60 protein-coding genes and 1 pseudogene (2 of these 61 only partly in view) are annotated in these 57,671 nt (G+C 37.1%); 31 read left to right on the forward strand and 30 right to left on the reverse strand.

What is annotated here, in order from left to right:
* The 3 genes in view from fad_RS08675 to lipB are tightly spaced (each overlapping or abutting the next) and all read left to right on the forward strand, a layout consistent with a single transcriptional unit that may run on beyond the window.
* On the forward strand, window positions 1–953 hold the 3' portion of the coding sequence (locus fad_RS08675) for a dihydrolipoamide acetyltransferase family protein (protein WP_081143071.1). 202 nt of this gene lie to the left of the window's left edge; the window shows 953 of its 1,155 coding nt (coding positions 203–1,155); its start codon lies off the left edge, out of view; the stop codon is at window positions 951–953.
* Window positions 954–2,243 carry a dihydrolipoyl dehydrogenase gene (gene lpdA, locus fad_RS08680; protein ID WP_081143072.1) on the forward strand — a complete coding sequence of 430 codons (1,290 nt, stop codon included), beginning with the start codon at window positions 954–956 and terminating at the stop codon, window positions 2,241–2,243.
* A complete protein-coding gene (gene lipB, locus fad_RS08685; protein ID WP_081143073.1) occupies window positions 2,221–2,880 on the forward strand; it encodes a lipoyl(octanoyl) transferase LipB in 660 nt (219 codons plus the stop codon). The genes lpdA and lipB overlap by 23 nt, the downstream gene beginning before the upstream one ends.
* Here the strand turns inward: lipB and fad_RS08690 are convergent.
* The 6 genes from fad_RS08690 to fad_RS08715 all read right to left on the reverse strand — a co-directional run bounded on the left by fad_RS08690 (window position 2,864) and on the right by fad_RS08715 (window position 8,275).
* Window positions 2,864–3,397 carry a cob(I)yrinic acid a,c-diamide adenosyltransferase gene (locus tag fad_RS08690; protein ID WP_081143074.1) on the reverse strand — a complete coding sequence of 178 codons (534 nt, stop codon included), beginning with the start codon at window positions 3,395–3,397 and terminating at the stop codon, window positions 2,864–2,866. The two genes, lipB and fad_RS08690, sit on opposite strands and share 17 nt — an antisense overlap.
* A gap of 200 nt (window positions 3,398–3,597) precedes the next feature.
* Window positions 3,598–3,768, reverse strand: coding sequence for a DNA-directed RNA polymerase subunit K (locus fad_RS08695; protein WP_009886904.1), 171 nt, complete (start codon window positions 3,766–3,768; stop codon window positions 3,598–3,600).
* A gap of 284 nt (window positions 3,769–4,052) precedes the next feature.
* Entirely contained in the window at window positions 4,053–4,220 is a 168-nt protein-coding gene (locus fad_RS08700) for a hypothetical protein (protein ID WP_236940571.1), read from the reverse strand.
* 408 nt (window positions 4,221–4,628) lie between these two features.
* Window positions 4,629–6,734 (reverse strand): methionine--tRNA ligase, encoded by a 2,106-nt coding sequence (gene metG, locus fad_RS08705; RefSeq protein ID WP_081143075.1) that lies wholly within the window; start codon window positions 6,732–6,734, stop codon window positions 4,629–4,631.
* A gap of 34 nt (window positions 6,735–6,768) precedes the next feature.
* Window positions 6,769–7,281 (reverse strand): HPP family protein, encoded by a 513-nt coding sequence (locus fad_RS08710; RefSeq protein WP_081143076.1) that lies wholly within the window; start codon window positions 7,279–7,281, stop codon window positions 6,769–6,771.
* A 37-nt stretch (window positions 7,282–7,318) separates the two neighbouring features.
* Window positions 7,319–8,275 carry an NAD-dependent epimerase/dehydratase family protein gene (locus tag fad_RS08715; RefSeq protein WP_081143077.1) on the reverse strand — a complete coding sequence of 319 codons (957 nt, stop codon included), beginning with the start codon at window positions 8,273–8,275 and terminating at the stop codon, window positions 7,319–7,321.
* A gap of 59 nt (window positions 8,276–8,334) precedes the next feature.
* On the opposite strand from fad_RS08715, the gene fad_RS08720 reads away from it, so the two are divergent.
* From fad_RS08720 to fad_RS08735, 4 genes are read left to right on the forward strand one after another with little or no spacing between them, the layout of a single operon-like run.
* Window positions 8,335–8,532 (forward strand): DUF1059 domain-containing protein, encoded by a 198-nt coding sequence (locus fad_RS08720; RefSeq protein ID WP_021787545.1) that lies wholly within the window; start codon window positions 8,335–8,337, stop codon window positions 8,530–8,532.
* Window positions 8,529–9,818: a histidine--tRNA ligase gene (gene hisS / locus fad_RS08725; protein WP_081143078.1), complete on the forward strand. Its 1,290-nt coding sequence runs from the start codon at window positions 8,529–8,531 to the stop codon at window positions 9,816–9,818. The genes fad_RS08720 and hisS overlap by 4 nt, the downstream gene beginning before the upstream one ends.
* Before the next feature lie 56 nt (window positions 9,819–9,874).
* Complete coding sequence (locus fad_RS08730; RefSeq protein WP_081143079.1) at window positions 9,875–10,108, forward strand: Lrp/AsnC ligand binding domain-containing protein; 234 nt, start codon at window positions 9,875–9,877, stop codon at window positions 10,106–10,108.
* Between the two features lie 8 nt (window positions 10,109–10,116).
* On the forward strand, window positions 10,117–10,422 hold the full coding sequence (locus tag fad_RS08735) for a hypothetical protein (RefSeq protein ID WP_009886919.1): 306 nt from the start codon (window positions 10,117–10,119) through the stop codon (window positions 10,420–10,422).
* Between the two features lie 69 nt (window positions 10,423–10,491).
* On the opposite strand, the gene fad_RS08740 is transcribed toward fad_RS08735, so the two are convergent.
* Complete coding sequence (locus tag fad_RS08740; protein WP_309211351.1) at window positions 10,492–11,337, reverse strand: ion channel; 846 nt, start codon at window positions 11,335–11,337, stop codon at window positions 10,492–10,494.
* Window positions 11,338–11,623: 286 nt separating this feature from the next.
* On the opposite strand from fad_RS08740, the gene guaA reads away from it, so the two are divergent.
* Window positions 11,624–12,544, forward strand: a complete 921-nt coding sequence (guaA, locus tag fad_RS08745) for a glutamine-hydrolyzing GMP synthase (protein ID WP_081143081.1) — start codon at window positions 11,624–11,626, stop codon at window positions 12,542–12,544.
* Between the two features lie 43 nt (window positions 12,545–12,587).
* On the forward strand, window positions 12,588–13,187 hold the full coding sequence (gene rpsB / locus fad_RS08750; RefSeq protein ID WP_373693799.1) for a 30S ribosomal protein S2: 600 nt from the start codon (window positions 12,588–12,590) through the stop codon (window positions 13,185–13,187).
* Here rpsB and fad_RS08755 read toward each other — a convergent pair.
* On the reverse strand, window positions 13,184–14,050 hold the full coding sequence (locus tag fad_RS08755) for a hypothetical protein (RefSeq protein ID WP_081143082.1): 867 nt from the start codon (window positions 14,048–14,050) through the stop codon (window positions 13,184–13,186). The two genes, rpsB and fad_RS08755, sit on opposite strands and share 4 nt — an antisense overlap.
* Window positions 14,051–14,058: 8 nt before the next feature.
* A complete protein-coding gene (locus fad_RS08760) occupies window positions 14,059–14,556 on the reverse strand; it encodes a GTPase domain-containing protein (RefSeq protein ID WP_009886924.1) in 498 nt (165 codons plus the stop codon).
* A gap of 123 nt (window positions 14,557–14,679) precedes the next feature.
* Here fad_RS08760 and fad_RS08765 point away from each other — a divergent pair, with 123 nt between their 5' ends.
* Window positions 14,680–15,882, forward strand: coding sequence for an aminotransferase-like domain-containing protein (locus fad_RS08765; RefSeq protein WP_081143083.1), 1,203 nt, complete (start codon window positions 14,680–14,682; stop codon window positions 15,880–15,882).
* 42 nt (window positions 15,883–15,924) lie between these two features.
* The gene (locus fad_RS08770) at window positions 15,925–16,899 is read left to right on the forward strand and encodes a pantetheine-phosphate adenylyltransferase (protein ID WP_081143084.1); all 975 of its coding nucleotides are present in this window, start codon (window positions 15,925–15,927) and stop codon (window positions 16,897–16,899) included.
* Here fad_RS08770 and fad_RS08775 read toward each other — a convergent pair.
* A complete protein-coding gene (locus tag fad_RS08775) occupies window positions 16,896–17,786 on the reverse strand; it encodes a DMT family transporter (protein ID WP_081143085.1) in 891 nt (296 codons plus the stop codon). The two genes, fad_RS08770 and fad_RS08775, sit on opposite strands and share 4 nt — an antisense overlap.
* Window positions 17,787–17,912: 126 nt before the next feature.
* On the opposite strand from fad_RS08775, the gene fad_RS08780 reads away from it, so the two are divergent.
* Complete coding sequence (locus tag fad_RS08780; protein WP_009886928.1) at window positions 17,913–18,215, forward strand: metal-sulfur cluster assembly factor; 303 nt, start codon at window positions 17,913–17,915, stop codon at window positions 18,213–18,215.
* A gap of 62 nt (window positions 18,216–18,277) precedes the next feature.
* The gene (locus fad_RS08785) at window positions 18,278–18,832 is read left to right on the forward strand and encodes a TATA-box-binding protein (RefSeq protein ID WP_009886929.1); all 555 of its coding nucleotides are present in this window, start codon (window positions 18,278–18,280) and stop codon (window positions 18,830–18,832) included.
* On the opposite strand, the gene truD is transcribed toward fad_RS08785, so the two are convergent.
* The 3 genes from truD to guaB all read right to left on the reverse strand — a co-directional run bounded on the left by truD (window position 18,824) and on the right by guaB (window position 21,982).
* Window positions 18,824–20,068: a tRNA pseudouridine(13) synthase TruD gene (gene truD / locus fad_RS08790; RefSeq protein WP_081143086.1), complete on the reverse strand. Its 1,245-nt coding sequence runs from the start codon at window positions 20,066–20,068 to the stop codon at window positions 18,824–18,826. The two genes, fad_RS08785 and truD, sit on opposite strands and share 9 nt — an antisense overlap.
* Before the next feature lie 74 nt (window positions 20,069–20,142).
* A complete protein-coding gene (locus tag fad_RS08795; protein ID WP_009886931.1) occupies window positions 20,143–20,400 on the reverse strand; it encodes a hypothetical protein in 258 nt (85 codons plus the stop codon).
* Between the two features lie 124 nt (window positions 20,401–20,524).
* Window positions 20,525–21,982 (reverse strand): IMP dehydrogenase, encoded by a 1,458-nt coding sequence (gene guaB / locus fad_RS08800; protein WP_081143087.1) that lies wholly within the window; start codon window positions 21,980–21,982, stop codon window positions 20,525–20,527.
* Between the two features lie 120 nt (window positions 21,983–22,102).
* Here guaB and fad_RS08805 point away from each other — a divergent pair, with 120 nt between their 5' ends.
* Complete coding sequence (locus fad_RS08805; protein ID WP_081143088.1) at window positions 22,103–23,506, forward strand: DNA-directed DNA polymerase II small subunit; 1,404 nt, start codon at window positions 22,103–22,105, stop codon at window positions 23,504–23,506.
* Here fad_RS08805 and fad_RS08810 read toward each other — a convergent pair.
* Window positions 23,501–23,842, reverse strand: a complete 342-nt coding sequence (locus tag fad_RS08810) for a hypothetical protein (RefSeq protein WP_009886934.1) — start codon at window positions 23,840–23,842, stop codon at window positions 23,501–23,503. The genes fad_RS08805 and fad_RS08810 overlap by 6 nt on opposite strands.
* A 133-nt stretch (window positions 23,843–23,975) precedes the next feature.
* On the opposite strand from fad_RS08810, the gene fad_RS08815 reads away from it, so the two are divergent.
* Window positions 23,976–24,527: a hypothetical protein gene (locus tag fad_RS08815; RefSeq protein WP_081143089.1), complete on the forward strand. Its 552-nt coding sequence runs from the start codon at window positions 23,976–23,978 to the stop codon at window positions 24,525–24,527.
* Between the two features lie 238 nt (window positions 24,528–24,765).
* On the opposite strand, the gene fad_RS08820 is transcribed toward fad_RS08815, so the two are convergent.
* Window positions 24,766–25,875, reverse strand: coding sequence for an MFS transporter (locus tag fad_RS08820; protein ID WP_081143090.1), 1,110 nt, complete (start codon window positions 25,873–25,875; stop codon window positions 24,766–24,768).
* Between the two features lie 373 nt (window positions 25,876–26,248).
* On the opposite strand from fad_RS08820, the gene fad_RS08825 reads away from it, so the two are divergent.
* Together fad_RS08825 and fad_RS08830 are read left to right on the forward strand one after the other, a co-directional pair.
* Window positions 26,249–27,499: a 3-isopropylmalate dehydratase large subunit gene (locus tag fad_RS08825; RefSeq protein ID WP_081143091.1), complete on the forward strand. Its 1,251-nt coding sequence runs from the start codon at window positions 26,249–26,251 to the stop codon at window positions 27,497–27,499.
* Window positions 27,492–27,995 (forward strand): LeuD/DmdB family oxidoreductase small subunit, encoded by a 504-nt coding sequence (locus fad_RS08830; RefSeq protein WP_081143092.1) that lies wholly within the window; start codon window positions 27,492–27,494, stop codon window positions 27,993–27,995. Before fad_RS08825 ends, fad_RS08830 begins: the two co-directional genes overlap by 8 nt.
* Here the strand turns inward: fad_RS08830 and fad_RS08835 are convergent.
* From fad_RS08835 to fad_RS08850, 4 genes are all read right to left on the reverse strand, one after another.
* A complete protein-coding gene (locus fad_RS08835) occupies window positions 27,990–29,159 on the reverse strand; it encodes an MFS transporter (protein ID WP_081143093.1) in 1,170 nt (389 codons plus the stop codon). The two genes, fad_RS08830 and fad_RS08835, sit on opposite strands and share 6 nt — an antisense overlap.
* A 529-nt stretch (window positions 29,160–29,688) precedes the next feature.
* Window positions 29,689–30,297 (reverse strand): hypothetical protein, encoded by a 609-nt coding sequence (locus fad_RS08840; RefSeq protein ID WP_019841529.1) that lies wholly within the window; start codon window positions 30,295–30,297, stop codon window positions 29,689–29,691.
* Window positions 30,298–30,302: 5 nt separating this feature from the next.
* Complete coding sequence (locus tag fad_RS08845) at window positions 30,303–31,811, reverse strand: hypothetical protein (protein ID WP_081143094.1); 1,509 nt, start codon at window positions 31,809–31,811, stop codon at window positions 30,303–30,305.
* A 416-nt stretch (window positions 31,812–32,227) separates the two neighbouring features.
* Window positions 32,228–32,917 (reverse strand): metallophosphoesterase family protein, encoded by a 690-nt coding sequence (locus fad_RS08850; RefSeq protein ID WP_081143095.1) that lies wholly within the window; start codon window positions 32,915–32,917, stop codon window positions 32,228–32,230.
* Window positions 32,918–33,004: 87 nt separating this feature from the next.
* Here fad_RS08850 and fad_RS08855 point away from each other — a divergent pair, with 87 nt between their 5' ends.
* Window positions 33,005–33,322 carry an ArsR/SmtB family transcription factor gene (locus fad_RS08855; protein ID WP_171481850.1) on the forward strand — a complete coding sequence of 106 codons (318 nt, stop codon included), beginning with the start codon at window positions 33,005–33,007 and terminating at the stop codon, window positions 33,320–33,322.
* Window positions 33,319–34,608, forward strand: a complete 1,290-nt coding sequence (locus fad_RS08860) for an arsenic transporter (RefSeq protein WP_081143097.1) — start codon at window positions 33,319–33,321, stop codon at window positions 34,606–34,608. Before fad_RS08855 ends, fad_RS08860 begins: the two co-directional genes overlap by 4 nt.
* A gap of 42 nt (window positions 34,609–34,650) precedes the next feature.
* On the opposite strand, the pseudogene lysS reads toward fad_RS08860, so the two are convergent.
* A pseudogene (gene lysS / locus fad_RS08865) lies at window positions 34,651–35,712 on the reverse strand (homocitrate synthase); the annotation flags it as partial.
* A 109-nt stretch (window positions 35,713–35,821) separates the two neighbouring features.
* On the opposite strand from lysS, the gene fad_RS08870 reads away from it, so the two are divergent.
* The 4 genes from fad_RS08870 to fad_RS08885 are packed head-to-tail and all read left to right on the forward strand — an operon-like array spanning window position 35,822 to window position 39,055.
* Window positions 35,822–36,793 carry a BadF/BadG/BcrA/BcrD ATPase family protein gene (locus tag fad_RS08870; RefSeq protein WP_236940572.1) on the forward strand — a complete coding sequence of 324 codons (972 nt, stop codon included), beginning with the start codon at window positions 35,822–35,824 and terminating at the stop codon, window positions 36,791–36,793.
* Between the two features lie 51 nt (window positions 36,794–36,844).
* A complete protein-coding gene (locus tag fad_RS08875; RefSeq protein WP_081143100.1) occupies window positions 36,845–37,261 on the forward strand; it encodes a PadR family transcriptional regulator in 417 nt (138 codons plus the stop codon).
* A gap of 5 nt (window positions 37,262–37,266) precedes the next feature.
* Window positions 37,267–38,250 carry a daunorubicin resistance protein DrrA family ABC transporter ATP-binding protein gene (locus fad_RS08880; RefSeq protein WP_009886948.1) on the forward strand — a complete coding sequence of 328 codons (984 nt, stop codon included), beginning with the start codon at window positions 37,267–37,269 and terminating at the stop codon, window positions 38,248–38,250.
* A gap of 1 nt (window position 38,251) precedes the next feature.
* Window positions 38,252–39,055, forward strand: a complete 804-nt coding sequence (locus tag fad_RS08885) for an ABC transporter permease (protein WP_009886949.1) — start codon at window positions 38,252–38,254, stop codon at window positions 39,053–39,055.
* Here fad_RS08885 and pyrH read toward each other — a convergent pair whose 3' ends face one another.
* The gene (pyrH, locus tag fad_RS08890; protein WP_009886950.1) at window positions 39,056–39,733 is read right to left on the reverse strand and encodes a UMP kinase; all 678 of its coding nucleotides are present in this window, start codon (window positions 39,731–39,733) and stop codon (window positions 39,056–39,058) included. It abuts the gene before it with no gap.
* A gap of 42 nt (window positions 39,734–39,775) precedes the next feature.
* On the opposite strand from pyrH, the gene prf1 reads away from it, so the two are divergent.
* Together prf1 and fad_RS08900 are read left to right on the forward strand one after the other, a co-directional pair.
* On the forward strand, window positions 39,776–41,014 hold the full coding sequence (gene prf1, locus fad_RS08895) for a peptide chain release factor aRF-1 (protein WP_019841537.1): 1,239 nt from the start codon (window positions 39,776–39,778) through the stop codon (window positions 41,012–41,014).
* 202 nt (window positions 41,015–41,216) lie between these two features.
* A complete protein-coding gene (locus fad_RS08900) occupies window positions 41,217–42,206 on the forward strand; it encodes a potassium channel family protein (RefSeq protein WP_236940573.1) in 990 nt (329 codons plus the stop codon).
* Here fad_RS08900 and fad_RS08905 read toward each other — a convergent pair whose 3' ends face one another.
* A complete protein-coding gene (locus fad_RS08905) occupies window positions 42,207–44,441 on the reverse strand; it encodes a CDC48 family AAA ATPase (protein WP_081143101.1) in 2,235 nt (744 codons plus the stop codon).
* Between the two features lie 615 nt (window positions 44,442–45,056).
* Window positions 45,057–45,932: a hypothetical protein gene (locus fad_RS08915; RefSeq protein WP_009886956.1), complete on the reverse strand. Its 876-nt coding sequence runs from the start codon at window positions 45,930–45,932 to the stop codon at window positions 45,057–45,059.
* A gap of 220 nt (window positions 45,933–46,152) precedes the next feature.
* On the opposite strand from fad_RS08915, the gene fad_RS08920 reads away from it, so the two are divergent.
* Window positions 46,153–47,064 carry a homoserine kinase gene (locus fad_RS08920; protein ID WP_048074171.1) on the forward strand — a complete coding sequence of 304 codons (912 nt, stop codon included), beginning with the start codon at window positions 46,153–46,155 and terminating at the stop codon, window positions 47,062–47,064.
* Complete coding sequence (locus tag fad_RS08925; RefSeq protein ID WP_081143102.1) at window positions 47,054–48,142, forward strand: aminotransferase class V-fold PLP-dependent enzyme; 1,089 nt, start codon at window positions 47,054–47,056, stop codon at window positions 48,140–48,142. Before fad_RS08920 ends, fad_RS08925 begins: the two co-directional genes overlap by 11 nt.
* On the opposite strand, the gene fad_RS08930 is transcribed toward fad_RS08925, so the two are convergent.
* On the reverse strand, window positions 48,132–48,728 hold the full coding sequence (locus fad_RS08930; protein WP_009886959.1) for a mevalonate-3-phosphate 5-kinase: 597 nt from the start codon (window positions 48,726–48,728) through the stop codon (window positions 48,132–48,134). The genes fad_RS08925 and fad_RS08930 overlap by 11 nt on opposite strands.
* A 148-nt stretch (window positions 48,729–48,876) precedes the next feature.
* Between fad_RS08930 and fad_RS08935 the strand changes: the two genes are divergently transcribed.
* Both fad_RS08935 and fad_RS08940 read left to right on the forward strand, forming a co-directional pair.
* Window positions 48,877–49,500 (forward strand): superoxide dismutase, encoded by a 624-nt coding sequence (locus fad_RS08935; RefSeq protein WP_019841539.1) that lies wholly within the window; start codon window positions 48,877–48,879, stop codon window positions 49,498–49,500.
* A gap of 15 nt (window positions 49,501–49,515) precedes the next feature.
* Complete coding sequence (locus fad_RS08940) at window positions 49,516–50,145, forward strand: N-glycosylase/DNA lyase (RefSeq protein ID WP_009886961.1); 630 nt, start codon at window positions 49,516–49,518, stop codon at window positions 50,143–50,145.
* A 3-nt stretch (window positions 50,146–50,148) separates the two neighbouring features.
* Here fad_RS08940 and fad_RS08945 read toward each other — a convergent pair whose 3' ends face one another.
* A complete protein-coding gene (locus fad_RS08945) occupies window positions 50,149–51,570 on the reverse strand; it encodes a tRNA sulfurtransferase (protein ID WP_081143103.1) in 1,422 nt (473 codons plus the stop codon).
* A gap of 85 nt (window positions 51,571–51,655) precedes the next feature.
* On the opposite strand from fad_RS08945, the gene fad_RS08950 reads away from it, so the two are divergent.
* Together fad_RS08950 and fad_RS08955 are read left to right on the forward strand one after the other, a co-directional pair.
* Window positions 51,656–52,210 carry an NADPH-dependent FMN reductase gene (locus fad_RS08950; RefSeq protein WP_081143104.1) on the forward strand — a complete coding sequence of 185 codons (555 nt, stop codon included), beginning with the start codon at window positions 51,656–51,658 and terminating at the stop codon, window positions 52,208–52,210.
* A 51-nt stretch (window positions 52,211–52,261) separates the two neighbouring features.
* Window positions 52,262–52,552, forward strand: coding sequence for an MTH1187 family thiamine-binding protein (locus tag fad_RS08955; RefSeq protein WP_081143105.1), 291 nt, complete (start codon window positions 52,262–52,264; stop codon window positions 52,550–52,552).
* A 5-nt stretch (window positions 52,553–52,557) separates the two neighbouring features.
* Here fad_RS08955 and fad_RS08960 read toward each other — a convergent pair whose 3' ends face one another.
* The 5 genes from fad_RS08960 to fad_RS08980 all read right to left on the reverse strand — a co-directional run.
* Complete coding sequence (locus fad_RS08960; protein ID WP_081143106.1) at window positions 52,558–53,733, reverse strand: mandelate racemase/muconate lactonizing enzyme family protein; 1,176 nt, start codon at window positions 53,731–53,733, stop codon at window positions 52,558–52,560.
* A 46-nt stretch (window positions 53,734–53,779) separates the two neighbouring features.
* Complete coding sequence (locus tag fad_RS08965) at window positions 53,780–55,708, reverse strand: V-type ATP synthase subunit I (protein WP_081143107.1); 1,929 nt, start codon at window positions 55,706–55,708, stop codon at window positions 53,780–53,782.
* A 4-nt stretch (window positions 55,709–55,712) separates the two neighbouring features.
* Window positions 55,713–56,036, reverse strand: a complete 324-nt coding sequence (locus tag fad_RS08970; RefSeq protein WP_009886967.1) for a V-type ATP synthase subunit H — start codon at window positions 56,034–56,036, stop codon at window positions 55,713–55,715.
* Between the two features lie 136 nt (window positions 56,037–56,172).
* Window positions 56,173–56,811 carry a V-type ATP synthase subunit D gene (locus fad_RS08975; RefSeq protein WP_019841541.1) on the reverse strand — a complete coding sequence of 213 codons (639 nt, stop codon included), beginning with the start codon at window positions 56,809–56,811 and terminating at the stop codon, window positions 56,173–56,175.
* On the reverse strand, window positions 56,811–57,671 hold the 3' portion of the coding sequence (locus fad_RS08980) for a V-type ATP synthase subunit B (RefSeq protein WP_009886970.1). 516 nt of this gene lie beyond the right edge of the window; 861 of the gene's 1,377 nt are visible here — the last part of the coding sequence; its start codon lies off the right edge, out of view; it ends in the stop codon at window positions 56,811–56,813. Before fad_RS08980 ends, fad_RS08975 begins: the two co-directional genes overlap by 1 nt.

Genomic DNA, 57,671 nt, shown 5'->3' on the forward strand with positions numbered 1-57,671 from the left:
TAGGGGATGCTATGGTAGAGATAGATTCTCCGGATGAGTCAAATAGCCCTGAAAAACCGGCAGAGAAACCAGCAACAACAGCACACCAGGAGGTATCTGTAAGCACAGATGAAAAAATACCTTCTGTAAAGGCTACTCCGGCGGTGAGAGCATATGCAAGGTCAAAGAACGTGGATATTTTAAAGGTCAAACCGGCTGCCCAGGATGGAAGGATCACAAAGGAGGATATAGATGCCTATATGAAGCAACCTGCAGAACCGGTTGCACAAAAGGCGCCATCAGAAGAGGATGAGGTCTTCACGCCTACCGGCATAAGGAAGCTAATATTCGACAAAATGACAAAGTCCAAGCAGATAATACCGCACTTCACCATAACAGATTTCATAGATACGGAAAATATTGAAAAAGCCATAAACCAGTATTCAAAGAAAAAGTACGTCAGTTTTACTGCATTTTTCGTAAAAGCAGTTACTGTGGCCTTCAGGGATTTCCCTAAATTGAATGCAGTATACAATGAAAATGACAGAACCTATACCATAAAGAAAAAGTACAATATAGGGGTTGCTGTGGATTCCCCTGCCGGGCTAACAGTGGTTGTTGTCAAAGATGTGGCATCAAAGAACATATTCCAGATATCTGAAGAGATAAAAGATATGGCTGAAAGAGCCAGAAATGGCAAACTTGGATTGCAGGATGTCCAGGGTTCAACATTTTCAGTAACGAATATAGGGTCTATCGGAGGAATAATGGCTACACCAATAATAAATTACCCTGAGGTGGCAATACTTGAAATAAATACTAGAACCTCGGGATTTGTAAACGGTGAACTGAAACATGGATTGTATCTCACACTTGCATGTGACCACAGGCTTATAGACGGTGCTGAAGCGGCCAGATACCTTGAAAAATTAAAGGAAGTGCTTGAATATCCTCTTATGTACATAGGTGATTAAATGGATTTCGATGCTGCAATTATTGGCTCCGGTGCAGGAGGATATTACTCCGCCCTCAGGCTGCTGAAGCACGGGAAGAAAGTCCTTATCATAGAAAAGGAAAAGTTTGGCGGAGAATGCCTTAACTACGGTTGCATACCGTCAAAAGCCCTGATAGAATTAAGTGAGAACATAGGTTACCTCCATGATATGCCAGGAGTTACCCTGAATTATAAAATAGACATGAAAGAATGGCAGAAATGGAAAGAATCCATGGTAAAAAGAATAACAGGCGGTGCTGAAAAGCTTTGCATAAGCCTCGGGGCTAAGGTTATCTACGGAGTCGGGTCAGTAAAGGACAGAAATACAGTTACAGTAAATGGTACAGATTATACAGCAAAAAATATAATCATTAATACAGGGTCTGTTCCGGTAAAGATAAAAGGGATTGACGACGTTTATTATAACAGGGAGATGCTTGCAGTTGAAAATATTCCATCAAAACTTGTCATAATAGGTGGCGGATATATAGGAGTTGAAATGGGAACCGCCTTCAGGAAACTCGGTTCAGAAGTTTATATTGTGGAAATGAAAGACAGGATATTACCCGAAATTGAGGAAGATCTTGCCAGGGAAGTCGACAAAAGGCTCAGAAAGCTTGGTGTGAATATAATGACCGGAATGAAGGTGCTTTCAGTTAAAAAGGATAAGAACTATAAAGTAGCTATAGAAGGCAGTGACACGATAGAGGCTGATACCGTGCTCATGTCTGTGGGAAGGATACCAAATACAGAAGGCAGTGGAATAGAAAAACTTGGAATTGAAATGGACGGGCGCTTCATCAAAACCGATAGCCATAAGAGGACTAATGTTCCGAACATATATGCTATTGGCGATGTTTCAGGCGGCCCTATGCTGGCACACAAGGCATTTTACGATGGATATGTAGCTGCGGAGAATATACTTGGAAATGATACTGTTGTTGATTACAGAGCCATGCCATTTGTGGTTTATACCGATCCTGAAATAGCATTTACAGGAAAAGCGGGAACCAAATCGAACAAGGTGCCGGTGCTTGCAAATCCAAGGTCATTGACAATGAACCAGCAGGACGGATTCTTCAAATTGTACTACGATGACGACGGTACCATAACAGGTGCCGGAGTAGCTGCTCCGAGATCCTCAGAATCCATAACAGAAATCAGCCTTGCGGTTGAATCAGGGCTTTCCATAGATGATTTATTCCTGACCATCCATCCACACCCAACTGTATCGGAGGGTTTGAAGGATGCAGCAGAAAGGCGTGACTGATTACTGGACTGACCTTGGAAAAGTTAGTTACAGCGATGCACTTGATATCCAGTATAACCTGGTAGCCAGGAGAAAGGAAAATAAAATCCCTGATACCATTTTATTTCTTGACCACTATAATGTTTACACAATAGGAAGAAAAAGTGACCCGGAGAATTATAAAAATGTAGATGTCATTAAAACAGACCGCGGTGGCGATGTAACGTACCATGGAGAAGGCCAGCTTATAACCTATTTCATATTTGATGTCAGGATAAACGGAAAAAAGGAGGTAAGGAAACTTCTTGAAAGTATTGAGGAATCATACATTGCTATGTTGAAAACTTACGGCTATAATGCCATGCTCTATGGAGAACCCGGGATATGGATAGATAAAGGAGGTATAAAGAATAAAGTGGCGTCCCTTGGAATGGCAGTGGATGATTACGTTTCATATCACGGAATGGCATTAAATATATCAGCTTCAGTACTTGATGGATTCGGATTGATAAACCCATGCGGGATGAACAGCAGCGTCATATCATATGTGGATATTCCAAGGGAGGATGCAATTAAAGGGCTGCTAAAAGAATTTTCAGGGCACTTTGGAGAATTTTCCTATATAGATAAGGAAAATTTAATCAGGACTCCCGTTTAATATCCCAGATCCGCTCTGTAATTCCGAGGCGTTTATTTGAAGCAAGAGCCTGCATAAACAGTACAGATGATAGCCTGTTAAGGTATATGAGTATATATTTGTTCACGGACATCTCTTTCGATACAAAAACCGAAAGCCTTTCAGCCCTTCTTGCAACTGTCCTGGCTATATGGAGTGATACTGCTTCCTGGCTGCCATCCGGTATAACAAAAAGTTTAATTTTCCCTATTTCCTTTCTGTATTCTGTTGCCCGCTGCTCAAGCCATTTAACATCTTCTTCCTTTATAGTCCTGTGCTGGCTTTCGGCCGTGAGGTCTTCACCAAGCACAAACACATCGTTCTGAATTTTAATCAGATCGTTCCGTATATCATCCCATTTTGTATTAATAAGTGCATTCCCTATAAACGAATTGAGTTCATCAAGTGTGCCCTGAAAATCCACCATTGGAGAATCCTTTCCTATCCGTACTCTGAGCCCGTTGTCGGTTTCTCCCTGATCGCCACGCCGCGTAAACATAGAATTGTATTATAAATATAGATTTAATTCTTTGTTATGGGCAACGTTGACAAATTTAACACTTTGTATTAGAAACATGTTTTAGAATGACAGCATACGGTAATATCGGAGAGAACCATGAAAAAATTTTGAATTACTCAACGGCTAACAATAAGCAAAACCGTAACATATTACCTCATGGAATAAATTTAAGAAAAGTATTATTTTCTTCTGATTGTTATGGGTATAACTCCATTATCGAATTCAAATATTGCGATATCTATGGGGTCTATCATGTCAGGCGAAACGTCTAGAATAACAGGTGCGCCCATAGCAATTTGCAGTGCCCGGGCCCCAATAATTCTCGCTTTTTCAAACTTAGTTAGCATCATAGAAATCATTTAAAGTAAGATGTGTATTAAATTAGAATAAATAAACATTTCTATCCCATCAGACTCTCCGCATGTCTCTAATAGTTATATAGAACATCATTAATTTATGAATAAATAGCATGATTTTATTTTCCATTCAACCAGAATTATACATCAATGTTGCATTATAAAATACAAAACCTATCAATTTAACAGCATTATCAGAATATTAAAAATATTAATGTCCATAGCTTAAGCTAATACTGCTATAATCATAGCTCTATTTTCCAGCAATTATTATTTATTTATCCATTGCTATTCATTATTGTTTTCCATTTCCTATTTCCCATAGCTATTAAAAAGTCCGTGAGTATGATATGTGATAAACCATATATTCTCCTTATAAGGTTGATAAGGATCCACAGGTTGTATACCAGTATGGAAAAGAAGTACAGAAATTGCCTTATAGCCATATGGCTTGAGTGTGTCTTTTCCCTTATGTCTATTTTCCTTTCCTGGTAGCCATTCTCTATTCGATAGTGTCAGTAATTATAAGCCAGAAAAATGTGCTATCAACAAGATCTATAAATTATATTAAAAATATTAAATTAAAATTCAATATAAATGCTAAAATTATATGTTTAAATAGTAAAAACATGATTTAAAATCAGGTAATATTTAATAAAAAATATTCAAATTGGTTGTGTATGTAATTATGTGTAAATATAAACCTCCTGGTACCAATGAATTTAATCATTAAATAACAGGAAATAATATATCTTTTGAAAAAAATATACAACATCACGGGAACTCCAAATCTCTGAACTCTTCCAGTGCCAGCATAATAATTTTCATAATATGGTTATTAAATATTGCATAAATTAAGCAATAGAAGCTTTATCCAGATTTTCGATAGATACGTTAACATCTTTCCCATTTAGCATTACGGGGAGGCTCTCTTCCTGCAATTTTGCTATTATATGGTGATCTGAAACTGTGAATTCCATTTTCTGGAATTCTTTAAATGTAAGTGTTTCTTCACCATTGTACCGGTATTTTCCAAGGGTTGCAAAATCACCATCATTCCCTGTTGAAGAGATTACTTCTTTTGAATTTCCATTCCATATCGATAGAATAAGGCATTGGGATTCAACACCGCGTATCCTGGCCTTTTCAATGTTGGTAAGTATAAGTACCTGCTTCCCCTGAAGATCGCTTTTTGTATAGTATTTCTTCAGATCAGAAACTGTCTGGTAAATTTTATCCCCGTGTAGTTTTATGGAATAAAGTGAATCTGCGCCAGGGTGGTCTTCTACGGAAACAATTGTGGCAAGCTGGATATCAAGTATATCAGGATTCGAGAAATCTATTTTTTCGAATGGTATTGATCCCTTTTTAATATTAAATTTATTAATTTTGAGGACATCATTAAATGTTGCATTTTCTAAATTTTCTGAAATCCCGAATGTTTGCCATATGCTTTCAGCTGCAGATGGTACATATGGATATAGCATTGCAGTGAGATATTGCCCTATTTTAAGCGATACATATAATTTCTCATTAAGCTTTTCCATGTCTTCCTTAATAAGTTTCCATGGTGCAGATTCTGTGAAGTAATTATTTGCTGCCATAACAATTTCCAGCCATATTGATATGCCGCGTTTGATATGGATACCGGAAACCTCCATGCTGTATTCAGAAAATTTGTCTTCAAGGAATTTCATCATTTCACGGTCTTTCGCATCCATTGTTTCTGGCTCATGCGGTGATAAGCCATTTTTTTCTATGAAGCTTTCTACACGGTATATATAATTGCCATATTTGTCAATAAGTTCAGAGTTGACCTTAAGCTGGAATTCATTCATTGAAAAATCAGAGTCTCCTGTTTCAGGGAGTACAGATGACATATAATAACGCAGTGAGTTTTTATCCACAAATTTCAGCATTTCATCCACAGTGAACCCTATGCCCCTGCTTTTTGAGAATTTTTCCCCCTCAAATCTCAGATATTCATTGGCTGGAACATTATATGGCAGATTAAACCCTCCATGGGCAAGCAGCATAGCAGGCCATATTATTGTGTGGAACGGTATGTTGTCCTTTCCGATAAAATAATATGATTTTATGTTTTTATCCATCCAGAATTCCTTCCAGTAATCTGGCTTTCCAGTTTCTTCAGAATACACTCTGGCTCCAGTTATATAGCCTATAAGTGCTTCGAACCACACGTATATTTTCTTATTTTCATAGCCTTTTAAAGGTATTTTTACACCCCAATCCAGATCCCTTGTTATTGCACGGGGATGTAACCCTTCTCCTATAAAATTCTGTGTGAATTTCAGGACGTTCGGCCTCCAGTAGGTCTTTGAATCAATGAATTCTGCCAGCTTTTCCTGCAGGGAATCAAGTTTAAGGAAAAAATGGTCTGTTACCCTGAAAATAGGGCTGTTTCCTGTCATTTTACATATAGGGTTAATAAGTTCTATGGGATCGAGAGTCTGCCCACAGTTATCACACTGGTCCCCTCTGGCTTCCTTATATCCGCAATAGGGGCACTCGCCTTCAATGTACCTGTCAGGCATGAATTTATTGATTTCAACACAGAATGGGGATATCATATATCGCTTTACAAGGTATCCTTTTTCCAGCAGGTTAATAAAAAATTCATCTACATCCTTTACATGCTCGGGGTCACTGGTTCGGGTAAACTTATCAAATATGATATCCATTGAATTGAATGAATTTATCTGTTCAATATGATATTTATCCGCAATTTCCTGGGGTGGCACATGATTTTTTTCGGCACTGATTGTAATAGGAGTTCCATATTCATCGCTTCCAGAGATAAATAGCACTTCATTTCCTGACATTCTATTAAATCTCACGAATATATCGGCACCTAAATATGCACCGGCTATGTGCCCCAGATGCAATGGCCCATTTGCGTAGGGAAGTGCACAGTTTACCAGAATCTTTTCCCGTTCCATTCTTGTGTAGTATACACTAAAATTTAAGTTTTTATTATCTATCTATTTTCTTTACTTCATCGTCAAATAGATATACAAATTTGTTCAGGAATTTATCGAATATAATTATAAGGACCATTCCAGAAAAAAGGAATAATAAGGCAAATACATTTGCTTTTTCAAGAATAAAAACAACGGCTATCCCCATAGCAGGTGGATGCATTGCACGGGCCTCTACAAGGAGCATTGCAATTATAGTTTCCACTATTGCAAGGGTATAATAAATCCCTATATAGGGTTCTATAAACGCACCGGCTATACCGATGGCACCGGATATTATATAACTCACCACAAATTTTGAAAGGCGTGATGATTTCTGTTCAGGTTCCATGAAAAGCAGGAAGCAACTGGAAGCAAAGGATGAAAAAACAATAAATTTGGCTATTGGAATGATGTATATATGCAGCAGGGATAAAAATAAAATTGTAAATGTTATGGTTATACCTATGAATATAGCCGGTATTATGCTGTTTCTAAGCCGTACTATACTCTTGCCAGGTTTCTCCATTGAAAATAGATATGTTAATAGTTTATCAACATGTTGCCTACTTTATATTTTTTAGCTGGTCTATTGTTTCCTGGACAGCCACATCAACGGATTCGTCACTGGTATACCTGCTCTTCCACCCTGTGGATAGTAGCTTATCTATAGCAAGATGGGTAATTTTTATATCTCCTTTCCATCCCCTTCCATTTATTCCGCCTGTGAAACGGTATTTTACATTTTTGAGGCCCATTCTCTTTACTACATAATCTGCAATGGTTTTTACCGATGTTGTTTCACGATTTCCCAGATTAATAATATCCGTTCTTGTTAATTTTTCATGGACGTATATCATTGAATCCACACAGTCTTTTACATGCATGTATGATTTTTTCTGTGTGCCATCGCCCAGTATTTCAAGTTCATCAGGACTTTTCAACAATTTATTTATAAAATCATATATAACTCCGTGGGTAGAGTTTTTACCCACTATGTTTGCAAATCTGAAAATAGAGCCTTTAAATCCGTAATAATGGGAGTAAGCTGTAATGAATCCTTCATTGGACATCTTCGATGCCCCGTATGATGATATGGGCATATAGGGCCCATAATTTTCTGGTGTAGGCATGATCGATGCTTCGCCATACACCGTGGATGAGGATGCAAATAGTATGTCTTTAACATCATATTTTCTCATGTATTCCAGGATGTTTTCAGTTGCAACAACGTTATTTTGAAAATCTTTTGTCGGGTCCTGTGAACCATACCTGACGTCGGAATTGGCTGCAAAGTGGATAACTGTGTCAATGCCTTTTAATGAACCGTAATCAAATGAAAGCAGGTCTGTGTTTATAAAATGAAAGTTTTTGTTTTCCATAAATTGTGTTATGAAACGATTTCCAACATGGTTGTTAAGGTTGTCCAGTACTGTTATATTGTTGTCTGGCAATAGTTTTTCGACCATATTGGAACCTATGAATCCTGCTCCCCCAGTAATAAGTATGTTTTTCCCTTGCATGGATGTAGATAGCCTGATAAATAATAATTGTTTTTATATTAAAAATTAATAGGGTAACTATGACATATTATTTCAAATGTAAAGATTTGGGATGGAATTGCTCATTCGAGAACCACGCAGAGAAAAGGGAGGACATATTTCCCAGGATAAGGATCCATTTCCATTATGCACATGCAACGAACGATATAGATGAGGAAACAATGAAAAAAATTGAATCCGTCATATATGAGGGTGAAGAATACAAAGGGGAAATATGAAAGTTGAGAAATTAAAGGGTTTCAGAGACCACTATCCGGAGGATATGGAAGTAAGGAATTACTTTTTCAAGAAAATTACAAACGCTGCTGAGAATTTTGGTTATCAGCTGATTGATTTTCCAAGCCTTGAACCACTTGACCTGTACAGGCTTAAATCAGGGACAGAGATTGTCAACCAAACTTTTTCATTTACCGATAAAGGTGGCAGGGAGGTTACAATGATACCGGAAGCCACGCCTTCCACTGTCAGGTTGCTCACAGCAAGAAAAGACCTTCCAAGGCCTGTTAGATGGTATTCATTTCCAAAGGTATGGAGATATGAAGAACCTCAGGAGGGAAGATTCAGGGAACATTACCAGTTCAATGCTGATGTGTTCGGGCTTGATTCTGAGGAAGCAGATGCGGAAATTGTTGGATTGGCTTCAAGCATTCTTGATTATCTTGGTTTATCCGGGGTATATGAAATTAACATTAATGACAGATTTTTGATGGAATATGTGTTAAAGGACCTGAACATCGAAGATATACCCGATGCATTTTCAATAATAGACAAATACAAAAAAGTTGATAAAAGCTCATTCGTTGAGGCATTTAAAGGCATAGGTGCCGGGGAGGATGAGATAAAAAAGATCCTTTCGCTTTTAGGCGAAAAGGTTGATATAGGCAATTTGGAGAAAAAGATAAAAAGAGTAGTGAACAACTACGAAGAAATAAAACCCAGGATAGAGAGAATTAAAAAGACATTCGACCTTATCGGGCTCTATACTGAGAGCAAGATAAATTTTGATTTTTCCATAGTCAGGGGTTTATCATACTATACAGGAATCGTATTCGAAGCCTTTGATGTGAAAGGAGAATTAAGGGCAATACTGGGAGGGGGAAGATACGATGGCCTTTCACAGTTATTTACACAGGAGAAAATTCCTGCCGCGGGATTTGCAATAGGGGATGCAGTAATAGAATTGCTTCTAAAAAGGCAGAATTTATGGTTAAAAAGAAATATGAAAGAATCGTATTATATATGCAACCTTTCATCAGAAAACTATGATTATATTATTAAAATTGCCAGTGTAATAAGGAGCCTCAATAAAATTGCAGTTGTTGATATGACACACAGGAAAATTTCATCACAGATGAAAAGTGCATCAGACTTTGATTTTGCCATCATCATAGGGGAACGGGAAATTGAAGAAGAGACAATGACGGTAAAAAACATGCATAGTTCCGAACAGTCAACTATAGGATATGATGAATTTTTCCTTAAGCTCAGAAGTGGAAATAACTAAATAATTATAACATTTCTAATGGCAAAACTTATATTGAAAAATAGCTTTTACCATAAATGTCAGTTGCTTTTGTCCTTATAAGAGTTATCCCCGGAAAGGAACATGAAGTTTATGACCGGGTTTCTACATTGAAGTATGTCACAGAAATACATCCGCTTCTTGGTGAATTTGATATTTTAGTGCGGATAGATACAGAAGACATGTCTGAAATAGGAAAACTGATAATACAGGACATAAGGTCTATAAGCGGCGTAGTAGATACAAAAACATTGGCGGAAATTAAATTGTAGGTGATTGAATGACGGGTTTTTCATGGAATTGGGACGTTTTTTTGTTGGTTTTGCTGGCATTGCTGGCCCTATCACTGATCGTGTTTGGTGTTCTCACCGCATACTTCGGCAGCAACAAAAGCAGGATGGTTGGAGGAGGATTGCTGGTTGTTGGAATTTTAATCGGCATATTCGTTATTCTTGGTTCAGGAGATATTTTCAAAGTAAGCTTTATTACAAGAATTCTGGAACCGACGATATTTTATATTATTGCAGCGGTCATAGGAGTGGTTATAGGGCTCCTGGTATTTCTAGGGGCAATAATGAAGACATAATTATTTTATCAACCCTTTGATTTCGTTTTCTTCTGAAATAAAATAAATTACATTATTTTCAGCAAATTCTTAATTATCCTCAACCGGAAAAATATAATCATTTTCGCTGAATACGGATAGAACTACTATTTTTTTAAAAATTTTCTTGAAATCAAGTAGATTGTATACGATGTACTTATCAGGTATTTTTACAGAATAGATTTTTGGGCCATCACCGGATGATAATAATCGGAGAACAAAATCAGGCAGTTTGGGATTCATTATAGATTTTGATATGACAAGGGCACTGAGTTCATTCAGGGTAATAACTTCATCTGCACCTGCACTTTTTGCATTTGTTACATTGTCTGAACTGGCTACCTGTGCTATTATTTCAGCAGATTTATTTAGTTTTCTTATCTGAAATATATTCAGTATTGTTTTTGCATCTATAAGATTCAGTGGGACGTTGGAGCTAAAATCCCCTGTAACAATAAAACGTTTGGCTTCTGAAGCATTTGCTTCGGCAAGGGTTTTTTCGTCTGTTGGATCCCCCGGGGTAAAAAATACATAATCTGATTTTACGGGGTTTTCCTGAAGGTTTGCAATCAGAACAAGGGAATCTATTTTCAATTTTCTATTAAGATAGTTAAGAATAATATTTTTGGAATAATCATTGTAGTTGCATATTATTGTATGATTTTTCATTCTTATACTCTTTATTTTGTGCTTTAATTTAACGTTTGTCATGTATGCAGCTGTAGATGCCGTTAAGGTGGTTACAGTGCCTATTCCAGCGAGCATAATTATTATGGCTATTATTCTGCCTGTTAAATTCACCGGAACTACATCCCCGTATCCAACTGTAGTTACAGTTTGAAATACAAACCATATAGCCAGTTGCGGGCTTTTTATCTGGCTTCCCTGAGTATTTATCTGTGAGACCTACTCAAGATATGAGCCCACGAGTACTATCAGGATTAGAATTAATACAGTTTTAAAGACGTTAGAACCTGTATACCTCTCAATTTTTATGAGGATACGCTTTAATATATTCATTTATAATTACATAATCGATGTCCATATAAAAAGTTACTTTAAAATGCCAATATTTTTTTTACCGTCTCGATACCCGGATTACTCTTATTGTGGAGCTGGTTTCCTTTTTGCCTTCCATAACTTCATGTGTATAAAAATTAATAATATAACTATATTAGGTTATATGGATGCTAAAAAATTTATTGAAGAAAGCAGGGAACTGATACTGTCAAAACTGCACGGAAAAGGGATTCTGGCCTGTTCTGGAGGGCAGGACAGCACCTTGCTATCACTGATAGCTGCCCCCATAAAAAACATAGAAATAATATTTGTTGATACTGGCTTGCTGAGGTTAAATGAAGTTGCCCGTGTTAAATCCCTTTTTGAAAAATTTGGTGTTAAATACAAATTAATTGATGCAAAAAAAATATTTCTTGATAATTTAAAGGGAGTGGTAGACCCTGAAACGAAGAGAAAAATTATTGGAAAAACATTTATAGATGTTTTCAAGAAAGAAGCTGAGACTTTTGGAGCTACATATCTGCTTCAGGGGACTATAGCCCCTGATTGGATTGAAAGCGGTGGCGCTTCCAGGGATACTATTAAAAGCCACCATAATGTTGGTGGTTTGCCTGCAGATCTGGGATTCGAACTGATTGAGCCATTGAGAGATCTTTACAAGGATGAAGTGAGGGAGGTATCAAGATATTTCGGGCTTCCAGATGTTATGCCATTTCCGGGCCCGGGCCTTGCAATAAGGATTATAGGAGAAGTTACTGAACATAAACTGGAGATATTAAAGCAGGCAACGGATATACTTGAAAGGTCTGTAAATGAGAGGTACAGTGGTGAAAAGCCATGGCAATATTTCTGCGTGCTCCTGTCTGTAAAAACTACAGGTGTTCATGGAGACCAGCGTACATACGGTGAGACAATAGCTATCAGAATGATAGATACACTTGACGGGATGACGGGCACCTTTTCAAGGCCGGATTGGGAGCTGATCAGCGATATTTCTGTAAATATTACCGATGAAGTGCCAGAAATTAATAGAGTTGTTTATGATATTACAGACAAACCCCCCGCCACTATAGAATGGGAATAATTATATAATAATTTACAATTCAATAAAAAAGGTAATCATTATGATGGAAGAGCAATTACTAATACCGGAAGAAGAATATCAGAAATCCGGTATCCATATAGGGACACAGGTCAAATCAAAGGATATGGATAGATACATATTCAAAATAAGAAATGATGGTTTATATATACTGGATATTAAAAAAACAAACCATGCGCTGATAGAAGCAGGCAAAATGCTGGCAAGGTACCAGCCCGAACAGATTCTTGTTGTGGCACAGAGGCAGTATGCATTTAAGCCAGTTGCAAAGTTCTCTGAAATAGTAGGCTCAAGTTCTATTATCGGGAGATTTATACCGGGAACGCTAACAAATCCAAATTTAAAGTCTTATTACAACGCAAAAGTAATACTTATAACAGATCCTTTAGCAGATACACAGGCAATGAAGGAAGCTATAAGGATAGGCATACCTGTAATATCACTCTGTGACGCAAACAACAAAACAGATTTTGTTGACCTTATTATTCCAACAAACAACAAGGGAAGAATGTCTCTTGCAGTTATATACTGGCTGCTTTCAAGGGAAATCTTGAAAAACAGAGGAGATATAAAATCATACGACGAAATGAAAGCTAAGGTAGATGATTTCGAAGTACAGATCTAAATATCCCTTAATCTTTCTATATAAATATATTTTAAATCATTGCCTATAAAGCCGGCAATCAGAGTCTTTTTCCTGACACTGGTGGATAATCTTATTGCCCTGCTTATTTTATACCATTTCTCAGAAGTCATAAGGCTAACAAGAAATTCCGCATGGTTTTCCATAGAATCTGAATAAATCCTGAAATTCTGCCCGTATTTAAATCCACTTTTGACAATAAAATGCCTTTTTATAAGATCCCTGTAAAGCTTATCCTCATCTGTTTTTAATTCTCCAGAAATATAATTTGCTTCAAACTGATTGAGTATTTTGACACCCATGAATTCCTGCCCGAACCATTCGGGATGGCTGTTTGTTGTGTAATATATGTTATTCAATTTTTCAGGATTTCCTATGGAAATATCTGAATCTGCGTTACCCTCCGGATCTATAAAATCCGCCCTGAAGTATGTTATGCTTTTTTCCTCATCAACAGTTATGAATATGGCAGGCAGGTCCACATAGAGGCTTGAGAAATCTATTAAATCGCCTTCCTTGATAAGTATAACAGGTATGCCGTATTCTCCGCCGGTTTTTTTGTAGAAAAACTTATTTCCATCCCTTTTTACAATTAGCCCTTTTTCTTTTAAAATAGAATATACGTAATAGATGTAAAGATCTTCGGTGAACACACTGCTTATAACCTGCGGCAATCCCATTTCCGGTTCCGGCATTATTTTTCCTTTCATATACAGGTATATGCATTCACAGGGGTTCAGTTCCAGCACATTATCCCTCATCTTTCCAACATGGTATTTATTGATTATCTGTGAAATATCCATGCCAGACAAAACAAAATGTGTGTTTCTGCATACGATTTCCATGCATGGTATTATTTACTCGGATTATAAATTTTTGCCAGAGCATAACCTATAACATCGTTTAAAATGCCTGAAAAATCATCATGGCTACTGTAAATAAAGTATATTGATCCGTACTTGTCCGCAAGTTTTGATATTTCAGGTTCCCAGAACTCTGATGCATACCTCATATCCGATTTGGTAGCAATAATAAATACTTCCATATCCGGAAACTCGCTTAGAAATTTGCCTGCATCCTGCAAGCTTTCCATATCGGTAATATCCACAACAAACAATACGAATGTTGATTTGGAAAGAAATTTGTCATTCAGTGTTTCATATGGCATTTCAAGGAATAAAAGGTCTATATCATAATCCTCGGACATAAAATTTGTATTTACTTTCTTCCTGATAAACCCCCTGCTACTTATCTGTGTGGCCGTATTGTAAACAGCCCTGGAAACTATAGAACTTTTTCCAGAATTTTTTTTGCCTGTAACCGTAACTTTCCAGATCAGCTTCTGAACCATTAGGGTTTGAATTAAGAACCATTATAAAACATTTTTTAATTTTCAGATAACACTCTGCTTTCGTATATCCCTATTATTTTATTCCACTGAATAATTTTAAATATCCAGGTTATATTATATAGTATGGAGTTTCAATTTTCTAATAAGATGAAAAATATAAAGTCCTCTGAAATCAGGGAGCTTTTAAAATATATCCATATGCCCGGCATGATATCCTTCGGCGGTGGGCTTCCGAACCCTGAAAGCTTTCCGGGCGAAGAGCTAAGGAATATACTTGACGATATAATGGAGAACTATGTTTCTTCTGCATTGCAATATGGCCAGACCAACGGTCTTCCTGAGCTTAAGGAACAGCTGGCTGCATACCTGAAAAGTGATGAAAACATAAATGTTGACCCGGAAAATATATTGCTTACAACAGGTTCACAGCAGGCACTGTATGCACTGCCTTTAATATTCGCAAATGAGGGCGATTATGTCATAACAGAAGCACCAACATATGTGGGTATGCTGTCTTCATTGACTGCCAGTGGAATCAGGTCTCAATCTGTAAGCATGGACGATAACGGGATGATAACGGACGAACTGGAAGAGAAGCTTAAATCCATGAAATCAAAGGGAATTATGCCAAAATTCATTTACACAATACCCACTTTCCAGAACCCTGCCGGGTATACTATGCCACTTGACAGAAGAAAACATCTTCTGGAACTTGCACAGCAGTATAATATCCCTGTAATAGAGGACAATCCATATGGAGACCTGAGATATTCCGGGAAAAAATTGCCCACGTTGAAAAGCCTTGATACCAATGATATGGTTACATATCTTGGAACATTTTCAAAAATAATGGCGCCCGGGCTTAGAACTGGATTTACCGTTTCACAGCCTGAAGTCCTCGGTGAGTTTAACAAATTAAAGCAGTCGCTTGACCTGACATCCGATTCACTTTCCCAGTATATAGCCTATGAATATATCAGGAAAGGCATAATATATAAGCAGATACCTAAAACAATAGAACTGTACAGAAGAAAAAGGGACATAATGCTCGAAGCACTTGATGATGAAATGAGTGATGCCACATGGTCCAGGCCCGAAGGCGGTATGTTTCTCTGGGTAAAACTTAACAAGGATATGGATGCCTTAAAAATGCTGAAAAGGGCAATAAACAATAAAATAGCATACGTTACCGGGTCAGCTTTTTACCACAACAATCCGGAAATGAATACCATGCGCCTGAATTTCACATATTCCAGCGATGAAGACCTTAAGGAAGGCGTTAAAAGGCTGGCAAAAACCATTAAAGAGGAAAAACAATCCCTTTAACTTTTTACTTAATATTTTATAATAATTTCTTATTTACTTATAATGATAACACTTGTGGGTGGCACATTTAATAGATTTCATAAAGGGCATGAACAGCTTCTTCTTGCGGCATATAATACAGGAAATAAGGTAATGATAGGCGTAACCTCTGATGAATATGCCCGTAAGCATAAAAATATAGTTATTTCCTATAAAAGGAGAAAGGCGAGAGTTGAGAGGTTTATGCAGAAATTTACTGATAATTATGAGATCCATCCTCTTGATTCCATGTTTGGAAATACGCTTGATGTGAAAGATGCCATACTGGTTGTTTCGCCGGAAACGCATGCAGGCGCCATAAGAATTAATGAACGGCGCTTATCTATGGGCAAAAATCCACTGCATATTGTTAAAATACCTTTTACACTTGGGGAAGATTTATTCCCGATCAGCTCAACCAGGATAATTAAGGGAGAAATAACTGTAACCGGCAAAAGGAAAACACCTGTAAATATAGCAATTTCCACCGGAAATGAATTGAAACTGGAAGCAACGGAAAAGTTTATCAAAACTATCATGAAAAATTACAGGATCACAAGGAATACCGAATATTCAACAGGAAGTGAACAACCTTTCGGAAGTGATACAATACGTTTTGCAACAGATAGGGCAATGTACGGATTAAAAGATAATGATTACTCAATAGGAATCGAATCTGGAATTTTTTACAATCCTGTTAATAATATGTATTATGACCTGCATTACTGCGTGGTAATAGACAGATACAGTGTGATAACTACAGGTTTTGGGTCCGGGTTCCAGATGCCTGATCAGGTTATAGATGCCATTAAAAATGGCACCAGCACCAATGAATTTGTGGAAGCTAAGTATGGTATTAAGAAAATCGGGCATGGCAGAGGCATATCCGGGCTCATTTCAGAAGATTCAGTAACCAGGGCTACACTTGTATATGAATCAGTAAGAAATGCATTTATCCCGAGAATGAGGCCGGATATTTATTGCCGGCGTTTTGATTAGGAAACAGGCTTCGCAGATGCCTTAATTTTTGTTCCACGTGCCGAGAAATATATTCCTATTCCAACGAGCGCCAGTCCAATGATTTCGTAAAATGATGGAATTTCGTTCAATATTATTATACTGAATACCACAGATAATGCAGGAACAAGGAAAAGGAATGAGGAAACAGTAGATACGCCATATTTTCTATTTAAATGCAGAAAGGCGAAATATGCAACAGCAGTACCAGGAATAGCTATTATAAGTACAAGCAATATCAATATGAGGGAGGGTTCAAAAATGGATATGCTTGGAGTAGCGATTCCGGCTATAAGCAGGGATGGCAACAATGCAAATCCCATCTGGAAAAAATTAGTAGATTCCCTATCCCTTTTCACATGGTATTTCATGAAATATATTGTACCGATGGCCCATACTATGGCACCGAGGAGGGCTATTATAATTCCTGGCTTGAAGCCTGAAAGGAGTGAATTGGAAAATATTACAAGCAAACCGGCAAATCCAATTCCTATACCGAGAAATACATACTTATTATACTGTTCCTTGAGAAATACTATAGCCATTAATGTTGATATTATGGGGTATGTATATATTATAATTGAAGTCAAAGAAGCTGATATTGTTGTTTCAGCAAGAAACCACAATTCCATCCATATCAATACATTTAACAGTGAAAGAATAAAAAGTGGTATTATTTCAGCCTTTGTAATCCTGAGGTGCAATTTTGGGCGGAATATTATATAGATAAATATAGATGAGAATAGTATTCTGTAAAATAATAGTGTGAATGGCCCTGTATAATTAAGGGCTATTTTTATAACGGGATAATTAATAGACCATGAAATTACCATAGTAGCAAATAATAGTATATCGGCCTGTTTGCCCATATTCCAGACATCAAGGCATTATTAATAAATTTGTCCTGCAAAGTTTATGGTGGTTAATTTATGGTATTTATTGTTAACTTTAAACATTAAATAATGTTTAAATAGCCATTTACAATAGATTATATTATGGTAACCAAAGAAGAAGTTCTTGAAGCGTTAAAAGAGGTATCAGACCCTGAAATAGGGATGGATGTGGTCAACCTTGGTTTAGTTTACGATGTTGAAATTACAGATGGAAACAGGGTTTACATAAAGATGACTATGACTGCCCCAACATGCCCTGTGACACCGTGGATTTTATCAGAAGCACAAAAATCAGTTGAAAACCTTGCAGATGTGGAGGCAGCTGATATAGAACTCGTATGGGATCCGCAATGGAACCCGGAAATGATGACAGATTACGCCAAAGAACAATTAAATATGTACTGAATATAAATGGTATATAAATTAAAAGCTTTATATACCCTTTAAATATAAACATATTGATTAATATGAGCGAAATGGAAAAAATAACCATAGAAAATATAGTTGCATCAACTTCACTGGCGGAACATTTAGACTTAAGCCGCATTGCATTAGCCCTCGAAGGTTCAGAATATGAACCGGAACAGTTCCCTGGATTGATATACAGGTTAAAGGACCCGAAAACAGCTGTACTGATTTTTAGAAGCGGAAAAGTAAACTGCACAGGCGCAAAAAATCTTGAAAATGTCAAAAAGACCATAGATATCATTATTGACAAACTGAAAAAAGCTAAAATAGAGGTATATGACAATCCCGATATTATAGTTCAAAATATTGTTGCAGTATATGACCTTGAATCTGACCTTAACCTTACAGATATAGCAATGTCCCTTGGCCTGGAAAATGTGGAATACGAGCCTGAACAATTCCCCGGTCTTGTATACAGGGTTGAGGAGCCAAAGGTTGTACTGCTACTTTTCGGTTCCGGTAAAGTTGTATGTACCGGTGCAAAGGAAGAGAGCGAAATAGAACAGGCAGTAATAAAGGTTAAGAAAGAACTTCAGAAAGTCGGATTAATTTAAATCGCCTTTAATAAGTTCTCTTAACAGGGAAGTTGCATAAATGCCCTTTCCCAGGGAAAAATTTATTCTATTTTTTTCTATTATTTTGAAATCTACTGGAAGCACAGACATTATTCTATAATCGCCGGATGAACCCAGCCTCCTATCAGAACTCAAATTGAAATCCTTTTTCTCTATTCCTTCCTCCGCCATTATTCTGCTTTCTATTTCCCCTTCAATGCCTGAAGATAGTTCCGTTGAATAGCCAATTAAGGGTATAACTGTCCGGATCCTGTTTTCCCTGGAAAGATTGTTGAGTTTTTCGATATTATATGAAGATGCACGTATTAACTGGCTGCGATCCGGGTTAAAATACCTGTCAACGGGATAAAGCAAATCCCCTTCCAGGACTTTATGCATGCTTCCGGCATATTTCATCCTGTCAGAGAGTATTCTGTTAAAAAGATATGACTGGTAAGCATGTATGAATAACATAGATAGGTTTCTGGGAAATACGCTGAATGCGTTTTTATATGTATTTTCCCTTATAATATAACCCAGCAATGAGCGTTCAAATGTCAGGTATTCAGGAAACTCTTTTATTGCCCTTTTCGCATCCCCGGTCTCTCCGAATGTTCTTCTGTAATCCTCCCGGTCAAATTCGGGATCATAAATATATGTTTTAACAGCATCTTCATATTTATTCTGTACCAGCAGTTTACCAATTTTATGGGTATTTGCCCTTATGCTGCCAAATCTCTGGTACCCATAAAAATTTGGGAATCCTCCATTTTTAACTATGCTCTCCACGGTCTCCCCTATTTTCTGTGTATTATCATCAGTAGATTGTATGCTTATTATGAATTCATTCCCCAGTAAATCGCCCAGTTTAACCAGTTTATCTGTACGGAAGGATGAAATAATCTCGGCATCCTTTATAGATATATTATTGATTTGCTGATTTTCCGGCATATTGATGCAGAAGTACTGTGTTGTTATGCCTATTTTATCCTTGGTCCCTGCATATGTTATCCTTTTATTGCTTATATGCAACTGATCTGCCAGGTACATCAAAAATTTATTGGTATCCCAGTTCCGCAGGCGCACCTTTAATATGGTATACTTGCCATTATTGTTTTCAGGAATTGTTACAGGTATCTCATTTACAATAAAACTTTCCGGATCATATTTAATATTACCATCAATGCCAGGAGTATCAGTAGAATATCCATTAATGCCTATGATGCTATCTTCCATGAGACCATATAACCTGAAGATATAATAATAAGCCGGAGTTTAACCTAAAAACAACTGTCATATGTTTAATTTTATTAACAGGGATTCCTGGCATAATAATAAACACGTTCCAGAAGGCCATTCTGTACTTTTTTTATGCCCAGTTTATTGCTATCCACCATTTCGTTAAGAAGAAATTCCAGTTCATTTTCAACAAGTATCTGGGCTCCTATTTTTAAATAACCTGCCTTAGAATTATCCGATGTGCTGTATTTTCCTATCATCTTATCGGCAATTTGATCCTGTGTCATTTCTGTATTTCCAAGTATTTCAAGGACGTTTTCACAATCCATATAAATAGTAGATTATTAAAGGTTATAAAAGGTTTTCAATGTGAACAATTATGTACATAACCTGCTGAAATATGATGCAACAGATAAAGCATATGGTATATAAATATAAAAAATAATTTATGTTTCAGTAGATGCCAGAATTCTGGTAATTTGGAGGTTCTGAAACAATGCGTATGTCATGGGGGTGGCTTTCCCTTAATCCACTATTGGTGATTTTTATAAATACTGCTTTTTTCTTTAACTCCTCCAGATTTTCTGCACCAAGGTATCCCATGCCGGTCTTTATTCCACCAACGAACTGGAACAGGTTTTCGGAAACTTTGCCCCTGTATGGTACTGAACCTTCCACGCCCTCGGCTATGAACTCATTTGTCCCGAGTTTTTCATATCTATCTGATTTTCCGGCCTTTATGGCGCCTATTGACCCCATTCCCCTGTATGCCTTGTATTTCCTGCCATTTATTATCATTTCTGTACCCGGGCTCTCCTCTGTGCCTGCAAGCAGTGACCCGAGCATAACGGTGGAAGCTCCAGCCGCCAGTGCCTTTATCATATCTCCTGAATACCTTATTCCACCATCAGCTATTACAGGAATTCCATGTTCGCTGGCAACGTCCGCAACATCTGATATGGCAGTTAGCTGTGGAATCCCTACACCTGCAACTATCCTGGTTGTGCATATTGAACCGGGGCCTATGCCAACCCTTAAACCATCAACGCCAAGTGAGATTAGATCCTCCGCAGCCTCCGCTGTTGCAATATTGCCTGCTATTATGTCTATATGGATTGCATTTCTTATCTTTTTAAGGGATGAGAGGACATTTTTATTATGGGCGTGGGCTGTATCTATTACCAGAAAATCAGATCCTGCGTTTTCAAGATTGATAGCCCTATCTATATCGTATGCCCCTATAGCTGCACCCACCATGAGCTGGCCCTGTTCGTCCCTTGATGCATTGGGGAATTTTTCCCTGGTCTTTATGTCTTTAGCTGTTATTAGCCCGACCAGCCTTCCCTTAGAGTCCACAAGTGGTAGCTTTTCAACCCTGTTTTTATAAAGTATAAACTTTGCATCTTCTATTGAAACGTTCTCATCAGCAGTAATTACGTCCTTTGTCATTATATCCTTCACTGTGCCTTCTGACTCTGAAAATTCAAGATCCCTCTTGGTTAAAATCCCTATTAGCTTCCCGGAAGCTACAACGGGCAAACCGGCAATATTTTTTGTTTTCATGAGAGTTCTGGCTACATTTACAGGAGTGTCAGGAGCTATTGAAAAAACGTCCCGGATTATAATGCTCTCCTCTTTCTTAACCTTCTTAACCATCTCAACCTGTTCATTCGCTGACATATTGCGGTGAATGACACCAATAGCCCCATATCTTGCCATTGCAATTGCCATTGACTCCTCTGTTACTGTATCCATGGGCGAGCTCACAATCGGTATGCCAATGCTGATATGCCGCGAAAATTTGCTTGATACATTTGCGTTTTTAGGTTCTATCGATGAATGCAATGGTTTTAAAAGTACATCGTCAAAAGTATAGCCCTCTGTAATATTTTGGAATTTTTCTCTAAACATGTCAAGTTAAGACTTACACAGTATTTAAGATTATTTATAATTCAACAGTATTATCTGGCAGTACATGCATTTGAATTATAAAAACAATAAAAATTATAGCAAAGATGTATTATTGATGTAATGGACCTGATAGAGAATCGCAAAGAAGTGCTGGTGTATTTCCAGTCGAAAGGCATCATGGTGACAAAGAAAGCACTTGATGTGATACTGGATTCCAGCATGGGGGAGCTATTGCCTAAAATGGTCACGCAGGAAGTGCTTGACACGGGATTTCTCACCGAAAACGATGTGATAAAATTAATAAGAAGCCCACAGCGCAAGAAAATGGATTTCGAGGTATATATACCGGACATAAAAGCCCATAGCTCTGTTGAAGATTTCCAGGAAATGTTTATGGACCGCTATGAAAGGCTTAAGAAAATAATAGTGCAATCATCTGAAATGAGGGGGACATACACCATCAAAAGCGCAAAAAAGGCCCAGGGCAAGGTAAAAATTGTTGGCATGGTTTCCGAGGTAAGTACAACTAAAAACGGCCATAAAAGGCTATTGCTTGAAGACCTTGATGATAACATCAACGTTTTCCTTTTAAAAGGGAAGGGAATGAACAATGAACTGATACTTGAGGATGAAGTGTTAGGGGTCATAGGGTCTGTAAGCAATACAGGCAAGGATCCCGTTCTGTTTGCTGATGAAATTATACGGCCGGACATACCCTATAAATTAATAGATGAACAGAAAAAAGACCCTGTTTTTGTGGCATCATTATCAGACATACATGTGGGTAGCAAGACCTTCAGGAAAAACGATTTTATGAAAATGATTTCCTGGATAAAAGCATCCGAAGAAGAGGCGTCAAAGCTCAAATATCTGATACTTAGCGGCGATGTTGTGGATGGAATTGGGGTATATCCCGGGCAGGATAAAGACCTGGAGATATTGAATCCATATGAGCAATACGAAAAACTCGCAGAATATGTAAATATGGTTCCGGATGATGTGAATGTATTTATTATGCCTGGAAACCATGATATTGTCAGGCTTGCAGAGCCACAACCGGTATTTTCACAGAAAATAAAGAATTTCTTTAATGAAAATGTAACATTGCTGCCAAATCCATACAATCTGGTTCTGGAAAATAAAAATGTCCTGGTTTACCATGGCATGTCGCTCAACGATATGATAGAGCTGGTTCCGGGAGCCAGTTATGCAAGCGTAGGGTCTTCAATAGAAGAACTATTAAAAAGAAGGCACCTGGCTCCAGTATATGGCGGCAAAACGCCAATAATACCTTCAAAAAGAGATTACCATGTAATTGATCAGGTGCCGGATATTTTCATTACCGGGCATATACATTCATTCTCACAGGGAAGCTATCGTGGAGTGCGCTATATCAATGCATCAACATGGCAGTCCCAGACAGATTACCAGAAAATGATGAATTTTTCCCCCAATCCCTCTATAATGACGTTATTTGATCTAAATTCAAAAACACAGATTATAAAGGATTTTAAAGAATCATAGGGTACTTTTAATTATTTCTTCTATTTCCTTTTTGAAGGTGTTCATAAAATCGTTCAGTGCTTCCTGTTTTATTCCATTAGGGGCACTGACTAGGCCGATTTTGGCTGTAACCTTTGCCATTTTTGCCAGGGAATCGTATTCCTTTATTTTAGCCTCCATAAATTCTTCTATTACCTCACTTATCTGCTTTTTGAGATCTTCGTCCTCGTTAATCTTCTTCCTTATATATTCCTTAACCAGGTCCTTGAATATGTCACGGATAGCTTCAAAATACATTTCTTCAGAAGGAGCGGAATTTATAATATTATTCAGGTATTCGTTTACGTCTTTTTTCATAACACATTAATTGCTATCAGTAATTAAAGTTTAACCTATATTAAATCTACCAGAATTGATAGCCATAATTCCAGTTATCCTGAATATCATATATTGCCAAAAGTATTATATAAATATATATCCTTCATGTCTTATGAATAAAAAGATACTGGCAATAGGAATTGTTATGATCATATTGGGCATAGCAATGGCGGCCGGGGGAACTGAGTATTTCCAGAGTTCTTTTAACAGTGTATCGAATTCACATTACACATACAATGCAACAACTGCATTAAATGTTTCAAATCCAATCCATATTAAAACAGGGTATCTTGTTCTTATTGAGGGCAGTGTTGGAGATTCCGGACTGGTAACACATTCCAATCTGTCAATGGTTACCAATTTAACGGCACTTAAATCCCACGAAGAAAAGGTAACAGATTCATCCGATGGGATAGAGCTATTTTTAGGATTGCCTGCCGGCACCTATAATTATGTTTATGCTAATAATACAACATCCACTGCACCTACATACGGCTATATAACAGGAGGGCAATTTGATACCATGGCTGGCCTGGCAGTTGGTGGAGTACTTATCGGAATAATAGGATTTATTGTAATGATATACGGTGCAATTAAAAAGGAAAAGCCAAAAAACCCATATGCCGCTGATGATCCTTACAACATAGACAACATAAAACTGTAACATTCTTACCGGCTAAAATGGAGCTATGCTGCTATTGGCCAGATATACACGGTGCTATGTCACGGCATATATTTACGGTATAAAATATCATAAATGCGTTCTATTTCATTGTTTCTATTATCACTTTAATATTTATTATATATCGCCTGCAATTTTTTTGTAGCATACTTTTGATATGGAAGAAAAATAAAAATTATGAAATGAAGTAAAATTATTATAATAAAATATCCTGCAAACTTCAATGGCTGGAAAATAATTTCTTTATGCTCTTAGATCCGGAACCGTGATTGCCGAATTCGATGGAATAGAATAATAAAAGGAAAATAGCCGCAACGAAAACGGCTATGGCCGAGTTGAGCGCTTCATTGCCGATTGTCAGGACAACAGGAAATATAAAACCTGCAACTGCCGAAAAATTCATGCTGGGGCCTATCTTATTTGCATCTATATCCATATTTCTGCTTATTATAGGCAGAAGTGAATTAACACCCAGGCCAAAAGCGGTAAAGAGCACAGCAAACACAATGTTCGTTGTAGCGAAAAATATAATTCCGCTAATTGCAACTATTATCAGGGATGAAAACAATGTTTTCTTCAGGGAAAAACGGATTATAAGGGCAGGCAGGAGCAGATATGCAAATACAGCAATAGAATATGCAATTATAGATTCCGTAAAGGATGATGGGCCCAGGTAAGATGGAACTACTTCAAGAACATAAGCAGGAGTGAATCCCAGTAAGAATACAAGGAATACCTTGATTGAAAAATCAAAATGGAACTTTTTCAACATTGGAGATATAATATTGTGTTTTCTGGAAAACAGCAACGCCGGTGCAAATACTATGCCTGCAATAGAAACCAGTTCCCATGACCCTAAAATCATGAAGAATATGGCGCCCATCAACCATCCTATAGCCCAGCCTCCCATTGTAAGCCCTATAATTTTTCTATCTCCCGTGATGGATGAAACTTCTATAGCTGCTGAAGTGGCCAATCCAAAAAATATGCCTATTATAAACCGGCTAGCAAAGAGTTCAATGAATGTTGTTTCATACCCCATTATAAATGATATTATTGCCATTGAGGTTATTGCAAGCAATGCCAGCCTGGGAACCCCTATCTTTCCAACATAGGAATACACAAATGGGGTTACCATCCTTCCAATAAATGGAATTCCAAGGAGAATAAATGATTCAATATAGGTGAAATGCAATGTGGTTACTATATCATTGATGAAAAATGCGAAATCCATCAAAAAAAATGTGGCTACAGAATAAGAAAATATTGGCAGAATTTTATTGAATTCTTTTCCCGATATCCCAATATTATTTATGTGCAAATTTAACATATACTACGAAATTCGAGATTAATATTTATACGTTATTCATTATATTATTATTTATATATCATAACTACAAATTAAACATGGTGTATTGTATCCTGTTTATTAGTAATGGTTTGCATAAACTACTTCTATATTAAAAAATATAGCATATAATATTTGCTCGAGAATTATGAGACAGGCAACAATTCGATTATGGGGAATACCCGTTTATCTGGTTCTCTACAAACAATGAAATCGCAGGTTGAAAAAATAAATGATGAAACGGTAAATTAAGAGTTAATAAATAATATTACATAAATTTATATACAATTTACGTAATTCGTATTTTCTATACTATAATAGTAATAAATTTATAATAAGTCAATATAAAGTGAAAATGAATATTGTAGAAAAAATTCTTTTCAACCATTCAGCAGAGCCGGTAAATAATATTTCGCCCGGGGATATAGTAACGGTGAACGTTGATAGGACAATAATTGTAGACATGGCTGCTCTTCACCCTGAATTCATTGAGAATCCTCCGGTAAAACCATTTAATCCTGAAAAAATTTCGCTGGTGTTTGACCATTATGTTCCAGCTCCCGGCATAGAAATTGCAAACAGGGTGAACAGGCTCAGGAAACTGGTCAACAGATGGGGCATAAGGGATTTTTATGACGTTGGCAGGGGAGGCATTTCACATGTGCTGGGAGGGGAAAAAGGATGGTTCAGGCCAGGAAGCTTAATAGCCAATACTGATTCCCATACAATAGCAACAGGCGCTTTCAATACCCTTGGAAGGGGACTGGGGACACCGGAGATCATGAACATTATAGCTACAGGCAAAACATGGTTTCTCCTGGGAGAAACGCTGAAGGTGAATCTAGAAAACAGCATGAGGCCTGGCACTTCAGCAAAAGATGTGTTTTTTTATATGTCATCGGTGATCGGCGATGTGCCTAACAAAAATATTGAATTTTCAGGAAATGGCATATATTCCCTGAACATAGACCAGAGAAGCTCCATATCAACAATGTGTGCTGAAGTAAGTGCCGAATTTGCTGTGTTTCCGGAGGATAAAGTATTAAGGCAATATATGGTTGAACGTGGATATGGCAATTATAGACCTGCTGCACCGGATAGAGATGCAGAATATGCAAATGAAATTAACATAGATATGGAAAAAATAGAGCCCATGGTTGCATTGCCCGACAGGATTATTAATAATGTTAAACCTATCTCAGAAATCGGGAAAGTAGAAATAGATGTGGCTGTGGTAGGGTCATGTGCCAACGGGCGGCTATCAGATTTACGGGATGTCGCGGAAGCGGTAAAGAATAAAAAAATTAATGATAATGTAAGATTCATAGTGACCCCGGCATCAAAGGAAATATATGAGGAGGCTTTGAGGCTCGGGTATATAGATACAATAATAAAATCAAATGCCATGGTTACCAATCCCACATGCGGTGCATGCCTTGGCGGTCATATGGGTGTTGTAGGAAATGGGGATACAGTATTGAGTTCTACAACCAGGAACTTCAAGGGAAGAATGGGTGCCGGTGGTGCCAGGATATACCTTGCATCCGCCAGGTCTGTGGCTATTTCTGCTATAAATGGGTATATTTCGGGTGGTTTCAATGAATAAAATAGAAGGAAAAGCATGGATCTTTGGAGACGATATCAATACTGACTTGATGTATCCACAGATATGTTATACATTGCCGGAGAAAGAAAAACCCCATCATGCCATGGAGGCAAACCGCCCTGGCTGGGCTTCTTCAGTCCGCAACGGCGACATAATTATTGCAGGGAAAAATTTTGGTACCGGTTCAAGCAGGCCCGCAGCCGACAATATAAAGAATCTTGGCATAAGCTGTGTTCTTGCGGAATCATTAAATGGGTTATTTCTGAGAAATTCTGTTAACTCTGGATTGCCTTCGCTTGAAGTGCATGGAATTTCAGGAATTGTAAAGGAGGGCAATATTGTTGCCATTGACTTTAGCAGCAATACTGTTATGGATAAAGAAACAGGAAAAGTAATGAAGTTCAAGCCATTGCCTGCATTCCTCATGGAAATAATAGATAATGGAGGAATAATAAATATACTGAAAAATAAAGGTTTGCTCGGCCCACCATTATGATGGGACAACCTTTATCAGGTTGCCCTTCGCCAGGAATATTAAAGGCACAAATATTAATCCCAGTATGCCCATGGATACCCATGCAAGTTCATAATTATACTGTGATACAATTATTGTGAAAATGACGGGGACTGCAACGGCTACCAGAAGTTGCAATGTGTTTACAAAGGAAAGTGTGAGGGATACCAGGTCCCTTCTGGCCAGATACCTTACAAGGGTATATGTTATGGACATCCCGTACACGGTAATCATGCCCATTGCAATAGCTATAATTATTATGAATATGTAATAATGGATAAAACCGATCAAAATCAGGAGTATGGAAAGTACGATATTTATTGCCAGGAATGTCCCGATCTTGTATTTAGTCCTTGAAAAATGATATCCCCCAAGAACCCCACCTAAGAAACCGATAAGAAGGTATAATGAAGATATGCTGCCAGCCAGGTCAACACTATACTTTATGGATTCCAGGTAATACACGAAAAATTGGCCCAGTATGGTTTCGGCCACCATTGCTGCTATCCCTATAAAAGCTACCAGAATAATTATCCTGTTTGAGAATACTTTCTTAAAGCTGGCAAATATATCGGATTTGTTTGTTTTTATGTTTTCTATATTCCTGAATAGAAAAACCAGGACAAAAAATAATGCAAGTGTGAGAACGCCTGCGATTATAAAGGGGATTCTGTATCCCATATACTGGTCAAGGATTGCCCAGCCTATAATTCCTACTCCGCCGCCAACATTGAATGCACCGTTATAAATTCCTATATGGAACGCATATTTGTTTTCCGGCACAATGGATGCAAGAAGGCTTAAAGCCGGAGAGAAGAAGAGCGCAGCCGAAAGGCCTGCAAAGAATCTTGAGACTATTAGCTCGGTAAAGTTTACCGAAAGCCCTGATGTTATTGCAAAAATAGATACAAAGAGCAGCCCGATAAGCGATGTTGTCTTATCGCCTATATATGATGAAAGGTAGCCACCCAGAACCTGAAATACTGCAATTCCCACATAAAATGCGGTTACAAGTGTTCCAAGCTCAACAACAGTGAGGTTCATATCTGTTTTTATGTATTCCAGTGCTGGAGCCATGTCCATCCAGTTAAGGGCATATAATGCCCTGGCAGTGTGAACTAGCCCGGCTCTGGTACCATAATTCATCCACCATTATTAATATCACATTTATAAATCCATCTAACAGTTTAAAAACGTTCTGATATGTATATGGCGATATGATTGGAGTAGTGGCATTTATCAGGAATTTTTCGATCTAAAATCAATAAAATAATTAAATCATCTAATGTTGATTGCTAACTACTTTAAGGTCAAGCAGTGAGGCTTATACTTGCCGTCTTTCTTTTTACAAAGAAATTAAAGCGGGCCTATTGGCTGGTTGGCAGGATACCTGTCCCTAATATTCATGTGGTGCAATGCAATTTACTTCTCTATTGAAAACGTAGGGAATATATTTAAACCTTAACTCATCATTTTCTGTGGAATATGTTATTCTAAATTTCATGTTTTATTATTTCCATATTACCAATTTTCCTGTGGTTTTTATTAATTGTGATATCACTAAATATGCAGTGTTATGGGAGATAACGGCCTTAAAATCTATTAACAGGTTCGCAGAAAACCGGCGAGCCCGGGGAAATGAAAGTTAAATTAAATATAGGGGGTTCCGGTATTCTCAGAGGTGGGTACCAACTTGTGATACTGTGTTGTTATACAGGGAGGGCCTGGATTCTAAAGTATAATTATAATTGAAAGTAATTGGTTTTCCAGTGAAATGGTATATCCAGACATTGTATACCGGCACTATATTAAATGAAACGTATATTGAATTATTGTCTGAAGAATGAAACACAGTGCATAAACTCCATTCAATGGTTTTATTATTCCATGTGTAAGCTGCTGGCTTGTTGAATAACCCTGGAAAATTATTTAACTTAAGATTAATATTTTTTATTTCAATGGCCGTTGATGTTAATGGAAAATTTAGTGTTTGATTGAGTTTGTATACCTGTATATTGCCTATATAACCACTCTCGCCTGTTGTATATATCTGTGGTATATACCAGTATTCAATAACATATTCTACTTTAGATTTTCCATATGTTAAATTAACGTATTTTAATTCATAAGTTATATTCTTAGCTATGCAATTTTTTAGCTGTTTCTGATCTATTGTTGTTTTTATATTTGTTTTTGGCTCTGTTTCAAAATTGTAACCTGTAAATGATATAATTATAATAATTACGATTAATATTACTAAATATTTAATTGTAGATTTTCTCATATTTATCACGTGCTTGAATACTGTTCAAGATCAAAGTTTTCACTTATTTGAGCCTTGTATTGCTGGTTTTCAAATTCTACTGGTTTCATATCACTGTTAGTTATTGTAAATGTGCTTGTATAGGTCATTGGATCGGCATAGGGATTAGTGTGTGTTCCGTATGGCTGTTGAAAATGAAATTCTAAGCAGTCTCCAAATTCATGTACATCATATGTATGGTATTCGGGTATGAATCCATACAGATAAGTCCAGTAACTAAGTGTTATTGGATTCCAGTAAACACCGGCTTTTGCTGATGTAGTTGTACCGGCGTTTGCTGTGATTTGATATCCATTGGTCACATCTCCGGCGGAAACATCACTACTTGATGAGAACAATGATGACGGATTTGGGATCGATATTCCTTCAATAGCCAATATGGAATTAAGGAAGAAAAATGCCGCATTTATAGCACTTTGTATTTTTGGGCAAGATTGTTCTTCATGATATTGAAGAACACTATAATAATTCCTTTCCACAAAATTACTATTCCCCCCATTACTATCAACGATTTTTTGTTCTATGCAATTGACATCATATGAAGATGATGTTGGGCTGAATGTGGTATCTATTTCTACATAAGCTTTTGTAGAATCGGCATACAAAGTACTTCCAGTTTGTGCCGTTTCTGTTATTACGCCAATTTCCTTACCATTTGAATTAAACAGGCATGCGCCCGTACTTATGCCTGTTGTTATAGTGCCATAAGTGACAACATTAGAACCCCTATAGTTTTCTATTACAGGGTCTATGGTATATGTTTCATTTTTTGTTAATATTACATTATATGCCATGTTTAGAACAGCATAACTATTATCTTTCATTATTGTTGTGTGTAAAGGAAATGAAGCCGAAGGATTTATCATTACATTGTTGAATGATAAGCTATTGTATGGATTTTTTATATTGATTAAATTAATATATTTGTTGTTTGCGTAAACATTACTGAATTCATTATTTATATTATGGTTATTTTCCATTATATTACTGGACGGCAACATTAAATTGAATTGCACTGTATAATTGCCTGTTGTATTTTTTAAATTTTTAATCGTTATATCTGCATGCACACTGTTATTATAGAATAAATAAATATACGCTACTTTTATAGATTTATCTTTTAATATTTCCACCGCAGAATTTTGAAATTTACTAACTATTTTTTTATTATCTATAATGTTTAATTTCTGGCTATTTGTATTATTTGATATGATCCATTGTGATGGGTAATACTGGTTATTTAATTTAATATAAGGATCATTGCCTGAAAATGTTACACCGTTATTATTAAAATCGTATGCTTTTCCGGCAGGCTTTATATTAAATACAGGTATTTTATTGATGCTATTACTGATGCTAGCTATCTCCGGCACGGATGATGCAATGTTTGTGTTATTGCTTATCGCAGGTGAAAAAGCCGTAAAAACAAAAATTAGTGCCATTGTTACACCTATTATTACCCTTTTCCTATTCATAATGATATTAATACATAAATATATATATATTTCAGTAACAATATTAATAAATAATTTATTATTTAATAATTTACCGGTCAATCTTTATATTAGTTTCCAGTATTTATACCTGATCATCTGCAATCTCATCAAAATTATATGAATTTGAATGCTATTTCCATGGGATTAATTATCAAATAATACACTTTCAATTAAAATTCCATAATTCCTGATAAAAACGGAATAAAAATATTATTATAAATTTTAAATCTATTACCTTTTAGGGAATATATCCGTACCAGGTTGTTCATCTATCCATTCAGATGATGTAGAAACTTCCGAAATAGTTTCCTTTTATTATGTAAAATCTTATAAACCATGGATAGCTCTGTTTAGCTTGCCTATTATAGCATCCCTATTAGTTGGTTTTCTCTTCCTCATACATAATATTTCCTCAACTTTTCATATATATCCTTGTCGGGAATCAATGTTTTTAGCTTCTCCAGCATACTTTCAGCGTCATATGTGACCCTTTTAAATGAGATAGCCATGGTTTCAGTGTCTATAACTGCATATGATGGCTTGCCGGTGAAATCCCTTGGCTGGCCAACGCTTCCCGGATTGATTATTTTATTGCGGTAAACCATCATAAAATGTGTGTGCCCTATGAGTATATAATCATGGCTATCAAAAAATGGCTTGTTCCTAAACACCTTTTCAGCTTCGTTGGCAAACAGGTATCCATCAAGGTTGTTGTATGGCGACGCGTGTGCCATATAGAATTTCTTTCCATCTATTTCAGTGTCAGTATTTAATTTAAATGTTTTAAGAAGAGCCATATCATTTTTACCCAGTAATTTCATACTTATATGCTCCCTTGTGTAATCACTGAGCTCAAGCATATCAAAGGAACAGTTGCAGGAGGAACCGGTGAGTACTGCGTTATCATGGTTTCCAAGTATATTTATGTCGCTATTGGCCTTGAGGAAATCCAGAACCCTGTCCGGTTCAGGGCCATAATCCACGGCATCGCCTAAAAATATCATTTTATCATATTTTTCTTTATCATATACCGATTGCAGGGCATCAAAATTTCCGTGTATGTCCGATAATACCAGCAGTTTCATTCTTTTATATGGGATCAACGTATTTAATTCATATGTATATAATTACATATGAAATATTATTTATATATGTATTTGATAACTTGCCAGATGGAAAAAATCAGGGATGTTAACATATATAAAATGCTGTCAGATGAAATAAGGCTGCATATTATGAAATTATTATCTGAAAAAGATATGCCTGTGTCTGATATTGTCAACGCACTTAATATTGAACAGCCATTAATATCCCACAAGTTAAAGGAACTCCGGGAAAATGGGATGACCATAAGCAGGAAGTCCGGGAAGAATATTATATACTCCATATCTGACACGTTACTGGAAGATGTTCTCCGTGTTACTGAAAATGCAGGAAATAAATTAGATTTAGCATGCAATTGTGTAGAATGCGATAACAACGACAAATGACATTATTATTTTACCTGGCACTTCTCATATTCGCCATCACACTGGTACTTGTACTTAAAAAGCCGAAAAATATAGGCATTGGATACTCTGCACTGGCAGGTGCAGTTGTTACCATTATCCTGGGAATTTCAACTTTACATGATATAATAACAGTATGGGATATAGTCTGGAATGCCACTTTTACATTTATCTCTGTTATTATAATTTCACTGATACTGGATGAAGCAGGATTCTTTGAATTTATTGCCTACAAAATGGCACTGTATTCAAGGGGGAATGGAAAAAAATTATTTATGCTTATAATTCTCCTGGGTTCCGGCATATCCGCAATTTTTGCAAATGATGGTACCGCGCTTATACTTACACCTATAGTCTATGCAATCCTTTACAGGTCAAATTTCTCAAAAAACAGGATACTCCCGTTTATTATGGCAACAGGTTTTATTGCAGATACTGCCAGCATACCATTTATTGTCAGCAACCTTGTCAACCTGGTAACTGCTGGATACTTCCATATAACGTTTTCAAGGTATACTGAAATTATGCTTATCCCGGACATAGTATCTGTTGTCTCCAGCCTGTTTGTGCTGTATATATACTATCGCAAAAATATAAGGGATGATTTTCACACTGACCCTGCAGTAAAACCTTCTTCATTCATAAAGGATAGAAGAATATTCCTGATGGCATTTCCAGCCACAGTACTCCTTATGGTTCTTTACTTTCTATCAGGGTTCATAGGAGTCCCAATTTCCTTTATTGCGATGCCTTTTGCACTGATATTTTATATTGTTGCCAGACTTGGCGGGAGAATAGATGCAAACCATGTTATAAAAATTGCCCCGTGGCAGGTTGTTTTGTTTTCACTTGGAATGTACATAATAGTATTCGGCGTAAGCAGCAATGGGCTCGATTCTATATACATTGTTATATTGAATTACTTTTCCTCGCTCCCTGGCCCATTCCCCATAATTACAACAGGGTTCTTCTTTGCCATGAATGCGGCATTCATGAACAATATGCCATCGGTCATGATAGGCGATATAGCAATATCGGGGATAGCACATCCCGGATTGCTTATGTATGCCAATATAATAGGCAATGACATAGGGCCGAAATTTACGCCTATAGGGTCACTTGCCACACTTCTATGGCTATATACCCTTGAAAGGAAAAATTCCATAAAGATTTCCTTCTCCTATTATATGAAAACGGGGTTTATCCTTGCTGTGCCTGTACTGTTTTTTACACTGCTTTCACTTTACATAATGTCTTTGATTGTCTGAATTTGCTATTTCTTTCAGGTCATCCTCACTGTAAACCATATTATTATTCTTAATTTTCTCCAGCATATATGATATTTTATTATCATCTGCGTTGATTCCCATATTTGCCAGCTTTTCACGCAGTGCGTGTTTTCCTGAATATTTGTCTATGGTGAAAGAATGCTGCAAGCCAAGCCTTGAAGGATCCATGAACTCATATGTTCCTGGATTTCTTATTATTCCGTCTACATGCACCCCCGATTTATGTGTAAAGGCAGTGGATCCGGTTACCGGATAATTAGGTGGCATTGTAATTCCACTGTATTTTTCAATAAGTTCAGAAAGAGGTTTAAGTGAAAGAAGGTTTATGGCATCCACACCTAAATGGTAATTCAACAGCACACCAAGAGCCTGTGTCGGGATTATTCCAACCCTTTCACCCAGGCCGTTAACAGTGGAATGTATGATGGTAGCGCCGGATTCTGCAGCAGCCAGTCCATTTGCAAGTGCCATTCCCATGTCATTGTGCCCGTGGAAATCGTATTCAACACCTTTTATATCACTTAAATTATTGAATATATATGCCGTTTTCTCCGGGGTCAGTATTCCAAGAGTATCTGCTATTGAAACCCTGTCTGCCCCTGCATCCACAGCTGTCCTTACCACATTCCTCAAAAAGTTTATATCGGTCCTGGAAGCATCCTCTGCGGTAAATCTTACGGGTATCCCTGTCAAGGAAGCATAACTTATTGAATCATATATTATATCCAGTGCCTCTGTGCGGCTCCTGTGTGTTTTGTTATCCAGATGTATATCACTTACACCGTAGAATATTGCTATCCTATCAACGCCAAGCGATGCTGCGGAATCGATATCAGAATTGACAGCACGGCTATGCGCAATTATCTCTGAATTGATCATCCCGGAAGCTTTCATATCCATTATTTCTTTTATAGCAGAGTAAATATCAGGCGAGACCAGTGGGTGACCTGCTTCAATCATTGCAACATGTGCATCTGATAGAAGTTGCGCAATTTCTATTCGCTGATTTTTATTGAAAAGCACCCCGGGAGTTTGTTCACCCTCCCTGAGTGTTGAATCCAGTATTCCAACTTTTAAAGGCATAGTGTTCTATATGCTCATTTAATAAATAAAATTTTCGTATTATTTCTACTAATTTCGTAAATTATGTGATAATACAAAATCTTTTTAAATGCTATTTGCTCATGGACGTATGATACTTTCAGTAGATGGTGGAGGAACAAAAACTGCCGCCATAATAGTGGATGAGAAGAATTACAGACTTGCTGGATTTGGAGTTGCCGGCCCGAGCAATGTCCGCAGTGTTACAGCATCAACTTCAAGAAAAAATATTTTAAAAGCTATTAAAAATGCTGAAAAGATGGCTGGAAGCGTTTCCATCACCGGTTCTATTTATGGAATAGCTGGATATGGCGATTCTATTGCATACACAGAGGAGATTAAATCAATTGTAAAGTCTATTGAAGCCATATCCGATGGAAAAGCTGTAATAACAAATGATGGAGAGGCTGCAGTATACCTTGTTACAATGGGCGATGATGGAATAGTTACTGCACTGGGCACCGGTTCCGTTGGAGCTTATATTAAAGATGGGAAAGTTAACAGGATTGGCGGATGGAGTTACCTTACGGATGATGTTGCTTCCGGTTACTGGATTGCAAGGAATGGAATAGAAATGGCTGAAAAAAGCTATGATGGCATTATAGGAAAAACATCACTTATTGAGAAATTGCAGGAACATTTCAAACTTCCGCTCCGTGACCTTGTTGCCGATCTGGAAGCGCATTTTAATAAAAGAGTCATGGCTTCACTGGCAATGGATGTCGACACAGAGGCTGAAAAGGGCGATAAGATTTCAGAGAATGTGCTTTATATGGCTTTTAACGAGATAAAATTAATGATAGATGGTATGAAAAAAAATTTTGAAAAGCCGGTGGCGGTGGGATCCATAGGAGGGGTTATGCAATCCAGAACAATAAGGGAACTGCTTCACCGGGAGTATAATGGAATTAAAATTTTTTATGGGTATCATGTTGCAATAGGGAATGCTATGAGGTTGCTTGGCTCCAGAAGCAGTGAAGTGAGAGATTCCTTTGTATCACAGATGGAAGAGAAAATCGATTTGCTTTCACAGTCAGAGAGAGACTTGCTTTTTATTAAGTAATATCTTTTTCTAAAAAGATACATATATATACACTTTCAATATTATAGATTCATGAGATACCATTTATCTGATATGCTTATACTTGAACAGGTTTCAGAAAGCCCTAAAAAACCTTACAGAATCATAAAAGGCATAGTGGGAAAATTTGATATTGAGTATAAACCCAGCACAGGTATGATATATCCAGCAATAGACCGGTTATTAAAAGCAGGTTATATAAAAAAAACCATTGATGGATATATAATAACAGAGGAAGGAAAAAAATACAGGTCAAACAACCGGGAAAACTATGAAAAGCTTATATCGAATTTTATGGATAATAAACTATTCTTCAGAAATCTAAGAAAGGCTGTACGTGATTTGATTTCCACAATAAAGGAATCAGACAAAAGCTATATAAGGGAAAATCAGGAAACTATTATAGAAGAGATAGGCGAAATTTCAAGAAAAATTAAAAATAAGGAGTGAATAATATGGATTATAGCATAGAAATAGACAAATTGACAAAGATATTTAACGGAAAAGTTACTGCTGTCGATAACGTCAGCTTGAAAATAGGATCAGGGCAGATATACGGCCTGCTCGGGCAAAACGGGGCAGGAAAATCAACATTAATTAAAATGCTTACAGGCAGCCTGACTCCAACATCCGGTACAGCTAAAATTGCCGGATTAGATTTAACAAAGGACTCAATGAAAATAAGAAAGATTACCGGTGTGGTGCCACAGGATCTTACAACGGATGGAGACCTAAGCGGGAGGGAGAACCTTAAATTGATTGCAGATTTATACGGCATACCGAAAAAAGAGGCCCTTGAAAGAATAGATGTTCTTCTCCATATGGTTGATTTATATGATGTTCGGGACAGGCATGCTGAGAATTATTCTGGCGGCATGAGAAAAAGGCTCGAACTTGCATGTGGATTAATGAATACACCAGAGGTATTATTTCTGGACGAACCCACACTGGGGCTGGATGTTACCACAAGGGAAAACCTCTGGAAATATATCCGGTCGGTACAGAAAGAATTCCATATAACAATAATATTGACATCCCATTATCTGGATGAGGTGGACGCACTTGCAAATGAATTATCCATAATAGACCATGGAAAAATAATAATTTCGGGTACATCAGATGAGTTAAAGAAGAGCCTTAAGGGTGATATTATAACATTAAAAGTAAAAAATGATGATGAATACAGCAAACTGGAAAAATTCCCGGAATCACTTGAAATAAAACGTATGGAAACGGGAGATGTGAGGATGAAGGTAAACAATTCAGATGAAGTGCTGCCAAAGCTTATGAAGTTCCTGGGGGAAAATGAAATTTCTCCAGAAGCTATAAGCATACGCAAACCGTCACTTGATGAGGTATTTATCGAGTATACCGGAAGAAATATAAATTCTGAAGCGGGAAACACCGATTATGCAAAATTAATGATGGGGAGGAGATAAAATGGGTGGCTTGATACCTTTAACTATAAGGGATCTGAAAAGATGGTACAGGAACCCTATATCCGCTGTGGTTGGTGTGATTCAGCCTATATTCTGGATTGTGCTGTTCGGCAGTGCCTTTGATATTGCAAAATTTGGTGGGCCTGCAAGTTCTGCGTTCTTTGAGGGGGCGCCAAACTATATAACATATCTTATGGGAGGAATATTGACAATTATAGGGCTGTTTACGGGTATGTTCTCAGGAATTAACATAATATGGGACAGAAGGCTTGGAATACTGCAGAGGTTCCTTATAGCACCCATAAATAGGGCATCTATAGTATTTTCCAGGATCCTCTCATCGGTGGCAAGAATACTTGTCCAGATTGTAATACTATTCGTCGTTGCCTTCCTGATACCGGATGGGTTGAAAATTGAACATGGGTTTACAGCTATGGATGCTGTAGTGCTTGTTTCAGCAGTATTGATGATATCGTTTATATTTTCATCCCTGTTCAGCATCATAGCAGTCAGGACAACAAAAATGGAGTCCGTATTTGGAATAGTAAATCTGATAAACCTGCCACTTATGTTTGCCAGTTTCGCAATGTTTCCACCTGACCTTATGGCTGGCTGGTTGGAAAATGTTGCCAGGTATAACCCCGTATCATGGTCCGCACAGTCCATAAGAATGGTGATAATAAACGGTACATTAAGTGCGAGTGAAGCCCACACAGTACTTCTTTACATGATGGGATTGCTGGCATTGACTGTCTTTATGCTGGTACTTACCTATGTGATATCCAACAAAGAAATACGTGGATAATCAGGAAATTACTGTACCACCACATTTTTCATTATACAATATATTTTTATATTCATTTAAATCAAACCCGTTTATAACAAATATTTTTATTCCAGCCCTTTTTGCTATTGTTAATGATGTTATGTCCATAAACACATTTGTTCCTGCACCGGTAGAATTTTTAATGGATAATGAAATAGCCTCATTATAGGAAAGTTTTGAGAATTTCTTTGCATCATTATCGATTTTCGGGTCAGATGAGTAAACGCCATCAACAGATGTTGCATTTATAAGTACTTTTGAGCCGATTCTTTCTGCAAGAAGTGTTGATACAGTATCTGTAGTATGTCCAGGCTCTGTGCCACCCATTACAACATACCTGTAATTATGGAGCATTTCAGCAGCGTCGTTGATATTTGTGGGAATTTTAGAGTTTACGTCATCAAAGAATGTTGTCATCGCCAGGGCATTTATCCTGGTAGCGTTTATTCCGATTTCATCCAGTATATTATCGTTAACATTGTATTTCTTCAGGTCAGATATATATGTCCTGGCAAGCTTTCCACCACCCACCACAATGCCGAATTTGTCGTATGTGGAAATAGATTTCATTGTTTCTGAAAATTCTTCCATTAATTTAAGATTGAGCCTTTCCTTTGATATTATTGATCCACCCAGTGATATAACTACACTATTCATTTGATTTCATTAAGGTTAAATATTATTATAAAATTTTCTATAATGGATGATGAAGATTATAAACGCTATGAATTTAAAAAAGCCATGGAAGAGCTGTCTAAATTACATGGCCGTGGAACGGAATTAATATCACTTTACATCCCGCCAGACAAACAGATTTCTGATGTGGTACAGTATTTAAGGGAGGAGTTTTCCACTTCTTCAAACATTAAATCAAAAACAACCAGAAAAAATGTCCTGGGCGCTATCGAGTCCATAATGTCCAGGCTAAAATATTATAAACAGCCGCCTGAACACGGGCTTGTGTTTTTTGTCGGCCATGTCGCAACGCGAGGTGACCAGACAGAGATGTATACAAAGATAATAGAACCTCCACAGGCTATACAGACCTTTTTATATAAGTGTGATTCGAGCTTCCATCTGGAGCAGCTAACAGACCAGTTGAAAGAAAAGGAATTATACGGGCTTATAGTAATAGACAGAAAAGAGGCAACTATCGGTTTCCTTCGAGGGACAAAAATAGATGTTGTTGACTATGAATATTCACTGGTTCCAAGCAAGCACCGACAGGGTGGACAGTCATCGCGAAGGTTCGAAAGGCTTATAGAAATTGCCGCAAATGAGTTTTTTAAAAAGATAGGAGATATAGCAAACAGTACATTTATGCCAGTTATAAAGGATGTAATAACCATATTTGTTGGCGGCCCTGGCGCAACAAAGGAGTATTTTATAGAGAAAGATTATCTGAGGAATGAAATAAAAGATAAGATAAAGGATCTATTTGATATAGGATACACGGATGAATCAGGATTAAGGGAACTGGTAGAAAAGGCATCTGAATCAATAAAGGATATGAGGATAACACGGGAAAAGGACATTATAAACAGGTTTCTCAGGGAAATAAAAAAATCTGATGGTGGGCTTGGCGTATATGGTGAAGCTTCAATAATCAATGCTTTGAAAATGAAAAATATCGAATTGCTGATAGTATCAGATAGTATAAGAAAAATAAAATATTTTTATAAATGCCCTGTATGTGGTGCGGAGAAAACATTCACGGATGAGCCAACTGAAGAACCAGTATGCGACAATGATAACACCCCTATGAACTTCGAAAAGGAGGATGATTTCATAGAAGACCTCTATAAAATGGCGGAGGAATCAGGAACGAAGGTAGAAATGGTTTCAGAAGATAGCGATGAGGGAAGGTTATTAAAAACAGCATTTGGGGGATTGGCAGGAATATTAAGGTATGTTCCCGAAAACCAGTTAAACATATGAAGTGCCAGAAAACACAGCAATTATTGTGATGGAAATTATATCCATCCGGTTATTTTCTATATACTATTTGCATGCCATTGCTCCGGTGGAAATTTTCTATAAATCCTTTATTTCTATGCTTTATAAATCATATATGCCATCAGAGTGATATATAGCACATCGATTGTCTAAAAAAATAAATATTCAATTACCATAAAAGATAGTGAATCCGTTTTTCCTCTTTTTCAAAAAATTCAGGAAATACTCCAGAAATCATGTGATAAAAGCTTCTATTCTAACAATAGCGGTGATAGTATATTCTGTATTCAGTGAGTTTTTTATTGAGGATTCGATTGTTTCCAGTGGAATTCATTCTTTATTTTCAAGCCTCTGGTGGACAATGCAGACAATAACGACTGTTGGATATGGGGACACTCCTGTTTATGGCCTTGCAGGGAGAGCAAATGGCATGCTTATAATGGTAATCGGGATAGGTTCACTGGGTTATCTGATGGCAGGATTGACAAGCATGTTAATAGATATCAGATTATCTTCAAAATTAGGTGAGAGAATGGCTGCTGAAAAGAAACACATAGTGCTATGCAACTATAATGAAAGTACAAAAAAAGTGCTTGATAAAATAAAATATGATGGCATTGACATTGTTATACTCAATGAAAATGAGGTTAAAGGCGATAATGAATACACGTACATTAAAGGCAGTTTTCTCCGGGAAAATGATCTTATAAGGGCAGGAATAAAAAAGGCCTCATCGGTAATAATTTTTTCAAGGTCCGAGGATAAGGAACAGATGGCAATGGATGCTGAAAGCATATTATCTGCAATGATAATAAGGAAACTTAACCCGGAAATTAGAATTATAGGTGAAATTTTGAACCCCGACAGCCGTGAACACGCGTCAAGTTTTATGGATGATATAATAATAAAAGGCGATGTATCATCTATGCTAATCTATTCTTCAATAATGATTCCTGGAATTCCGGAGTTTATCAATGACCTCTTAATGTCCAATAGCATTTCTGAGGAAGATATAGATGAAAAATATGCCAGCAGCACATACCATGAATTTATCAGCAATATGGAAAAGGAAAACCGTATCGTTCTTGCATTCAGAAAGCAGGATAAAATATACTTAAGGGAAAATTCAGATAAAAAAATAGATGTTGATAGTTATATATTTATAAAAAATTGATTACTGGTATAAGCCCAGGTCCTCTGTTTTCTTCTTCTCGCTTATATCCCTTCCCATAGTCGCTGCAAGGTCATTATAGAACTTAGTAACGTTCTTGTCTATGGATGGGCGTATAGTTTTCATGGCTTTTATAAATGCATCCTGATTGACCTCGGTTGCTTCAGGGTTGTTACGGTATGCCATCATTCCGGCTTCTCTGCAGAGATTTTCCAGGTCAGCCCCAACGTATCCGTCAGTTTTTCTGGCAATATCCTTGAGATCAACATCTTTCGCAAGGGGCATTTTCCTTGTGTGGACTTCCAGTATCTTTAAACGGCCTTCCTCTTCAGGCGGCGGTATGTATATGATTTTATCAAATCTGCCTGCCCTTAGCAATGCAGGGTCAATTATATCAGGCCTGTTTGTAGCGGCTATAACCACCACCCCTTTCAGTACCTCAATGCCATCCATTGAAGTCAACAGCTGGTTAACAATACGTTCTGTAACCCCTGAATCCATGGATGTCCCCCTTCTGGGTGCAATTGAATCTATTTCATCCATAAATATGATTGCAGGTGATACCTGTTTTGCCTTCTTGAATATTTCACGGACAGCCTTTTCACTATCACCAACCCACTTGGAGAGAACTTCCGGGCCTTTCACGGAGATGAAATTGGCGTTGCTTTCGTTAGCCACTGCCTTGGCAAGCAGGGTTTTTCCGGTACCTGGTGGGCCATAAAGCAAGAATCCTTTTGGTGCCCTGATTCCCAGCCTGCTAAATACGTCTGGATTTAAAAGTGGCAGTTCCACAGCTTCACGGAGTTCTGATTTCAGGGCTTCGAGTCCACCAATATCGTTCCATTTTATATTTGGAACTTCGACTGTTACTTCCCTGAGGCTGCTGGGTTCAATTGTTTTGAGTGCTTCCATGAAATCGTCCTCTGTAACAATCATTTTCTCCAGTACCTCAGTGGGTATTGGCTTATCCAGATCAATTTCAGGCAAATACCTCCTGAGTGCATTCATAGCAGATTCCCTTGTTAAAGCCGCCAGATCTGCCCCAACAAAACCGTATGTAATGTCGGCTATTCTGCTGAAGAATTCACTTTCCTTCTCATCATCCATGCCAAGGGGCATTCCCCTGGTGTGTATTGTAAGGATTTCCATTCTGCCCTTTTTATCAGGAACTCCGATAACAATTTCACGGTCAAACCTTCCTGGCCTTCTAAGAGCAGGGTCAACAGCGTCTAACCTGTTTGTTGCGCCGATAACTATAACATGACCCCTGTCCTTCAATCCATCCATCAGGGTAAGAAGCTGGGCTACCACTCTCCTTTCTACCTCGCCCTGCACATCTTCCCTTTTCGGGGCTATGGAATCTATTTCATCTATGAATATTATAGATGGCTCGGATTCGTCTGCCTTCTGGAATATCTCACGGAGTTTCTGTTCACTCTGCCCATAATACTTGCTCATAATTTCAGGGCCATTGATAGCAAAGAAATTTGCACCACTTTCGTTTGCAACAGCCTTTGCTATAAGGGTTTTCCCGGTACCTGGTGGACCATTAAGCAGGACTCCCTTGGGCGGTGTTATGCCCAGCCTTTCAAAAAGCTCCGGGTGTTTCAGTGGAAGCTCAATTATTTCCCTTATTTTGCCTAGCTGGTCAGAAAGGCCCCCTATATCCTCATAACTTACCTTTGTCACTTCTTCAAGGACTTCAGAAGCTGGATCTTCCCTGATTTCAACACGTGTTTCTTCACTGACTTCCACCGGTATCTTGCTTGGAATTGTTTTGATTACCTTAAATAGCAAACCTGTGTGCCCTGCTAGCGTTAATCCAGGGACGCTTATGCTATCCTGTTCTATCAAAGGCCTCCTTATAAGGGCTTTCTGGACAAAATCATCTATGCCTTCCCCGAACCTTAATTTCTGGTCTTTTCTTATTATGGGTGCGAGTACCACTTTCTTTGCTTCCTCAACTTCTACCTTTTTTACCTTTACCTTGTCTCCGATAGAAGCGCCGCAGTTATTTCTCATTACACTATCTATTCTAACAATGCCCTTGTTTTCGTCCTCTGGCCTGGATCTGAATACTCTCCCCACAGTAGACCGTACCTTTTCAATAGCGACAACGTCGCCTATTTCAACGTCAAGATCTAATCTGGAAATTTCATCAAGCCTAACCCTGGCCATGCCGGGATCGGTTGCATTTGCCTCAGCTATCCTGAGTAATATACCATCATTTGGTTTCATAAACCCTTATTTACTAAATAGTATTTTAAAATATTGATATTGTATAATTTTATGTTATGAAACTAATACAGACTGCTTCTTTTATAAATTGGAAGTTTTTGAGTTTATGGATTTATGAATAATATAGAAAAATGTAGTAATCTGGATTTAAAATACTGGAAAATCGATTATAGATACCTAATTTGAATCATTTAAACAGGAAAAAATGGAGTACAACATATACATACACAACAAAATATATTATTAATGATAAAAAAATGTAAATATTGATTTTGTGTGCTTTTTTTATATATAATTTTGGATTAAGTTTCTTCTTGCTTAAATGCCCTACCAGGATAAAATTATCAACTAATCCAATTTCTAATAAACTTGTGAATGCAAAATAAATATAAAAAAACAATGTATTTTCTGTTAGTATTACAAATGAAATGGAATTTGTTATAAAAGCTATAGAGATAACCAGAATTATGTGGGTCAATTCTTTTAAATTTTTAAATACAACTATATTTTCCTGAATTCCAGTGTTTTTCTTTATAACATTCTTAACCTTAAAGCTTCTTTCTAAAAAAACAATGACAGAAATCATAAAAATAGCCAGTAATAAATAATTAAGGATTACCATGGTGGTTCCTCATTTGGATTCCATACTCCTGTATGTGGGGCGTATCCCGATAAAGGTGGATATTTTGCAGAATCCCCAAATGCAATAGATACTGGGATATAAATACCGCTGCTGCCAGAATCAGCTGTACCGGTAAATGCACCCTCTTCCCCATAAATACCAACATCATAGAAATTATACCATTTTGTACCCCAGCTTGCACCGAGATCAAAATACACAGTCGGGTCATGATTCTCAGAGGCGTATGCATCTATAGCTATATAGTCCAGTGCTAAAGCTGCAACTATTGGTGCCAGAAGTCCTGGCAAAACAATTGATGCAGCCGCGCTTCCATAATAAACTGCACCTTCAAGTGACCCGACCTCGCCTGAAACAACCTCTCCAAAAACGGCTATTATTGTAGCATCACTGGCTCCTGATATTACAGGCAGTTTAGTAACGTATAAGGCTGCTTCATGATTTTTAGGAAATTTATAATATATATTTGAACAATCACCAGGAACTTTATTTATTTTATTGTTTGGGATAATAGTCATATTAAGATATATCCTGTTCCCTGATTCAAATACAGATACGTTGCCGAATTTTCCATGTTCTGTTATATGCTGGTTATTACCTGTATTATTGGTCACAGAGAACGCCATATTCATATAAATACGATTGCTTAACATGTTGACACTGTCATTATATTTTACTACATTAATCTGTTTGCCGTTTAAATTGCTGGCGTGCGGTTGTGCCGAGATATCAGAAGTAACGACATTAACACGCTGGTCGGTATTATTTGTTGCATTTGTTACCGGCGCAAAGGATACCATCACAAATATTGCTGCAATTAGTACACCTATTATTAACTTCTTTTTATTCATAATAAGATTAACATTCCAATATATATATATATTTAGATAATAATATTAATAAATAATTTAGTAGATAAATTTATACATGTATCCCGCTTGCTGTTCAAGCTTGCAATGTAACAGAATTTTTACATTAATTATTTCTACGCCTGTGTATTTCATCGTTCAATATTACCTGCAATAATATTACATTAAATAACTAATTTATTTTATGAATGAATCGTATTATATGGAAGTTACAAAAAAGAGTTATTCTTCTTCAGCCAATCTCGGTCCGGGCTATGATATATTGTCCTTAGGGCATAAAGCATTCTTTGATTCTGTCACGGTAAAGCACAATAATAGCAATGGTGTAAAGATTATTTCAAATTCTACCCCGGAAGAGCCGGATAAGAATACAGCAGGATTAAGCATCCTAAAAATTATGGAAGATAAGGGCATTAAAACTGGACTGGACATAACAATAAAAAAGGGTGTCCCAATTGGCCTCGGCCTGGGGAGCAGCGGAGCTTCATCCTCTGCAGCTGTAAGGTCTGTAAATGAACTCCTGGATCTTGGCATGGGCAAAGATGAAATGGTCTATTATTCAATGTATGGAGAGATAGCCGCATGCGGTTCAGCCCACCCGGACAATGTATCTTCCGGGATTTATGGAGGGCTTACACTAATAAGTTCCACATCTCCTGTAAAAGTAAAAAAAATTGATATTAATTACAATTTTAACCTGGTACTTGTAATACCTGATATCAGTATGAAAAATAAAACCCGGTATGCAAGGTCAATTGTGCCCCAATCGATAAAAATGGAAGAACATATAGTTCATACATCCAGAATATCTACAATGCTTTACGGGTTTATGAAAGGGGACCGTGATGCTATAAGGGAAGGGATGAATGATGATATTGTTGAGCGGTCCAGGGAAGCCATGTTTCCATTTTACAGGGATATAAAGGAAAAAGTTATCAACAGAAATGCTGTTTCTGCCTGCATAAGCGGAGCAGGGCCTACAATGTTAATATTTGCAGATGATAAAACCAGAAAGGACGAGATGCTTGGTGATATAAAAAATGTCATGGGGTCATATAATACAGATTATAGTATCCGTGAAACAGGTATTCTGGAGGGATTAGATGACCAGTAATAGAGCATATGCAGCACCACTTACTTATCCTATTTACCAGACCAGTTCATATGTAGTTCCGGAGGGTGAAAAATACAGGTACAGCAGGGAGTATAATCCAACCGTTGAAAATCTTGGCATTAAGATAAAGGAAATGGAAGGAGCTGAAGATTACAATGTTTTCTCTTCGGGCATGGGAGCTATTACTACGACGTTATTATCATTATCAAAGCCTGGAGATAGAATATTAACACACCTGGACACATTTGCAAGGTCCTATCATTTTATCAGGGATTTTATGGGAAAGTGGGGAATCAAGCCGGATATTGCCAATCCGGGTACGGAGAATATTATTAATGGAATAAAAAAAGGTACAGGAATAGTGTTTATTGAAAGCGTAACCAATCCTATATTAAGGGTGAACGATATAAGCACCATATCTGAGAAATGCCATGATGTTGGAGCCATACTTGTTGTTGATTCCACAGTTCCGACTCCATATAACGTAAAATCTTTAAAATTAGGGGCAGATATAGTTGTCCACAGTTCATCCAAATTTATTGCAGGGCATAATAACGTAATATCAGGGCTTGCAGCAGGAAGAAAGGATTTAATGGAGAAAATTGATGCCATGAGAAGAACGCTCGGAACATCCCTTGACCCTAACTCCGCATTTCTGACAGAAAATGGAATGAAAACACTTGGAATAAGAATGGAAAAGATAAATTCTAATGCTATGGAAATAGCTACAGAACTTCAAAAAAACCCCGAAATATCCAGGGTAATATATCCCGGGCTTTCTGAACATCCTGATCATGAAATAGCCAAAAAATATATGAAAGGTTATTCCGGCATAGTCTGCTTTAAGGTAAAAACCGATCCTGAAAAATTTATAGGAAAACTGGAGAAAATAGTTCCGGCAAACACCATGGGAGGGACAGAAACAGTGATATCGACACCTGCTTCAATGTCACACAGGTCTTTAACTTCAGAAGAATTGAATGTGCTGGGTGTGGATTCAACATTTATGAGGCTTTCCGTGGGAATAGAAGACCCGGATGAAATAGTAAGGGATATTAACAGGGCCCTTAATGATTAATCTGCCCTTTTATGTAATTTATTAATGTGTTTTTTGTAATAGGAAAATCAGTATTATCAACAATGAAAACATCATCCCCGCAGTGATCCATAGAATACTTTTCTATTACACTGTATACTGGCAATTGCTCAACAAGCCGTTCTCCAGGTGAGTTAAAGTGTGTGTAGTCTATTCTCTCTTTAAGCCTGTTGCCATGCAAAGATTTGTCCGGAATATGTATATAAATCATAATTATTTTATTCCTAATATCACTGGCAATCATTTCCGGATTAAAATATAATGTTTCAAGTATTAGCGGCTCTCCGTTATCTATTGACCGGCGCAAAACTGCATTTATTCCTTTATACATAAATTCTGACTGGTTAAGATATCCTTTTATTATATTTTCCTCATTCTTTTCTCCATATATCCTGTAAGCATTATAGACGCTTTCTCCCATTGCCGGGTTATCTGCGTAAGGCCTCAAAAATTCCCTGAGATAATCGCCTGAAAGTATTATATTTATATTAAATTCCCTGCTTATAAAACCAGATAAGCTTGTTTTTCCAACACCGGGAATGCCGCCAATCAATATAACCGGAATCATACAGGGCAATTATAAATATATTATTAATTCTTTTCAGCATTTCATCCAGAATTATCATTTCTTTTCTGTATGTGTATATTAATCATATTCTAAGCTATTACAACTGCAATAAATTTTTAAATGATAAGTTTATATCAATATGATAATTATGGCGACAGAAACTTGGGAAGTAAAGGAAAATGCAAAACCTAGAGGATTAGACGGCATATCAGATAAACAGATAGACTACCACTTTGATGTCCATTATAAGGGATATGTATCAAAGCTCAATGAAATATGGTCAAAGTTGCCAGATGTTGACCTTACAAAGGCAAACCAGAATTACAGTGACCTTAGAGAAATGAAACTGGAAGAAACCTTCAACTACGATGGATCAATGCTTCATGAGTACTATTTCGAATCCTTAAGCAAGGATCATGTTGCAATGCCTGAATCAGTAAAGGCACAGATAGAGAAGGATTTTGGAAGCTATGAGAAATTCGTGGCACTGTTCAAAGCAACAGGAACTGCATTCAGGGGATGGGCACATCTTGTGTTTGACCTTAACTGTGGAAAACTTAGGGTTCTCGGTGCCGATATACATAATGCATCTGCAATATGGAATGCATTGATGATACTGCCACTTGATGTTTACGAACATGCATACTATACAGATTACGGAGCAAAGAGAGCACCATATCTTGACGCATTCATGAACAATGTCAACTGGAAGGTTGTTGAGAAAAGGCTTGACAGGGCAAAGAGAACATACGAAGCTTTTAAGAAGGATTAAATATTTTTTATTTTTATGATTAAAAACGATGAGTTGTCCATTAAGATAATGGAATCCAAACTATTATACAGTAAAAAGATAAATGAAAGGGTCATAGATTTTATAAATATGGGAAAATCACGCAATGATTCACTCTTCATGGAATTGTGCTTCTGCATACTTACAGCAAATACATCTGCTGAAATGGGCATCAGGACCCAGAGAATGATTATGGATGGGTTTATAGAATATAGCATGGAACAGTTAAGTGAAGAACTTAAAAAGGCTAAATATAGATTTTATAACAAAAGGGCTGGATATATTATAAATGCAAGATTTATCCGTAAAAATATAAAAAAATTAATCTCTTCCATGGAACATTTCACACTCAGGGAATATCTGGTAAATAATGTCAAGGGTCTCGGGTACAAAGAGGCTTCACATTTCCTGAGAAATATAGGGATATTTGATTTTGCTATTCTGGACAAGCATATTTTGCAACTTTTATTTGATTATGGATATACTAAGGATATGAAATTGAATTCAAGGGCAGACTATCTGGAAAAGGAAAAAATATTTAATTCCATAGCCAGTGACTACAATATACAGCCAGGAATAATGGATTTATATTTATGGCAAATTGCAACAGGAAAAATATTGAAATGAGCCTTAATTTTTGATAGCATCCATTTTTTTAATGTCCTTTTCAGTTGAATAAAATGAATTGTATCCGTGGGATCTCATAATTGATGCTGCATAAGCACTGTTAAGCCCCTTTTTGCAATAGAAAAAGTAATTTTTATCAGGATTTCCTGATTCAGCCAGCGAATCTATGGAACTTACAGGCATATTTATTGCCCCGGGAACGTGCCATAGATCAAAATCCTTATTATCTCTGAGGTCTATAATTATGCTGTTTTCCGGTATCGTATCACTTTTACTGTTATTTATTGAATTGACATAATCATCAATTTCGTCTTTCTTTATTTTTATTATTTCGTGCAATATTTCCTTTAAAGGAAATTTCTCAACTTCTGGCTTCAAATCTCTATAAGCCGTATTTATTCCCGGGTTTTTTGAAAACAATGAACAGAATTCCCCTATGGATTCGTCCATATACAGCCCCTTTCTTTTTGAATAGTTTATTGTTTCTTCCTTGTCAAAGCCTATTAATGGGCGGAATAGTGGAGTATTGATACCGTAGGAAAGTGATTTGAGGTTTTTTGGAATCTGGGATGAAACCTGCCCGATAGATTCTCCTGTCACAATGGCATCATAATCATTTTCCTGGCAAAGCCCCTCTGCATATGAATAAAGAAGCTTTTTGAAGATAAGGTTTGCATATTTCTGTTCCGGATTTCGCAGAATTCCGGTTATCAACGAGGTCCCGTCCAGTATGTATATATTGCTGTTATACCCGTAAGAATACCGGAATAAAAGGTTTCTTGCTGCCTTAAGCATGTACAGTGTATCTGAGGGGTGCGCCAGGGAGCAGAAAAGCAGGTCTGTTGCCATGCCACGCTTCATAACCATAAATGTAGCCACAGGAGAGTCGATGCCTCCAGAAAACAGTGAAATTGCTATCCCTTCGGATTTTAATGGCAATCCTCCCGGGCCTTCCATCTTTTCTGTAAATGTATAGAAATTTTTGTCCCGTACTTCGATATATATGGGCGCTTCCGGGCTTTCCAGGTTTACACCGGAAGAATTATCGTATAACTTATTTCCAATGGCAATTTCCAGGTCCTTAGATGTAAAATTATGCGTTCCCTTTCTGGTTACCCTTACAGCAAAAGTTTTATTTTTTACGTAGCTATAATAGTTTTCAACGCAGCGTGTTACTATATCTTCAATGGTGTTGAATGTATACTCATTAGCCCTGGAAAATGATTTAACACCGAAAATATCTGGCAGAATATTCATTAATTCCGGGCTATCTGAATATAAATAAATCCTTCCATCACTCTTTTTGTATTTCAGGCCAGAATCCTCCGGCAATGATGATATAATGTTTTCAATAAGGAGTTTTTCCATATTCCTCCTCGTTTTATTTCCCTTAAGGCCTATCTCTGAATACCTTACAATGAACATTGTTATTGTATATTTATTAGCTATTTATGCGTTGCTTTAAAAAAGTATAGCTAAAATATTTAACATATAAAGATATTTAAGCAGCATGGAAACAATAAAAATAGCAGGATTTGGAGGTAGCTTGAGGAAAGAGTCATACTCCAGGTATTTGCTTGAGAACGCCGTTGGATTGATGCCTGAGAATTCTAAACTTGAAATACTGGACATAAAGAATTTTCCTTTAATGAACCAGGATGAGGAGAACAATTACCCGGAAAATGTAAAAAAGTTTAAGAGGCAGATTAAGGAATCTGATGGAGTTTTGATGGTTACTCCAGAATACAATTACTCAATCCCCGGATATTTAAAAAATGTTTTAGATGTTGCTTCGAGGCCATATGGTGATAATCCTTTCAATGGAAAGCCTGTAGCCATTATGAGTTCATCAATAGGCATGCTGGGCGGTTCAAGGGCACAGTACCACCTCCGCCAGGTTTGTGTATTCCTTGATATGATTCCTGTAAATACACCTGAAGTTTTTCTAACATTTGCACAGGATAAATTCGATGAAAAAGGCAAGCTTAAGGATGAGATGACAGCTAAATTTGCCGGGCAGTTGCTACAGAACCTTGTAAATCTTGCCAGGCAGCTAAAAAAATAATTTTTTAAAATAAAATAATATATTTTTATATTCTTTCAGTATCATAGTTCCATGATCATAGCGGATGTGACATTTTATCCAATTGGAAAAGGAGTTTCTGTGGGCGATACTATAGAGAAGGTTGTTAGCCGGTTAAAGAATAATAATTCAATTAAATGCTATCCAAATAGCATGGCTACTGTAATTGAATGCAGTAATATTGATATTTTAATGGATGCGATAAAGGATGCTGAAAAGTTTATTGAAAATATGGGTTTTCCCAGGGTAGAGACTATATTAAGAATTGATAGCAGAACCGATGTAGAAAACTCAGTTGAAAGAAAAATGAAATATGTCAGCTAAAAAAATTATGGCTTAAAAGTACCTGAGACTACCCATGGTGGTTCTGTACCCAGCGGCTCCATCCCTGATACTTTGCTATTTTCCAGAAGTTTTTCGTTTACCTCAATGCCAAGCCCTGGTTTCCCTGATAATGCCATTGTACCGTTTTCCACAGAATATCCTGTGAAAAGGTTCTTTTTCCATGATGGCCATGATTCTTCAAAACTTTCCTGTATTAAGAAATTTGGAAGGGTGTAATCAACATTTAACGTTGCCGCCGTCTGCACCGGGCCGAAGGCATTGTGGTATGCTACGGAAATTCCGAATGATTCTGCAATTGCACCGATTTTTTTTGCCTCCAGAATGCCTTTGGAATTGGTTAAATCCGGTTGTATAACATCCACCATTCCATCGGAAATGTACCTGGCAAAATCTTCCTTGTTAAGCAGCCTTTCACCAAGTGCCACCGGAATATCTACCCTGGCCCTGAATTCTGGCAGGAACCTTTCAAGTTCAGGATGTATTGGCTCCTCTATAAACAGCGGGTTATATTCCTCCAGTGCTTTTCCTGCCATTATGGCATATTTTGGAGAAAACCTTCCGTGGCATTCAATTAATAAATCTACACCTTCACCGAGGCTTGATCTCATCTGTGCCACTATTTCCTGTGCTTTTTTTACCCCATCCACGGTTATTTTATCATAGTTGCTTCCGAATGGGTCGAATTTAAATGCACTATATCCACGTGAGACAAGGGATTTTGCCTTTGAAACAAAATCTTCAGGAGAAACACAATCGGAATACCACCCGTTGGCATATCCCCTGATTTTTTCGTTAAATCTGCCACCCAGCAAATTATAGATTGGTGACCCGAGGTTTTTCCCTATCAGGTCCCATGATGCAATCTCAAATGCGCTCAATGCTGCTGTTTCCTCAACGGATTTCGCTACGTAAAAGGCATTTCTATAGTAATCCCTTAGATTTTTTTCTATATCAAAATAATTCTTGCCCTGGAATACCCTGGCAACCTCATTCATGCTTTCTTTCACAGGAAGTGTCATCATCGTGGTAGGCGCTTCGCCGAAGCCAACCCTTCCATCAGAGGATGTGAGTTTCAGTATAAGTATTGTAGAGCTCCATGGAGAGGACTTTTCTTCAGGAGACCCAAGTTCGTATATTTCTATGTTTTTTATAGTTTCCATGCACAATCAATTATATAATACATATTAATTTTTGGATGGAGAAAAATTATTTTTTGTCGAATTTCTTCAGGGTAAAACGCCTGTTGCTCCCGAATGGTGAAAACGGCTTTCCATTTCCAAAATAAAATTTAGAGAAGAATTCCACGTATAGAAGCCTTGCGCCCTGTATGCCTGGCTCAAATACAGCTATTATTAGATTGAACAGCTGCCCTACAACCAGCACCACAACACCGATTATTATAAAATAAAATGGGTCAGATAATGTTGCCCTGAATACGGTATCTATGACAAGGACCAGGACAACAGATGCCAGGAGTATCCCTACAATCCTTGTGTATGAAAGTATGTGTGAAATAATTGATGGAATTTCCATAAGGCTAAGTGTGCCTTCGAAAACAACTACGGTTATAAAGCCAACTATGAGCATTACATAGCCAATAAGTGAGGATGTTTCCAGGGGGCTAAGGCTGACCCTGTGTATTAGATTAAGGCCGAGTATTGCAAAGGCCCATGCCATCAGTATCCACCCTACTTTAGCCACTGCAGCTTTTCTGTGATTTATATATGCATTGTTAATTATTCCAAGGACGAAGCCGAAGGTGACAAAAGCAAGCCCGATATAACCGGAAATCATCAGCAATTCTCCAATATGTATGACCGGCACCGGAGTGGAACTGAGCCTGAATGGCACCGGATATATGGTAAATCCAAAGAATTCATTGAATACTATACCAAATATTATTGCGATTATTGAAGATGGTATAAGTGCTTTTGCAAGTGTTTTTAAAGAATTCTTCCCCATTATCATGAGAATAAATCCGGATAATTTTTTTGGTATATGGCTTTTTGCCGGTGGGTGGTCAACCCTGTGTATTATAAACAGTGATATCAGGAGGATAACCAGGCCGTACCCTGCGTCACCAACCATTAAACCGAAAAATACAGGGAAAACAAGGGCAAATATCATTGTCGGATCAAATTCATACTCCTCTGGCAATGAATAGAATCTTATGAAAAATTCGAATATTTTAAAATGCTTTGGATTCGAGAGTTTTGTTGGAGGGTCTTCCTTTGTTTCTATCTTCTGGATAAACATTGTGTTATTTGAATCTTCATTAAGCACTGAAGAAACTTTTTCATATTCAGATTCGGGAATCCATCCCTCGAGAGCAAAAGCATTTTCAGAAAAAGCAATATTGCTTAAAATTTCTTCTTCTTTCACATATATTTCAAGCTGTTCTGTTATCTGTGCCACAGGTTCATAATATTTATCTGACAATGCATTAAGGGATGATTTTATTCCCTCTATTGCGTTTGAAGCTTCATTAATGGTGTTATGGATTAATTCTATATTTTCCTTTACGGTCCCGTTCAATTCCGGGATCTTCATCATATCATAGGTTTTTGATGAAAGTATGGAAAGAAATTCTGGTTCGTTTTTTCTATTTATTGTAACGGTTGAATAGCCATTATTTAAATTGATGAATGTTGCATAATCTGTTTTGAGACTTTCAGTTTCATCTGACGATTTAATTATAAAACTTTCAACGTAATCATTATTTAATATTGATAAATCTTCACCAAAGCCCGATAATAACTCCAGTGGTTTTAAGGTAATCTTATTTTCCTGGATCTTTGCTGTAAGTTTCTCTTCATCATCTTTGAGTTTGTTTAATTCGCCGGCTATGTATATTTTTGATATATCTTCCAGGACTTCCTCCGGAGAACTGTAGTATTTTTTATGTTTAACTTCCCTCTGTGGAAGTATTGAAAGAAATCCCTTGAACCGTGATAGATTTTCAGATAAAACCTTGTAATTGGCGTTGGAGCCCTGGGTGTTGAATACCTTTGCAACCTCAGGTTCTGCATTCTCTATCTGTATAACATTTAGATCATGCATATCATCTACTATTTTATTTTTATACGTATTCAGGCCAATAATCCTGATTTTTGTCATCTTCACGGGCTTTAGCATTTTATCACATTTTAGTAATATATTCCAGAATAAGATTATACACTTTCTCTTCAAGCTTTCTGTTAGATATGTCAACTTTCATTACATTTGATCTGGCTCTCTGGGTATCAAGTGCATCAGCCATTTTCCTGCTTTCTGATTTCTTTATTTCCTCTATGGCTTTATTGTAATCATTTATTATTTGATTTTCCAGGTTTTTTGCCTTTTCATTGCATTCAGCTATTTGCTGGTTTAACTGTTTTTCCATTTCCTCCTTTAGCTCTGCTATGGAACGTTTTTTTGCTTCTTCTTTGTTTTTAATTACCTTCAATTCATCTATTTCTGTCATTTAATTATCACCATTATCAGTATTGCAATAAATGCTATTGCAAGCAGGATATTTATTATCCGTATGATCTTTCTTATCCTTTTGAATTTTTCAACATTGCCCATATATTCCCTTTGAATATATAATAGGGCCAAACCTATTTATTATTTTCTCCAGTTGAAACTACATGGCTTTTTACAAATTTCAGGGTTGCAAATGAATCCCTTTCCAATTCGTCCAGATGCTCCCTGATGATTTTATAGTTGTTGTTAAACCTTGGAATCATTATATTTTCTATTGCATTGGATCTCCTGTTTGTCTTGTCTATTTCATTTAACAATTTGCGCATTGATGATTCTTTCTGGGAAACTTCCAGAAGCTCTTTGAATATTTTATTAAAGAGTGTAATTGCATCATAGATTGACACAGGAACAGAATTTGCAAGATATGAATCGTCAATTATCTTTTTTCCTGCCTGGGCTGACATTTCAGGAATTGTAACACCCATTATATTTTTCCCGCCTATTTTAATTTCTGGCGAAGAAAACATGTATGAAATTCTTTCGATTTCAAGAGTTCCATCTATTATCTCTGCCACTTTAATTGCATTCAACCCTTTTTCTATATCATTTTTGATGTTTTCTCTAAGCCCTCTGACCTCATTGCTAATTTTAAAGAATTCCATTACCAGGGATTGTCTTTTCATTTTCAGGAGTTCGAGTCCTCTAGAAGCTACTTTTATCCGTTTTTTCGTATTTATAAGTTCTATTCTGGTAAGTCTTACAGTATTTGCCATTATTCCTCCCATTTCCCGTATTTTGGTATATATGCGGATTTTACCTTTTTCATTTCCTCTTTAGGCAAAATTGAAAGCAGGTCCCATCCAAGATTCAAAGTTTCTTCTATGGAACGGTCAGTATCTCCCTGGTTTACGTATTTGCTTTCAAAATCCTCTGCAAATTGAAGGTACTTTTTATCTGATACACTCAAAGCTTCTTCGCCAACAATCTCACTTAATGCTCTGGCGTCTTTTCCCTTTGCATATGAGGAATATAGCTGATCGGCCAGGCCTCTGTGGTCTTCCCTGGTATGGTCAGACCCTATACCCTGGTTCATGAGACGTGATAAGGATAAAAGGACATCTACCTCTGGATATATATCCTTCCTGCTAAGGTCTCTTGATAGTGTTATCTGCCCTTCAGTTATATATCCTGTAAGGTCAGGCACCGGGTTTGTTATATCATCCCCTGGCATTGTAAGAATAGGTATCTGTGTGATTGAGCCGTTCCTTCCCTTTATTTTTCCTGCCCTTTCATATATTGTACTTAAATCGGTATACATATAGCCAGGATATCCACGCCTTCCAGGGATTTCCTCCCTTGAAGATGATATTTCACGGAGTGCTTCACAGTAATTTGTCATATCTGTGAGGATAACCAGCATGTTCATATCTTTCTCATATGCCAGGTATTCTGCAGTTGTTAATGCAACACGGGGCAGTATTATCCTGTCCATGGATGGATCTGATGCCAGATTCAGGAATATTACGGATTCTGACAGTGCGCCTGACGACTCAAATTGCTTCATGAAATAGTTTGCTTCCTCACTTGTTATTCCAATAGCGCCAAATACAACACCAAATTTTTCTCCGCCTTT

This window comes from Ferroplasma acidiphilum, from assembly GCF_002078355.1.
GTDB classification, from domain to species: domain Archaea; phylum Thermoplasmatota; class Thermoplasmata; order Thermoplasmatales; family Thermoplasmataceae; genus Ferroplasma; species Ferroplasma acidiphilum.

Coding starts and splice junctions, on each gene's coding strand:
- fad_RS08760 (WP_009886924.1), bottom strand. CDS start 14,556: ATGGTTCAGAAGCTGATCTGGAAAGTTACGGTTACAGGCAAAAAAAAT.
- fad_RS08695 (WP_009886904.1), bottom strand. CDS start 3,768: ATGATGCTAACTAAGTTTGAAAAAGCGAGAATTATTGGGGCCCGGGCA.
- prf1 (WP_019841537.1), top strand. CDS start 39,776: ATGGATGATGAAGATTATAAACGCTATGAATTTAAAAAAGCCATGGAA.
- fad_RS08970 (WP_009886967.1), bottom strand. CDS start 56,036: ATGACAGAAATAGATGAATTGAAGGTAATTAAAAACAAAGAAGAAGCA.
- fad_RS08755 (WP_081143082.1), bottom strand. CDS start 14,050: ATGGAAATCGTATGCAGAAACACACATTTTGTTTTGTCTGGCATGGAT.
- fad_RS08955 (WP_081143105.1), top strand. CDS start 52,262: ATGATCATAGCGGATGTGACATTTTATCCAATTGGAAAAGGAGTTTCT.
- fad_RS08960 (WP_081143106.1), bottom strand. CDS start 53,733: ATGGAAACTATAAAAAACATAGAAATATACGAACTTGGGTCTCCTGAA.
- pyrH (WP_009886950.1), bottom strand. CDS start 39,733: ATGAATAGTGTAGTTATATCACTGGGTGGATCAATAATATCAAAGGAA.
- metG (WP_081143075.1), bottom strand. CDS start 6,734: ATGGAACGGGAAAAGATTCTGGTAAACTGTGCACTTCCCTACGCAAAT.
- fad_RS08810 (WP_009886934.1), bottom strand. CDS start 23,842: ATGAAAAAAGACGTAAACGAATACCTGAATAATATTATAAATTCCGCT.
- fad_RS08775 (WP_081143085.1), bottom strand. CDS start 17,786: ATGGGCAAACAGGCCGATATACTATTATTTGCTACTATGGTAATTTCA.
- rpsB (WP_373693799.1), top strand. CDS start 12,588: ATGGAAGAGCAATTACTAATACCGGAAGAAGAATATCAGAAATCCGGT.
- fad_RS08690 (WP_081143074.1), bottom strand. CDS start 3,397: ATGTTTACGCGGCGTGGCGATCAGGGAGAAACCGACAACGGGCTCAGA.
- guaA (WP_081143081.1), top strand. CDS start 11,624: ATGGATGCTAAAAAATTTATTGAAGAAAGCAGGGAACTGATACTGTCA.
- fad_RS08700 (WP_236940571.1), bottom strand. CDS start 4,220: ATGGCTATAAGGCAATTTCTGTACTTCTTTTCCATACTGGTATACAAC.
- truD (WP_081143086.1), bottom strand. CDS start 20,068: ATGGAAGATAGCATCATAGGCATTAATGGATATTCTACTGATACTCCT.
- fad_RS08730 (WP_081143079.1), top strand. CDS start 9,875: ATGTCAGTTGCTTTTGTCCTTATAAGAGTTATCCCCGGAAAGGAACAT.
- guaB (WP_081143087.1), bottom strand. CDS start 21,982: ATGTTTAGAGAAAAATTCCAAAATATTACAGAGGGCTATACTTTTGAC.
- fad_RS08915 (WP_009886956.1), bottom strand. CDS start 45,932: ATGAATAAAAAGAAGTTAATAATAGGTGTACTAATTGCAGCAATATTT.
- fad_RS08940 (WP_009886961.1), top strand. CDS start 49,516: ATGATTAAAAACGATGAGTTGTCCATTAAGATAATGGAATCCAAACTA.
- fad_RS08975 (WP_019841541.1), bottom strand. CDS start 56,811: ATGGCAAATACTGTAAGACTTACCAGAATAGAACTTATAAATACGAAA.
- fad_RS08920 (WP_048074171.1), top strand. CDS start 46,153: ATGGAAGTTACAAAAAAGAGTTATTCTTCTTCAGCCAATCTCGGTCCG.
- fad_RS08870 (WP_236940572.1), top strand. CDS start 35,822: ATGATACTTTCAGTAGATGGTGGAGGAACAAAAACTGCCGCCATAATA.
- fad_RS08945 (WP_081143103.1), bottom strand. CDS start 51,570: ATGTTCATTGTAAGGTATTCAGAGATAGGCCTTAAGGGAAATAAAACG.
- fad_RS08845 (WP_081143094.1), bottom strand. CDS start 31,811: ATGAATAGGAAAAGGGTAATAATAGGTGTAACAATGGCACTAATTTTT.
- fad_RS08965 (WP_081143107.1), bottom strand. CDS start 55,708: ATGCTAAAGCCCGTGAAGATGACAAAAATCAGGATTATTGGCCTGAAT.
- fad_RS08785 (WP_009886929.1), top strand. CDS start 18,278: ATGAGCGAAATGGAAAAAATAACCATAGAAAATATAGTTGCATCAACT.
- fad_RS08935 (WP_019841539.1), top strand. CDS start 48,877: ATGGCGACAGAAACTTGGGAAGTAAAGGAAAATGCAAAACCTAGAGGA.
- fad_RS08780 (WP_009886928.1), top strand. CDS start 17,913: ATGGTAACCAAAGAAGAAGTTCTTGAAGCGTTAAAAGAGGTATCAGAC.
- fad_RS08765 (WP_081143083.1), top strand. CDS start 14,680: ATGGAGTTTCAATTTTCTAATAAGATGAAAAATATAAAGTCCTCTGAA.
- fad_RS08735 (WP_009886919.1), top strand. CDS start 10,117: ATGACGGGTTTTTCATGGAATTGGGACGTTTTTTTGTTGGTTTTGCTG.
- fad_RS08720 (WP_021787545.1), top strand. CDS start 8,335: ATGACATATTATTTCAAATGTAAAGATTTGGGATGGAATTGCTCATTC.
- fad_RS08875 (WP_081143100.1), top strand. CDS start 36,845: ATGAGATACCATTTATCTGATATGCTTATACTTGAACAGGTTTCAGAA.
- fad_RS08850 (WP_081143095.1), bottom strand. CDS start 32,917: ATGAAACTGCTGGTATTATCGGACATACACGGAAATTTTGATGCCCTG.
- lpdA (WP_081143072.1), top strand. CDS start 954: ATGGATTTCGATGCTGCAATTATTGGCTCCGGTGCAGGAGGATATTAC.
- fad_RS08885 (WP_009886949.1), top strand. CDS start 38,252: ATGGGTGGCTTGATACCTTTAACTATAAGGGATCTGAAAAGATGGTAC.
- fad_RS08905 (WP_081143101.1), bottom strand. CDS start 44,441: ATGAAACCAAATGATGGTATATTACTCAGGATAGCTGAGGCAAATGCA.
- hisS (WP_081143078.1), top strand. CDS start 8,529: ATGAAAGTTGAGAAATTAAAGGGTTTCAGAGACCACTATCCGGAGGAT.
- fad_RS08925 (WP_081143102.1), top strand. CDS start 47,054: ATGACCAGTAATAGAGCATATGCAGCACCACTTACTTATCCTATTTAC.
- fad_RS08840 (WP_019841529.1), bottom strand. CDS start 30,297: ATGAGAAAATCTACAATTAAATATTTAGTAATATTAATCGTAATTATT.
- lipB (WP_081143073.1), top strand. CDS start 2,221: ATGCAGCAGAAAGGCGTGACTGATTACTGGACTGACCTTGGAAAAGTT.
- fad_RS08860 (WP_081143097.1), top strand. CDS start 33,319: ATGACATTATTATTTTACCTGGCACTTCTCATATTCGCCATCACACTG.
- fad_RS08770 (WP_081143084.1), top strand. CDS start 15,925: ATGATAACACTTGTGGGTGGCACATTTAATAGATTTCATAAAGGGCAT.
- fad_RS08930 (WP_009886959.1), bottom strand. CDS start 48,728: ATGATTCCGGTTATATTGATTGGCGGCATTCCCGGTGTTGGAAAAACA.
- fad_RS08950 (WP_081143104.1), top strand. CDS start 51,656: ATGGAAACAATAAAAATAGCAGGATTTGGAGGTAGCTTGAGGAAAGAG.
- fad_RS08825 (WP_081143091.1), top strand. CDS start 26,249: ATGAATATTGTAGAAAAAATTCTTTTCAACCATTCAGCAGAGCCGGTA.
- fad_RS08805 (WP_081143088.1), top strand. CDS start 22,103: ATGGACCTGATAGAGAATCGCAAAGAAGTGCTGGTGTATTTCCAGTCG.
- fad_RS08715 (WP_081143077.1), bottom strand. CDS start 8,275: ATGCAAGGGAAAAACATACTTATTACTGGGGGAGCAGGATTCATAGGT.
- fad_RS08820 (WP_081143090.1), bottom strand. CDS start 25,875: ATGTTAAATTTGCACATAAATAATATTGGGATATCGGGAAAAGAATTC.
- fad_RS08815 (WP_081143089.1), top strand. CDS start 23,976: ATGAATAAAAAGATACTGGCAATAGGAATTGTTATGATCATATTGGGC.
- fad_RS08835 (WP_081143093.1), bottom strand. CDS start 29,159: ATGAATTATGGTACCAGAGCCGGGCTAGTTCACACTGCCAGGGCATTA.
- fad_RS08830 (WP_081143092.1), top strand. CDS start 27,492: ATGAATAAAATAGAAGGAAAAGCATGGATCTTTGGAGACGATATCAAT.
- fad_RS08855 (WP_171481850.1), top strand. CDS start 33,005: ATGGAAAAAATCAGGGATGTTAACATATATAAAATGCTGTCAGATGAA.
- fad_RS08710 (WP_081143076.1), bottom strand. CDS start 7,281: ATGGAGAAACCTGGCAAGAGTATAGTACGGCTTAGAAACAGCATAATA.
- fad_RS08880 (WP_009886948.1), top strand. CDS start 37,267: ATGGATTATAGCATAGAAATAGACAAATTGACAAAGATATTTAACGGA.
- fad_RS08795 (WP_009886931.1), bottom strand. CDS start 20,400: ATGGATTGTGAAAACGTCCTTGAAATACTTGGAAATACAGAAATGACA.